43 protein-coding genes and 2 pseudogenes are annotated in these 50359 nt (G+C 35.1%); 33 read left to right on the forward strand and 12 right to left on the reverse strand.

All coding sequences use genetic code 11. The annotated features are described in order from the left end of the window. Positions 1 to 152: 152 nt before the first annotated feature. The 7 genes from QA612_RS20870 to dacB all read left to right on the forward strand — a co-directional run bounded on the left by QA612_RS20870 (position 153) and on the right by dacB (position 7236). The gene (locus tag QA612_RS20870; protein WP_347568889.1) at positions 153 to 1100 is read left to right on the forward strand and encodes a DMT family transporter; all 948 of its coding nucleotides are present in this window, start codon (positions 153 to 155) and stop codon (positions 1098 to 1100) included. 112 nt (positions 1101 to 1212) lie between these two features. Beyond that, entirely contained in the window at positions 1213 to 1431 is a 219-nt protein-coding gene (locus tag QA612_RS20875; RefSeq protein ID WP_278285771.1) for a hypothetical protein, read from the forward strand. A 98-nt stretch (positions 1432 to 1529) separates the two neighbouring features. Further along, a complete protein-coding gene (locus QA612_RS20880) occupies positions 1530 to 3866 on the forward strand; it encodes an AAA family ATPase (RefSeq protein WP_278285772.1) in 2337 nt (778 codons plus the stop codon). Position 3867: 1 nt separating this feature from the next. Next, entirely contained in the window at positions 3868 to 4281 is a 414-nt protein-coding gene (locus QA612_RS20885; protein WP_278285773.1) for an acyl-CoA thioesterase, read from the forward strand. 172 nt (positions 4282 to 4453) lie between these two features. Further along, positions 4454 to 4615 carry a hypothetical protein gene (locus QA612_RS20890; RefSeq protein WP_278285774.1) on the forward strand — a complete coding sequence of 54 codons (162 nt, stop codon included), beginning with the start codon at positions 4454 to 4456 and terminating at the stop codon, positions 4613 to 4615. Between the two features lie 188 nt (positions 4616 to 4803). After that, positions 4804 to 5436 carry a lysozyme inhibitor LprI family protein gene (locus QA612_RS20895; RefSeq protein ID WP_278285775.1) on the forward strand — a complete coding sequence of 211 codons (633 nt, stop codon included), beginning with the start codon at positions 4804 to 4806 and terminating at the stop codon, positions 5434 to 5436. 81 nt (positions 5437 to 5517) lie between these two features. Continuing rightward, a complete protein-coding gene (gene dacB / locus QA612_RS20900; protein ID WP_278285776.1) occupies positions 5518 to 7236 on the forward strand; it encodes a D-alanyl-D-alanine carboxypeptidase/D-alanyl-D-alanine endopeptidase in 1719 nt (572 codons plus the stop codon). Between the two features lie 47 nt (positions 7237 to 7283). Here the strand turns inward: dacB and QA612_RS20905 are convergent, their stop codons facing one another. After that, positions 7284 to 7817, reverse strand: a complete 534-nt coding sequence (locus QA612_RS20905; RefSeq protein ID WP_278285777.1) for a hypothetical protein — start codon at positions 7815 to 7817, stop codon at positions 7284 to 7286. Then, positions 7814 to 9226, reverse strand: coding sequence for a PQQ-dependent sugar dehydrogenase (locus QA612_RS20910; protein ID WP_278285778.1), 1413 nt, complete (start codon positions 9224 to 9226; stop codon positions 7814 to 7816). The genes QA612_RS20905 and QA612_RS20910 overlap by 4 nt, the downstream gene beginning before the upstream one ends. Before the next feature lie 576 nt (positions 9227 to 9802). Here QA612_RS20910 and tlp point away from each other — a divergent pair. The 7 genes from tlp to QA612_RS20945 all read left to right on the forward strand — a co-directional run bounded on the left by tlp (position 9803) and on the right by QA612_RS20945 (position 15905). Next, entirely contained in the window at positions 9803 to 10030 is a 228-nt protein-coding gene (gene tlp / locus QA612_RS20915; RefSeq protein ID WP_278285779.1) for a small acid-soluble spore protein Tlp, read from the forward strand. Between the two features lie 178 nt (positions 10031 to 10208). Next, on the forward strand, positions 10209 to 10520 hold the full coding sequence (locus QA612_RS20920; RefSeq protein ID WP_278285780.1) for a hypothetical protein: 312 nt from the start codon (positions 10209 to 10211) through the stop codon (positions 10518 to 10520). Between the two features lie 6 nt (positions 10521 to 10526). Next, entirely contained in the window at positions 10527 to 11354 is an 828-nt protein-coding gene (gene nadE / locus QA612_RS20925; protein ID WP_278285781.1) for an ammonia-dependent NAD(+) synthetase, read from the forward strand. Positions 11355 to 11356: 2 nt separating this feature from the next. Beyond that, complete coding sequence (locus QA612_RS20930; protein ID WP_278285782.1) at positions 11357 to 12241, forward strand: PHP domain-containing protein; 885 nt, start codon at positions 11357 to 11359, stop codon at positions 12239 to 12241. A gap of 210 nt (positions 12242 to 12451) precedes the next feature. Further along, positions 12452 to 13522 (forward strand): hypothetical protein, encoded by a 1071-nt coding sequence (locus tag QA612_RS20935; RefSeq protein ID WP_278285783.1) that lies wholly within the window; start codon positions 12452 to 12454, stop codon positions 13520 to 13522. A gap of 304 nt (positions 13523 to 13826) precedes the next feature. Next, positions 13827 to 15008: an MFS transporter gene (locus QA612_RS20940; RefSeq protein ID WP_278285784.1), complete on the forward strand. Its 1182-nt coding sequence runs from the start codon at positions 13827 to 13829 to the stop codon at positions 15006 to 15008. Positions 15009 to 15206: 198 nt separating this feature from the next. Continuing rightward, the gene (locus QA612_RS20945; protein ID WP_278285785.1) at positions 15207 to 15905 is read left to right on the forward strand and encodes a TVP38/TMEM64 family protein; all 699 of its coding nucleotides are present in this window, start codon (positions 15207 to 15209) and stop codon (positions 15903 to 15905) included. Positions 15906 to 16144: 239 nt separating this feature from the next. On the opposite strand, the gene QA612_RS20950 is transcribed toward QA612_RS20945, so the two are convergent. Continuing rightward, positions 16145 to 16993: a hypothetical protein gene (locus QA612_RS20950; protein ID WP_278285786.1), complete on the reverse strand. Its 849-nt coding sequence runs from the start codon at positions 16991 to 16993 to the stop codon at positions 16145 to 16147. Positions 16994 to 17219: 226 nt separating this feature from the next. On the opposite strand from QA612_RS20950, the gene QA612_RS20955 reads away from it, so the two are divergent. From QA612_RS20955 to QA612_RS20970, 4 genes are all read left to right on the forward strand, one after another. Continuing rightward, complete coding sequence (locus QA612_RS20955) at positions 17220 to 17732, forward strand: YwpF-like family protein (protein WP_278285787.1); 513 nt, start codon at positions 17220 to 17222, stop codon at positions 17730 to 17732. 92 nt (positions 17733 to 17824) lie between these two features. Beyond that, complete coding sequence (locus QA612_RS20960) at positions 17825 to 20950, forward strand: GNAT family N-acetyltransferase (protein WP_278285788.1); 3126 nt, start codon at positions 17825 to 17827, stop codon at positions 20948 to 20950. Positions 20951 to 21052: 102 nt separating this feature from the next. After that, positions 21053 to 21247 carry a hypothetical protein gene (locus tag QA612_RS20965; RefSeq protein ID WP_278285789.1) on the forward strand — a complete coding sequence of 65 codons (195 nt, stop codon included), beginning with the start codon at positions 21053 to 21055 and terminating at the stop codon, positions 21245 to 21247. 330 nt (positions 21248 to 21577) lie between these two features. Continuing rightward, positions 21578 to 22435, forward strand: a complete 858-nt coding sequence (locus QA612_RS20970) for an amidohydrolase family protein (protein WP_278285790.1) — start codon at positions 21578 to 21580, stop codon at positions 22433 to 22435. A 38-nt stretch (positions 22436 to 22473) separates the two neighbouring features. Here the strand turns inward: QA612_RS20970 and QA612_RS20975 are convergent, their stop codons facing one another. Further along, positions 22474 to 22851, reverse strand: coding sequence for a YhjD family protein (locus QA612_RS20975; RefSeq protein ID WP_278285791.1), 378 nt, complete (start codon positions 22849 to 22851; stop codon positions 22474 to 22476). A gap of 180 nt (positions 22852 to 23031) precedes the next feature. Continuing rightward, positions 23032 to 23742 (reverse strand): iron-sulfur cluster repair di-iron protein, encoded by a 711-nt coding sequence (gene ric / locus QA612_RS20980; RefSeq protein ID WP_278285792.1) that lies wholly within the window; start codon positions 23740 to 23742, stop codon positions 23032 to 23034. 113 nt (positions 23743 to 23855) lie between these two features. Between ric and QA612_RS20985 the strand changes: the two genes are divergently transcribed. Continuing rightward, a complete protein-coding gene (locus QA612_RS20985; RefSeq protein ID WP_347568890.1) occupies positions 23856 to 24629 on the forward strand; it encodes a peptidylprolyl isomerase in 774 nt (257 codons plus the stop codon). A gap of 59 nt (positions 24630 to 24688) precedes the next feature. On the opposite strand, the gene QA612_RS20990 is transcribed toward QA612_RS20985, so the two are convergent. Next, complete coding sequence (locus QA612_RS20990; RefSeq protein WP_278285793.1) at positions 24689 to 24871, reverse strand: hypothetical protein; 183 nt, start codon at positions 24869 to 24871, stop codon at positions 24689 to 24691. A gap of 462 nt (positions 24872 to 25333) precedes the next feature. On the opposite strand from QA612_RS20990, the gene yhfH reads away from it, so the two are divergent. Next, on the forward strand, positions 25334 to 25465 hold the full coding sequence (gene yhfH / locus QA612_RS20995; RefSeq protein ID WP_278285794.1) for a protein YhfH: 132 nt from the start codon (positions 25334 to 25336) through the stop codon (positions 25463 to 25465). Positions 25466 to 25918: 453 nt separating this feature from the next. Here the strand turns inward: yhfH and QA612_RS21000 are convergent. After that, a pseudogene (locus tag QA612_RS21000) lies at positions 25919 to 26107 on the reverse strand (hydroxylamine reductase); the annotation flags it as partial. 95 nt (positions 26108 to 26202) lie between these two features. On the opposite strand from QA612_RS21000, the gene QA612_RS21005 reads away from it, so the two are divergent. After that, on the forward strand, positions 26203 to 27033 hold the full coding sequence (locus QA612_RS21005; protein ID WP_278285795.1) for a DUF3891 family protein: 831 nt from the start codon (positions 26203 to 26205) through the stop codon (positions 27031 to 27033). A 119-nt stretch (positions 27034 to 27152) separates the two neighbouring features. On the opposite strand, the gene QA612_RS21010 is transcribed toward QA612_RS21005, so the two are convergent. Together QA612_RS21010 and QA612_RS21015 are read right to left on the reverse strand one after the other, a co-directional pair. Further along, entirely contained in the window at positions 27153 to 29450 is a 2298-nt protein-coding gene (locus tag QA612_RS21010; protein ID WP_278285796.1) for a transketolase C-terminal domain-containing protein, read from the reverse strand. Next, positions 29450 to 30463: a 2-oxoacid:acceptor oxidoreductase family protein gene (locus QA612_RS21015; protein ID WP_278285797.1), complete on the reverse strand. Its 1014-nt coding sequence runs from the start codon at positions 30461 to 30463 to the stop codon at positions 29450 to 29452. Before QA612_RS21015 ends, QA612_RS21010 begins: the two co-directional genes overlap by 1 nt. Positions 30464 to 30738: 275 nt before the next feature. Between QA612_RS21015 and QA612_RS21020 the strand changes: the two genes are divergently transcribed. Next, a complete protein-coding gene (locus QA612_RS21020; RefSeq protein WP_278285798.1) occupies positions 30739 to 31383 on the forward strand; it encodes an HD domain-containing protein in 645 nt (214 codons plus the stop codon). Positions 31384 to 31466: 83 nt separating this feature from the next. Here the strand turns inward: QA612_RS21020 and QA612_RS21025 are convergent, their stop codons facing one another. Further along, positions 31467 to 32960, reverse strand: coding sequence for a C40 family peptidase (locus QA612_RS21025; RefSeq protein ID WP_278285799.1), 1494 nt, complete (start codon positions 32958 to 32960; stop codon positions 31467 to 31469). 194 nt (positions 32961 to 33154) lie between these two features. Here QA612_RS21025 and QA612_RS21030 point away from each other — a divergent pair, with 194 nt between their 5' ends. Together QA612_RS21030 and QA612_RS21035 are read left to right on the forward strand one after the other, a co-directional pair. Further along, complete coding sequence (locus QA612_RS21030; RefSeq protein WP_278285800.1) at positions 33155 to 33685, forward strand: type 1 glutamine amidotransferase domain-containing protein; 531 nt, start codon at positions 33155 to 33157, stop codon at positions 33683 to 33685. 81 nt (positions 33686 to 33766) lie between these two features. Beyond that, positions 33767 to 34726, forward strand: a complete 960-nt coding sequence (locus tag QA612_RS21035; RefSeq protein WP_278285801.1) for an alpha/beta hydrolase — start codon at positions 33767 to 33769, stop codon at positions 34724 to 34726. On the opposite strand, the gene QA612_RS21040 is transcribed toward QA612_RS21035, so the two are convergent. After that, on the reverse strand, positions 34686 to 36020 hold the full coding sequence (locus QA612_RS21040) for an MFS transporter (protein WP_347568891.1): 1335 nt from the start codon (positions 36018 to 36020) through the stop codon (positions 34686 to 34688). The genes QA612_RS21035 and QA612_RS21040 overlap by 41 nt on opposite strands. Positions 36021 to 36110: 90 nt before the next feature. On the opposite strand from QA612_RS21040, the gene QA612_RS21045 reads away from it, so the two are divergent. Further along, complete coding sequence (locus tag QA612_RS21045) at positions 36111 to 37226, forward strand: cysteine desulfurase family protein (RefSeq protein ID WP_278285802.1); 1116 nt, start codon at positions 36111 to 36113, stop codon at positions 37224 to 37226. 99 nt (positions 37227 to 37325) lie between these two features. On the opposite strand, the gene QA612_RS21050 is transcribed toward QA612_RS21045, so the two are convergent. Next, positions 37326 to 38597, reverse strand: a complete 1272-nt coding sequence (locus tag QA612_RS21050; protein WP_278285803.1) for an L-lactate MFS transporter — start codon at positions 38595 to 38597, stop codon at positions 37326 to 37328. An 860-nt stretch (positions 38598 to 39457) separates the two neighbouring features. Here QA612_RS21050 and QA612_RS21055 point away from each other — a divergent pair. The 8 genes and pseudogenes from QA612_RS21055 (at position 39458) to QA612_RS21090 (ending at position 50139) form a co-directional block, all read left to right on the forward strand. Further along, entirely contained in the window at positions 39458 to 41032 is a 1575-nt protein-coding gene (locus tag QA612_RS21055) for a spore germination protein (RefSeq protein WP_278285804.1), read from the forward strand. Between the two features lie 15 nt (positions 41033 to 41047). Next, entirely contained in the window at positions 41048 to 42235 is a 1188-nt protein-coding gene (locus tag QA612_RS21060; RefSeq protein ID WP_278285805.1) for a Ger(x)C family spore germination protein, read from the forward strand. A 5-nt stretch (positions 42236 to 42240) separates the two neighbouring features. After that, a complete protein-coding gene (locus QA612_RS21065) occupies positions 42241 to 43344 on the forward strand; it encodes a GerAB/ArcD/ProY family transporter (RefSeq protein ID WP_278285806.1) in 1104 nt (367 codons plus the stop codon). Between the two features lie 286 nt (positions 43345 to 43630). Beyond that, on the forward strand, positions 43631 to 44695 hold the full coding sequence (locus tag QA612_RS21070) for an NlpC/P60 family protein (RefSeq protein ID WP_278285807.1): 1065 nt from the start codon (positions 43631 to 43633) through the stop codon (positions 44693 to 44695). A gap of 209 nt (positions 44696 to 44904) precedes the next feature. Continuing rightward, on the forward strand, positions 44905 to 47640 hold the full coding sequence (locus QA612_RS21075; RefSeq protein ID WP_278285808.1) for an ATP-binding protein: 2736 nt from the start codon (positions 44905 to 44907) through the stop codon (positions 47638 to 47640). Positions 47641 to 47716: 76 nt separating this feature from the next. After that, positions 47717 to 47857: pseudogene (locus QA612_RS21080) on the forward strand (CheR family methyltransferase); the annotation flags it as partial. Between the two features lie 18 nt (positions 47858 to 47875). Further along, on the forward strand, positions 47876 to 48547 hold the full coding sequence (locus QA612_RS21085) for a CheR family methyltransferase (protein ID WP_278285809.1): 672 nt from the start codon (positions 47876 to 47878) through the stop codon (positions 48545 to 48547). Further along, positions 48544 to 50139 carry an ATP-binding response regulator gene (locus QA612_RS21090; RefSeq protein WP_278285810.1) on the forward strand — a complete coding sequence of 532 codons (1596 nt, stop codon included), beginning with the start codon at positions 48544 to 48546 and terminating at the stop codon, positions 50137 to 50139. The genes QA612_RS21085 and QA612_RS21090 overlap by 4 nt, the downstream gene beginning before the upstream one ends. Positions 50140 to 50359: the final 220 nt, after the last annotated feature.

Genomic DNA, 50359 nt, shown 5'->3' on the forward strand with positions numbered 1-50359 from the left:
GTATATCTCGAGTTCTATAAATTAACTATAGAAATCTTTTCTTATATCGTGTATATTTCGAATAACGAAACAATTCACTGTTTATAAGTATTATTATTTCAATGGTTTTTCTATCAGTTATTATTAACAGTGATTAAGTGAAGGTAGGAGAAATGATGATAAAAAGACACCCATGGATCATATATGTTATGTTGGCACTTGCAACCAGTAGTTGGGGAAGTGCTTTTATAGCAGGAAACTATGCAACGAGAGATTTTGAACCAATAACAGTAGCTTTTTTACGATTTTTCTTTGCTGCTATTATTTTAATTCCAATCATGTTAATAAAAGAAAAAAAGCACCGAAGACCTAAAGGAAAAGAGTGGTTGTTATTTGTTTCTCTTGGTTTAACAGGAATTGCTCTCTACAATATTTGCTTTTTTATTGCAGCAAAAGAAGCGCCAATTGTGAAAAGTTCTCTTTTTATTGCATCAAACCCTGTTTTGATCATTTTACTATCAGCCCTTTTTTTAAAGGAAAAAATAACGGTTCGAAATATTTTTGGACTTTGTTTAGCCCTCACAGGGGCAGCAATTATTATTACAGAAGGACAATTTATACATGTCTTTCGTGCAGGATTCCAACCGATAGACATTGTTCTATTAGTTGCAGTTGTTTGCTGGGCACTTTATAGTGTGTTAGGGAAGGTAGCTTTACAGCGTTTTAGCTCATTAGTTAGTACAACATACGCTATTGTTTTTGGAACGATTATATTATTTCCATTTGCCCTTGCAGAAACGAGTACATCTCAAATTATACATGCAACACCCTTAACTTGGGCATCCATTCTTCACATGAGTATTGTCGTTTCTGTTATAAGCTTTATTATGTATTATCAAGGAATTCGAACGATTGGTGCAGCAAAAGCATCTATTTTTATTAACCTTATGCCACTTTCGGCTGTTATATTGGCAATTTTCTTACTTGGTGAACCACTTTTACCAGTACACATTTTAGGAGCCATCTTTGTATTATCTGGCGTTACGTATGGTACTTGGACGAAAAGAAAGAAAGTTACTGTAGCACCTGAACCATCTGAAAAGGAAGCAAATGCTATTTAAATTGAATAAAAATAGTTGTTTATTTAGATTTCTTAGGCGATTTAATCACGCATAATTTTTTATGTGAATAATATACATGAAAGACAATCCTTTATAATGAGGGGGGAGTTCTATGTCTTATCAAGAATACGATCAACTCTCCGAGGAAGAACTAATATCCTATTATATGCGTGTAAAGGGGTATATCGATCAAGGTTTTCGTGTTGATGGATTGAAAGAGGAATTGGAATTGATTTACGAAGCGCTGAAAAGGAAAAGTCATAAAAGCGTGAAGAACAAAGACGTATTTTTAAAGGAAATAGACAAATATTTACGGACAATTCGTTTATAAAGGTGTCAAAAGGGAGAGTTCATGCCTTTTTGGCACCTTTCTATTTTTCTTTTACATATGACCTTTGCTACAATATATAGAGAAAGTGAGGTTCAGTTATGAATCAAGAAAAATCAACGATCAAAGGGATATCAGATCAAATTGAACAATGGACACAGCTTCCTTTTCATAAATTAAAAGAACCAGATATTTTGCGCACATTAAACGACCTTGAATCAAAAGGGGAAGAACATGGAGAATTCAAAGAAAATAAAGCAATAATACTTGCTATGGGAGCCGCTGCTAGGTTTAATCGTAAGCAAAGTATTGATGAAAAAGCAGAAACTAGACTAGCTGAAGCTTATGGCTTGTGCCAAGATAATACTTATGTCAATGAAGTGGTACTATTTTTATCCTCTTATTTCCTATCAACACCAATTTTTTCAGAGGATATTCCTAAAATACGTGAAACTGACCATAGTCAAGGAAAAAAGAAAACGATTAACGTTGTGAACATCCTTTTGTCAGAAGGAGAAAATATTGTTAATCAGTTGCTCCATCGTATGGAACAATATGAGTTATCTGCTAGTAAGATGGGAAAGGCTGAACGAGTAAAGGAAGCAATAAATGGAAATGAAATTTTGTCAAAAGTTAAGCGTATCATTAATGAAGCAAAGCATGCTTCAAATGAATATAGAGAATCAATTTCAGGAATATACTCGTCAAAAGAAAAGCTTGAAGTTTTTCACGAAGCATTAGATCAATTAAGAGATTTGGCAATACAATGGGATAGATGGAAGGAAGCCATTGAACCAGAAAAAGAGATGGATGGATTAAAGCAGTTAAATTCTCTTGTAGGATTATCGGAAGTAAAGGAGAAAGTATATAACTATTATCACTATTTAATATACGAAAAGGAACGGAGAAAACAAGGCTATAAATTTCAAGATGAACAGTCTTTAAATATGATTTTAACAGGAAATCCAGGGACTGGAAAAACAGAACTAGCAAGACTTCTAGCAAGAATTTATTTTGATTTAGGTGTTTTACCACGGGAAACGGTATATGAAGTAGATCGTTCCCATTTAGTTGGTGCTTACGTTGGTCAGACGGAAGAGAAAACGATCAATGTAATTAAAGAAGCTGTAGGTGGAGTTTTATTCATCGACGAAGCTTATAGCCTGAAACGGGATAGTGCTACGGGAACCGACTATGGACAAACTGCTATTGATACGATTGTTGCAGCCATGACAAGTGGTGAATACGCTGGGAAATTCGCTGTTATATTAGCTGGATATCCTGAAGAAATGAGATCATTTTTATGGAGTAACCCTGGCTTAAGAAGTCGATTCCCAGAAAGTAACCATATTCATTTATCAGATTACTCTATTGATGAACTAATGGAAATTGGGGAGCAAGTAGCCCTTGATAATGATTTTACAATGACAGCTGATGCCATGAAGGCTTTAAAGGAAAAAATAGAGAAGTTTCGTGTAGACGAAAGCTTTGGAAATGCTAGAACAGTAAAAAATATTATCCTTGAGGCAATTTTTCAAAAAGGTAGTCAAATAGGCAAATCAAAATCATACTCAAATGAGGATTTTGCAGTATTAGACAAGTCTGCTTTTCAATTATCTGACAAAGTAGAGAATAGTAAATCAAGTGAAGAGGAGCTTAATGAGCTCATTGGATTAGAAAAAGTGAAAGAACAGGTGAAGATGCTTGCTTCCTTTGTTAAAATACAAAAAGCTAGGCAGGAAAAGGGGCTTCCTCAAGTACCAATACAGTTGCACGCTATATTTACGGGACCACCAGGTACTGGGAAAACAACAGTAGCCTCAATTTATAGTAAAATATTAAACGAGCTTGGACTGTTAAAACGAGGTCACCTTATTGTGGCTGGTAGAAGTGATCTAGTAGCAGGGTATGTTGGACAAACTGCCATAAAAACGAAAAAGAAGGTACGTGAAGCATTAGGAGGCGTATTATTTATTGATGAGGCTTACTCTCTTTTTTCAAAGGGAAATGGTGATTTCGGAAAAGAAGCCATTGATACATTAGTGGAGGAAATGACGAAGCATAATGAGAATTTAGTTGTTATTTTAGCAGGCTACCCTGAGTCCATAGATCCGTTAATGGAAAGTAACCCAGGACTACAAAGTCGTTTTAAAAAAGTAATAGAATTTCCTTCTTATACTTCAGAAGAAATGATACAGATTCTCTTATACTATGTGGAAAAGCTTGGCTACAACGTGACGGAAGAAGCTGTTCAATTTATTACAGAAATGATTAAAGATCACAAGCCTTCTGGTAATGGACGAAAAATGAAAGATGTTGTTGAAGTGGCAATTCAGAAACAAGCATATCGACTTGTTTCAAAAGATGTAGTGGATGAAGATACGTTAATGAAATTAGAAAAAGAAGATTTCATAAACATCATAAAAGGGGAAGAATAAGATGCTTATCTCAAAAGAATTAATTCCAGTTCGATATGCAGAAACAGATCAAATGGGAGTTGTCTATCACTCTAACTATTTAGTTTGGTGTGAAATTGGTCGGACGAAGCTATTAGAGGATATGGGCTACCGTTATGCAGAATTGGAAAAAACAGGTGTGTTATCTCCAGTAACGAGCCTTCAAATGAATTACCATTCGCCAGCTAAATATGGGGAAACAGTGACGATTCATACATGGATTGAATCGTATAATGGAATACGGGTCACATACGGTTATGAAGTTTATAATGAAGCAGGAACAAAGTGTTTATCAGGAACAAGTGAGCATGTTTGTGTGAAAAAGGAAAATTTTAAACCGATTTCATTAAAAAAACACTTTCCAGAAATGCATGAGGCGTATGAAAAAAATCAGTGATTCTGAAAATAAAAGCAGTTCTTTAAAAATACTTCTACTACAGTTAATGTATACACCTCACGCATTTATTGAGAATGGTCTCTAAGCAAATTACAGTACAAAACACATGCTATTTTGGAATGTGCATGTGTTTTTATGTTCTACCAATACATTATACTGATGGGAGATGAAAATGGATATACGAATAATATTTATCCTTATATTATTGTTTGGAATTGGAGTTGGCATTTATGCCTCGAATCAAGAGAAAGAAAAAGGATGGAAGATAGTAAAGTACTGGTCTATTATTGCTCTACTATTTCTTGTAGGATTTCTTATTTGGTGGTATACATAAAAATTTGATTTAAATGGAGTAGTTATTTAATATGTTGGACTGGCAACAAAAACTAGTACATGCTGCATTTCTAGTTGATCTAATGGGAAAGTATTAATGGAAATACGGGCTGTAATTGATGCAGCCCGTGTTTCGCGATTTAGATGCTGAATTTATTGCTGATTTTCAATACAATAGGAGGGCTACTTTTGAAAAATAATAGAATGCTTTTATTAGCAGCAAATACCTTAGTTATAGTTATTTTATTAGGAGGGTGTGCAAATGCAACGGATTCAAGTACGGAGTTGGACAACCTATCACAAAAAAACAATACTCCTATCGACACGGCTTACAGCTCTTCTAAAGCAGATTCGACAGATATTACCTCAAACATCGACACAATGGATACAGACAATAATAAAGTAGAGAGCAAATCAAACGATGATCCTGTTAAAGAAGAAGGTTCGTCAACTGATGCTAATACTACAGGAAGTCTGAAGGAAGAATACCTCAAGAAACTTAACGAAATGGAAGAAGCGGATCGAAATGGAGAAGTTGGAACAACAATTGCAGAATTAGAGGAGCAAGAGTTCGAGAGATATAACAAGTGGGATGAGGAATTGAACCAAATTTATGCAGTACTGCAAGAACAACTTAGTAGAGAAGAGATGAATCAGCTCCGAGAAAAACAACGAAACTGGATATCATACAGAGATCAAGAAGCAAAAGAATTATCCTTAAAATATAAAGGTGGGTCCACGGAATCTTTAGAATATGTTGCCACGCAAGCGAGTCTAACAAGAGAAAGATGTTATGAATTAGTTGCAAATTATATGAAATAACCTTTTAACGTAATGAAAGATATGTTTTACAGAAATTCCTAAACGAGAAAACCTATCTCCTTATAGGTGTGGGAGTATCAGGTGTCAACAGGAGAAGTTCCTTCACTATTATTATTCGAATTAAGGGAGGTGAGAGCAATTTTTTTCAAAAGAAAAATACCCATATGGTTCGTATTCGTATTACTAATTCTAAGCGCAATATCTGTCTATTATTTAACAACAACCCTTAGCAAGGAGACTGTTTCTGAAATTGATTCGGAGTATACATCTGACACAGAATTAGAGACTCCTCCAATAGGGGAAGAAAATGAAGAATTAATGGAGGAAGAGGAATTAATTATAGAAGAAAATAAGCTAGATGAAGTACCTGTTGAAGAGGACTATTTGCAGGAAGTAGTATTTCCAGTTAATACGGATTATACATTGAAAGAGCAACTGGATCATTTTTTACAAGACGAACGTTTAGATCATGCGTTGGCAGCAGTACATATTCGATCGGAAGTAGGAGAGGAGATCTATTCCTATCATGGAGATAAAAGTGCCGTTCCTGCATCTGGTCAAAAAATACTCGTTGGTGCAGCAGCTCTTGATACGTTAGGAAGAGATTTCACCTTTAATACAGGAGTTTATACTGTTTCAGAACAGATTGGTAATGTGTTAGCTGGGGACATATATCTAAAAGGGACTGGTGACCCTACAATGTTGCCAGAGGATTATCAACGACTAGCGGAAGAAATCGCAAACTTAGGAATAACAACGATTAGCGGGGATGTAGTTGCTGATGACACGTATTTTGATGATGTGAGACTATCCATTGACCTTTCATGGGCAAACCAGAAAAACGTCTATGGAGCACAGGTTTCTGCCTTGACCCTTTCTCCCAATCGAGATTATGATGCAGGGTCCGTTATGGCAGAAGTAAGACCAGGAGCTAATGTAGGTGAAGCCGCTGCAATCACGATTTATCCTGCGACTGATTATGTTAAGGTCATTAATAATGTGGAAACAGTTGCTTCTGGTGGCACAAGCTATATTGAATGGGATCGGGAGCATGGAAACAATGTTCTAATATTTAATGGTACACTGGCTCAGAATGCAACCGTTTACAGAAACTGGGTATCTGTTTGGGAACCAACGGAGCTAGTTTTGCAACTGTTTTATAAAGCTCTTCAGGAAAATGGTATAAACGTAGAAGGTGAACCGAGGCTTGGAGATACTCCATCCGGTGCACAAGAACTTGCCAATCGTATTTCCGTTCCATTAGAAGATCTCTTCCATTCTTATATGAAGCTTAGTAATAATTCTATTGGGGAGATTTTAACGAAAACAATGGGGAAGGTGGTTTATGATGAAGGGAGCTGGGATGCAGGCCTCCAAGTAGTGGAAGCGTATCTACGCAATGCAGGACTTAACATGAATGGCATCCACTTAAGAGATGGATCTGGAATGTCTCATTTGAACGCTATTCCACCAGAAGAGATGACAAAGCTTTTGTATTATGTAAAGGAGGAAGAATGGTACGATTTATTCTATGATTCCTTTCCTATTGCAGGGGTTAGCAATCGTCTAGTTGGTGGTACATTAGGCTATCGAATGGGTGGAACAGCGGCAGAAGGTAATGTTCGTGGAAAAACAGGAACGCTTACATCTAAAAACTCATTATCTGGCTTTGTTACGACACAAGACGATGAGGAATTAATGTTTTCCATCATCTTAAATAATTACTTTCACAATAACGCGATTTCAATTATCGATAACATAGTGGTAAAGTTAGCTGAATATTCTCGAGAGGGTCAATGAATGATTCTAGTCCCCCACGTATAATAAATCTTTAATAAGCTGGGGGACTAGGAAACTTTTGATAAGATATTTCCAAAAGCTTTGATTCTGATAAGGTTATTGATAATTTTTTTAAGATATATACTCCAAATGCTTGCATAAATAAGGGAAAAGAAGTAAAAGATTAATAAAGTTAACGGGATTCGTGCTAAGGGTGTCATGGTACCAAACACCGCAATACCTACGAAATACGTTAACATTAGCATTCCTAAAGATAATAATATACTAGAAAAAAAGATCGAAGCGAACAAACCTTTCCTATAAAGGAATATTCCAATTGTAAGGCCAAGAAGACCGGTGGTAAAAATGAGAATGATTGCTTCTTGTATATAAATGAAAGTCAGGATAAACGCGGTAGCTACATAAACAACAATTCCAAGTGAAATATTTAAAAAAGCAGCTAATGCAATCGGCAGAGTACTTAATGGACTGAAAGCGAACCCGACGACAGGTAAAAAAACAGGTGCTGACTGGAAGATGACAGCAATTGCTGTTAACATACTCCCAACACTGACAAATCTTGCTCTACTCATTTTTTTCATGGCACAATTTCAAAAACAGTACCTTTTTTATAATCAGTTACTTTCGAAGAACCATAAGCTCCCAAAAATAATCTCATTTGATTCCGATCTGTTCCTAAACTTACATAATAAGCGTCTTCAGAGCCAAAATCATAAGCAGTGTCAATGACATAAAAATCATTTGGTTGACCATCCATCCTTACCTTTGTATAAGCAAGACCCCCTCTAGTTGGATCCTTAGATTCTTCCCTTCGAGCAAAATCGGTAAACACAACACTTCCTTTCATTTGGGAAATTCTATTCCCCATATAAGCTTGCACGCCTGTTAGTGCCGTTCCCTGAAATTTATCTGGACGAGTGTCTTGATGAAAATAATTAATGATTGGTCGTATCCGTTTCGTTGAAGTAATCACTGCGTCATTGTAAAAGGCAATAATTTTCTCATCCAAATCAGGTTTTCCAGAACATTCCCTTAGAATCGGAGAAGGAAAATCTCCTTCCCAGCCTCGCCAACCCAAGTTGATCAAATCTTTCTGATCAGGTTCAGACTTCCTCAAGTTTTCTTGTACAATTTCCGTAACGGCTATTGGCTTATAATTGGCAAAAGAAAAAATCGACTCTACCAGCTCTTGACCTACATTGCCCACATATTTGATGTATTGATTGTTCAACCGCTGAAAAGAAATACCAGGACCATTACGAAAGCCGATGACAATAACTGTAAGGGTTTCTTGAAAAGATGCAGGGAGTTCATTAAAACGTGAGACTGCCGGGGGATCATCAATAAATGTATTTTTATCTACATCGATTTCAATGATTTTTCCGGCTATTTCCATGAGATCTTGACTTAAATTAAAAGGATCAAATCCAGATCCCCCATCTCCAGTCGTTAATACTAGTTTTCCTGTCTCAGGTGAAAAGTTTAAGCTATTTACTCCGTTGTGATTTGAGAATGGCCTTCTTAAGTTAAGGAGTGTCCGTCGTTTTTTTGGCTTCCTATTCGCTGAAAGCAACCATTCTTCCACCGTATCAATATGGTCAAATTTCGTTTCTCTGTTGGTCCACCTCAGGGTTAACGTGGTTGGATCACAAGGATCAGGCTTAAAGGAATCTGATAAAGCACCAGGACCTTGCGTACTAGCTACGGAATAATGAAGATAGAACAGACCATTATGAGAAAAATCGGGATGAAAAGCCAAGCCTACCAATCCACGTTCATCATATCCGCCATTAGAGCCTAGTTGTATCACTTGATGGCGAATATCTAAAAATGTTCTTGCAACCCCGTTTTTAACATACAAAACTTCGCCTACCTGGGTTGCAACAAATAAGCTTTCGGACGAATCTCCAGGAATCAAAGCCGTTTTCAAAACAGTGGGTAAATTTATATTACTAATAATAGGTTGTAAATTCACTTTCACTTTCTTCACCTCATTTCTCCCCCTTTTCCTACTTTCCTCATAGATAAATATGAATGGTACGTTGCCAATAGCACCTAAATTAAGGATGAATCGAAGGGGCTTTTCCGGTGCTTTCATTTGTGGAGATGATTGGTTCAATTTTTACTTGAATGGGGGATATCCTTAAAATAGCCGATCCTAATAGGTTCAACGACGGAGCATGAGAGAGAAAGAGGGAGATTGAACTAGGATAAAATGAACCGTGTAGAAAAGATTTTATGCAATTTCCACTTGCATGGGCGGTCTACCCTGAAAATACACAGGTTCAGTAGTGAAAGGTGACGACTCCAACGGGAAAAGCAATAGCAGAAGACCCGACAATTCGGCACGTTAGTGCGAAGTGTGGAGGCTGAAGCATTGCCCGTGGAAAGCGTTCACCAGTAACGGATGAACCAACTTGATGAATATTTTCATCCTCCATGGTGCAAATTCCACTTGCATCAGTGGTCTACCCTAAAATAATATATTCCTTCTCGTGAATGAGCATAAATGTAATTCTTTTGTACATACTACATGTGTAAATTTTATGAAGGAGGTCCTTAGGAAATGGCAAAACCAGATAACCGAAAAGATAATGTAGAACGATTACAAAAGATGGTAGAAAACACGAAGGAGAATATAGAAGCAGCTGAAGAAACTATGGACAATGAGCACTTAACAGCACCTGAGAAGAATGCTATTGAAGATAAAAATGAACGTCGTCAAGAGAGCATTGAAAGCTTTAAAGCAGAGATTGCTGACGAAAAAGAAGATCGCGAAAATGGTCGCATTTAATCATTCTTTATAAATAGTATAGTTATTGAAAAAAGACCCAATTATGAGAAATTGGGTCTTCTCTTTATTTTAAAAATTTGTTTTAAGAAATACTTTGTCATATTACTTCACATTCAATATGTTTTCATTGAAATGATACTATACTTAGTTGTTATAATAGAAGGGAAAGGAGTGTAAAATGGCATTTGGCATTACGAAACGAGACTTAGATGAATGGAAAAGTAAAGCAATAAATGGAGAAGTGGCTTTTATAACCCATTTTTGGTACGATGCAAGATTTCCTCATTATCGAACGGTTACAAAAGCAGGGTGTTCAAACAAAGACACGTTAATTCAATGGGGAATGAAGCATGGATTGAAGGCAGAATGGATACATGAACGAGAGCTCTTCCCACACTTTGATTTGCTAGGTGAAAGACAGAGAGAAATTTTAATGAAAGAAAATAAATATGATCAACTGTTAAAGCTTGAAAGACGAATGAAAGGATGAGAGATCTTGATTGATTTGCAAAAACAAATTATTGCAGCTTTAAAAGTAAAGCCTGAGATTGATCCTAAACAAGAAATTCGTGATCGTGTTCAACTACTAAAAGCATATTTGAAGAAATCAGGGTTAAATGGTTATGTACTTGGAATTTCAGGGGGACAAGATTCTACTTTAGCTGGAAAGCTTATTCAGCTTGCTATGGAGGAGTTAAACGAAGAGGAAAGTACTGAACGTTATACATTCTTCGGAATGAGACTGCCATATGGAGTACAAGCTGACGAAGAGGAAGCACAAGAAGCTGTGGATTTTATACAGCCCTATAATCGTTTAACTGTAAATATTAAATCAGCTGTAGATGCAGCGTACGATCAATTTCATGAATCTACGGGGGAAACTTTATCTGATTTTGTAAAAGGGAACACAAAGGCAAGAGAACGAATGAAAGTACAATATGATGTTGCCGCTCATTATCGTTGTTTAGTCGTTGGAACAGACCATGCAGCAGAAGCTATTACTGGATTTTATACGAAGTTTGGTGATGGTGCCTGTGATATTACACCACTATTTGGATTAAATAAACGACAAGGAAAACTATTATTAAAGGAGCTTAATGGACCCGAATTTTTATATACGAAAGCACCAACTGCAGACCTAGAAGATAATCGTCCTGCTCTAGCAGACGAAGATGCATTAGGAGTAACATATGATCAAATAGATGATTACCTCGAAGGGAAAGAAATTATAGAAGAGGCTAAGTTGAAAATAGAAAAGCATTATGTACAAACAGAGCATAAACGTCAGCTTCCTGTTACACTTTATGATCGGTGGTGGCAGTAATTTTGCAAGAAAACAATACAACTCATAAAAAACAAAGCTTGGCTGATTTACACATGCACTCAACAGCTTCAGATGGAGGTTATCCACCAGAGGAACTTATGAAAAAGTGTATTAATGGAAAGCTAGAAATTGTTGCTTTAACAGATCACGACACTACTTCAGGAGTACAGGTAGCAAAAGAAATAGTAGAAAAACATGGTATTAAATTTATTACAGGTATTGAATTATCTACAAGATTTAAAGGGAAAAGTGTTGATATTTTAGGCTATGGTATCGACTCGCGAAATGAAATACTTTTAAACAAGTTATCTCATCAACTACAAATGCGGCGAGAACGTATGGTTCGGATGATAGAAAAATGCCAAGAGATTGGGATGCCAATTCATTTAAAAGACGTAGAGAAGGAGGCAAAAGGAGATACGTTATCAAGACCTCATTTAGCTCAAGTAATGGTGAATCACCAGATTGTCCCTAATATTAAAGAAGCATTTAACCTTTATTTAACCCCTGGTAAACCTTGCTATGAGGTGAAGGAAGAAGAAATGACTCCTCAACAAGCTATTCAATTAATTCATCAAGCAGGTGGAATTGCAGTTGTAGCCCATCCTATCTTTTATTCGATTGATGAAGACATTTTGCGATGGGTAGTAGAAGATGGTTTAGACGGTATAGAGGTTTATCATCGTGACCATGATAAAGATGCTATAGAACGATTTTATGCATTAGCATCAGAAGCAGAATATAAATTAGGAAAGAGAATATTTAAGACAGGTGGATCAGACTTCCATCATGAATCCTTTGGAAGAGAAGGAGAAATTATTGGAAAAACAAAGCTTCCATTTGAAGAAGCGGAATATTTATTTGATTATATAACGAATAAAAACTAATTTTTTTTAAAAATCACTATTATTATATATTACATATAAGTCTTTTGGCACCTCCATTTTAAATGTAAATACATTGTATGGGGTGCCTTTCTTTTGAATGGTTACTTTCCTTAGACCCCTTTTTGTTAACAACGCCCTGTCAGTTTTTATCACACACTTTTGGGCTTTTTAGAATAGGATGAAAAGGAGGTTAATTAAGGAGGGGAATCTGTGAAAAAATACTTTATTAATGGCCACACAAGTGAAGGGCCTTATCATTTGATTGATCAGTTTTTGGAATATTGTTCCATATCTCTTGTTACTGGTGGGAGTATGTATGTAAGGGGAGAAGTATTAAAGGAAACTGTGAAAGCTCTTGAACAAGAGGGGGAACGTGTCGTTATCTTTGTTCATCCCAATGATGGAGAGACGTATGACAGCATCTTTATTCCATCAAAGGAATTATTACTACTTTCTGATAATGAACCTCTTTTACCATTAAGCCGTTTTCGAGGGATTGTACAACAGACATACAATTTAAACGATTGTTTAAATCTATCTTCTCTACGAAGTGATACGGCAAATATTTTACGTTATTCAGATGAGATTAAACAAAATCAACATAAAGCATATTTGTATTTTGCTAAAGGAAGAGAAATCCATGAAGAAAAAGAAAAAATATATCTTTCCGCTATGGATTTTAGTGAAGCGGATAAGGTAGCGGAAGAAATTATTGAGGACTTGTTTTCAAATGTAGTAGCAAAGGAGAATTCTCCAATTGAAAGGAAATTGTTCTTCGGTGCAGCTACTGGTTATGGCCCAGTTAATTTTATTAATACTATAACGGAAGGCTTATCAAAACGAATTATTATTAAAGGGCGTTCGGGTAGTGGGAAGTCCACTTTAATGAGAAAAATCGTTGCAGAAGCGAAAGGACATGGATTATCAGTAGATTATTTTCCATGTGCACTTGATCCTAATAGTTTAGACATGGTTGTCATTCCAAGCCTTTCCTTTGCAATAATCGATGGAACAGCACCACATGTCATTAACGCTGAACGTTCAAGTGATTCCATCGTGGATATGTTTGAACGGTGTATCAATCAAGATGTAGAACAAAACAATATGATACTATTAACAGAAATCGAACAAAACTATAAGGATAAAATGAAGTCAGGTACGAATCATTTGCATCGAGTAAATGAGTTAGAAATGAAAGTTCACGAAATGTATGAAAAATATATTAGTGAGGAAAAACTCTCCTCTATAATACAGCAAATAAAGGTAAATATATTGAAGTAAAACATGAAAAAGATCCCCTTTTTTTTAAGAAGGGATCTTTTTCGTATATTAACTAAAAATATGAAAGAAAATTCATGGTATAATATTTCTATTATCTAAATTTCTTCTTGGTTTAAATGATTAATTTAGAAATAACGTGTAACTATCATACATATTCTTACTGAGGCCTTTAAAGGTCTTTTCTCATTTTAAAATGCTATTACGATATGCACCGTATTACCACCCATTAGCATGCACTTTTTTTTATATCATAACATGTCATAATAAAGATATATTGACGTATAAGAAAGGTCGAGATAGGAGCATGAGTCCGATATTCAAGCTTAAAGGAATGTTGTTTTTCTTTCATTCATCTATGGCATTAATTATTAGTTATTTACCGGTTTATTTACAGCATTTAGGTTTAACGGGGTCACAGATCGGTGTCCTTTTAGCCGTTGGCCCAGCAGCAGCCATTATTGCACAACCATTTTGGGGCTTTATGAGTGATAAATGGAAAACGGTTAAACGGGTGCTACTCATTTGTTTGTCTTGTTCACTAGCATTGGGAATTATCGTTTTTCAGCTAACAGAATATTTAATCCTTATCCCATTATTATTTATTTTCTTCTCTTTTACCTCTCCATCAGGTGGATTAGGAGATAGTTTAGCACAAAAGGTTTCAGTGAAAAATAATGTTTCCTTTGGGAGTATACGTTTATGGGGTTCTTTAGGGTTTGGAGTTTCTAATCTAATATGCGGATTTATTTTAGCACAAATTGGTATTACAAATATTTATTTTCTTTACGCAATATTTATTTTTGTGGCTATACTATTTTGCTATGCATCTCCTGATAGTGAACCATCGAAAAAACCAGTGGAGCTTATTAGTGCATTGAAGCTACTAAAAAATCCAAAGCTCATGATTTTTTTAGGGATGATTATGGTTATAGGCTTGACCCACCGTATAAATGATTCCTTCATTGGCCTATATATTATTGAACTAGGTGGCAACGAGTCGTACATAGGTATCTCTTGGGCTTTTGCAATTGTTACGGAAGCATTAATGTTCGCTTTTAGTGTGTATTGGTTTAGACGCTTTCATCCATTAACACTAATAAACATTGCTGCATTTCTTTACTTTGTGCGTTGGCTTTTAATGTCCTTTGCACCTGATCCTAGTTTCGTACTAGTTATTCAGTTATTTCACGGTTTTACTTTTGGGATCATGTACTTAACAGCCTTTCAGTTTGTAACAAAACTAGTTCCTGAGGAATTAGAGTCTACTGGACATCTATTGTTTATATCAATATTTTTTGGCTTGTCTGGTGTTATTGGTTCTCTTATTGGTGGGAATGTCATGAACGCTTTTGATGTTAGAACACTATATACTGTCATGGCTGTTCTTGCAGCAATAGGGTTTATGGGATCTGTTCTTTATCGAATTGTTTATTTTAAAAGTGAGGAAGGACAGAAGGATAAACGTCGTATGAATGAAGGAAATTAGATGTTATAAAAATCTAAATTATGATAGCTTAAGATGGTAAGGCATACACTATTCGTGTTTGCCTTTTTTTATGGATTGGATTTCTTTATGTTATTCATACAAAGTGAAGCTCTTTCGTTTATAATAGTACTGTAGGTCTTTATAAAAGATTATGAAAATAATAGAAGGGTTTCTTCTTACAAAGAATTAGGTGATGATATGAAAAAGGGCATCCTTTTATTAATAGGATTCGGAATTATTTTATATTTAATAGATTGGGAATGGGTTTCCCGTTTAAGGCAAGAAGATTTGGACTACTTTACAGATGGTGTCATTGAAGGTGTAGGGTATAGGCTTCTACTGGTTACAATGCCACTCATGCTCATTCAAGGAGTTATAACGCTATTTCCAGTGTTATTGTTGATTATTATTCATTTTCTTACATTTGGCTTAGTTGAAGGTTTTCTGATTAGTTTGATTGGTACAGTAGGGAGTTCTTTATTATGCTATTGGATCGTAAAATCCTTTAGTGGTAAATGGGTAGAAAACTATTGGGCTAAACGTCAAGAAAAATTGAACCGATTGTTACATTGGATGACAGAATATGGAGTTTTAGTAATTGTCATTTTAAGAAGTGTTCCTATCATGCCAAGTAACCTTATATCAATTGCAGCGGCTTTTAGCCCTATACCGTTAAAGCAATATATCTGGTCTTCTATATGGGGGAACATATCAATGGTCTGGTTATTAAGTATCCTTGCTGCTCCAATATGGATGGGAGAAGGGATGTTTTTTCCATATTTAATTGGCTATTTGATTTATGCTCTTACTGTTTTCGTTTATTATGCCATTCATTATTATCGATCACAGCAAACGATTCAGCATAGAAATGAACAACGTAACAAAAAGCTTATTTAACATGTTTTTACTATTCATTTCGTTTTATTCCTTAAATAATATTTTGAGGAGGATAACTATGAGTTTCTTAGATTTTAGTCGTATTTCACTTTCCCCTTTCCATCTCTCTGGGAATTTACGCTTTATCAAAATAAAGTATCGACTTATTTGAAGAGATAGAAAACTTCTTAGATAACATTATTTCACCACCTATTTGGACAGCTGCCACAGCACAATTGGAAGAAGATTCTATATGAAAATTAGATGTTTCTTTCATTTTTTAACAAGAATTTAGTAAATTGATTCATAACTCTTCCATGAATCCAGCCTTGTGTCATTCGGTATATATACCAAGGCAAAGCTGGCTTGAAGTGGACTAAACAGGTGTATACGTTATTGTTATGTAATGATCGAACAAACCAAAAGCGGCCAACAGGCTCTTGTTTCTTCGCTTCCTTATTTAAAAATCCACCTTTAATTACTAACTCGGCTATGTCATGGTGGTTTTCTAGCTGTTTATTATATTCTAAAATTAACAATGGCTGTTTTATTCCAAGAACATGAAATGAATAACTAGAATAACTTTTTTTTACGACAATCATTTTTTTTGTGAAATGATGTAACCATTGAAAGTATTGTAAAACAAGGGCTTTCATCTCTATATCGGATGATAAATATATCTTTTGTACAGAAGTAACTGCGTGCTTTAGGTTGCTGGTACTAGATTGGAAATTATGTTTAGATATTTTAGTTGATGGATCTTCATTGTGTAAAGGGATAATAGTCCCGTCACGTAAATAATAGAGTGGTTTATTCAACAAAATCGAACTTCTTTGGAATATAATTCGTATACATTCAGAAACGTGTTTTTCTATTCCTTGGACCATTTGATCATTAGATAGCAACGGCTCATGAAGTATGATTTGATCATAGGAATGAAATAAAGATGAAATTGTCGTCCAATTGCATGGAATTGTATGCCTATTTATATGATTAGCTTCTCCTTTCAAAGTGAAAAAAGTATAGGAGTTTTCCTTTGTGATTGGAAGCTTAATTTTACAGAATTGTTCCTTTTGTAATGTAGTGATTATTGCTTTTTTTGAGGTCATCGTTTCTATATCCTTTTCATCATACTTTTGACTACTATATCACGAAAAGAGTTTATGGGAAAAGAGATGTTGAATGGAAAAAGTTGAACTGGTAAATGATAGGAAGAATAATAATTATACTTATTAGGAGTGAATCCGGTTATTTTCTTATAAGAGAAGGATTTAATCCTTATCATGAAGAATTGTAATAATTGAGCTTTTTTAAGGGTGTAATGGGAGGTATATAATGAAAACTTTTAAACTATGTTCATTAGCAATATTATTCGATAATGAACAAGCTGAAGATGAGCTTCATTTAAAGGGTAAGGAAATTCCCATCGTAGATGGTTTAATTATTAATAAGGAAGAAGCAGAAAAAAACTGGCTTCTTGATGCTGTAGTGACGAAAGAATGGAAAGAGTTTTTTGAGGATTATTTAAAAGATAAACAGAAATTTATGGCGGAAGTAACAATTACAAAAAGAACGAATGATCCAGCTACTCTCGTTTGCAAAGTGAAATCCATAAATGAATTGAAAAACCATTATAGCATCCATTTAGATGGAGTTCTTGTAGTAAAAAAAGATGATCTATCTGACATGTTATTAAGAAACTTAATTAAGGAAGGGTATAGTGGAGATGATCTTTTTAATGAGTTTAAACGTCGTAAAAAAGATCGAGGTCGAGCCATTCAAGGAATTTTAACAAATGCTTATGAACAGGTAAAGAAAAAGGGGTTTTATGATTCTGAGTCTTCCTAATGGAAAAAGCGTCTTCATGGATGAAGACGTTTTTTTGAATCAAATCTAGTTGGAACAAAGTAACAATAATGGTTGAGAGGAGCCTTGTTGCTATGAAAAAATTGAATGTTTCTACTGAAATTGAAATAGTAGAATATAAACCTGCTTATGCGAAAACGGTAGCAGATATGTGGAACAAAAGTCGTGAAGGTTGGGGGGGCCATGCTGATATAAGAACAGAGGATCATGTGCTCATCCAAGAAGCGAATTCCACAAACCTTCATACATATATTGCTTTAGCAGGGGAAGAAGCTGTCGGTTATTGTGGTCTCTCTGTGTATCGTGATGATGAAGGTGCTTTGTATATTCCTCTTTTAAATGTAAGGTCAGATTATCACGGAAAAAAGATTGGGAAGATGCTAGTCTTGACTGCATTAGCAGAAACAGTAAAATTAGGTTGGCCTAGACTAGACTTAAGAACTTGGCCAGGAAATACAAAGGCCGTACCTCTATATAAAAAGTGTGGTTTCTTTTGGGAAAATCGTGATGATTCTGTACATTTAATGAATTTTTTACCAATGGTATTAAATACAGAGGCTTTTAATGAATTTTTTCAAATAGCAGATTGGTACCGGGATAGTGTTAGAGAAATTCTTGTTGAACCAGATGGTATAAAGGAAAATGATTTTGAGAGATATGAGTATAAATGGAAAAAGAACGATCGATTTTTAAATGTAGCAATTGAAAAAACGAGCCGTGGGATTTGTGCTGTGAAAAATGAAAAATTATCTATTTCGATGGAGCTTGATTGTCATAAAGTAGTTTTTGGAAAAACATATCCTGTACGTATACATGTAGAAAATTATACGAATGAACCGATAGACATAAGATTACAATGGTCCAATAATCGTAACATTACCTTTCGTATGGACGAAAAAATAATAGTAGAAACCAAGAACACAGTTGAGGGGACATTTACTGTTAAAACAGTTGATGAAGAGCAAAGCTCAAAGAAGACTCATCCATCTATTGTCGTATCATTAACCATAAATGGTAAGACCATGGAGTTAAAAACAGGAGTTTTACCAATGGCTCCAGTGAAGTGTACAGGTCGGCTGACAGGGAATTTTAGCTCATTGAATAAAGAACAAACTGCCTATTTAGAGTTAGAGAACAACTGTTCTTCTCCTGTGGTTGTAAGGTTTACTGTTCCTACATCAGACGAAGTAGAATTTAAGAAAGAAAATTGGACGGTTTCGTTAAAGAAAAAGGAACGATTTACTATCTCTCTACCTCATGTTATCCGTAAAAGCATCTTTTTTAACAAAACTATTGAGATGCTTGTTGAAGGGGAAGAAGGAGAAATTATCCAGTATGATCAGCAGGTTACTTTTCCTTTTAATACAATAGGAAGTAAACTATTTGGTGAGGATCAGTCTTATTATCATTTGTTTAGCGGTATGGTACATGTGGCACTAAATAAAGAAAATAACGAATTGCTGTATGAACGAGGACGACAGAATAAGAGTCATTATAGCTTTTTTTATCCAAAGCTAGGAAAGCCGTACTCTGAAGAGTTTTCTATAAAGAAACCAGAAAACGTTTCGTTTTTAACTAGTAATGATAGTATTGGGATGAAGCTCACTTATTTATCTCAAGATTTTCCAAACGTGATTCTCCATCGAATCATTGAATTAACTGGTGAAGGATTAATGACACAGCATTATTTGTTAGAGAATAAAAGTGAAAGAGTAGTAGAGGATATTCGTTTAAATCATTCCTTTACCTTTCCTTTAGCAGATACGTATATTCCATATGATAATCAAGTTGTCCATAGTAAAGGAACACTTAATCATGAAGTGTCAGTGTGGGATGAAAAAAGGGTTTCAGAGAACTGGTTCTTTTCTATGAATAATAACATCCAAGCAGCTATTATTTGGGAAGGGGATGCACCGGTTCATTTTCACCATTGGCACGACCATTATTTTGAATTACATTGGGGGAAAATTGAACCTAAATCCATAGTTTCTTCTAGTAAGCTATGGTTTGGACAACAGATTTTTGCCTCCGTTGATGAAGTACGGGAATTTGCAAATCAAAAAAAAGATCGTCAATTAACATTACCTGTTGAAGCTTATTCCTTTCAAACAAAAAACGGTTCACCTATTGTAGATGGGGAAGCAGTCGTTTCTTTCCGACGTATGGTACAAAAAAATGTAGAGGTGAATCTTGAAGTGTCTGTTCCTTCTATAGAAGGAGATGAACGAATACATTCTATTAGTCGTACGGATTCAGATAATTGGTCCTATTGGGATGTTCCTGTTACTCTTGAAAAAGATCGGTTAATAACACCTATTTATTTACATGGAACGTTGTCTTCTCAACGGTTAAATAAACGGTTACTGTTGTTCCAAGGAAACCATTCTCATGTAGAAAGGAAGATAGAGGTTGTGAATGGACACCGTTCATACGAATTAAATAATGGTGCTTTCTCTTTAAAAGCAGCCCCTAGTTTTTTTCCTGGATTTTACTCACTTGTAGATGGTGAAACAGAATGGCTCGATACATCTTTTCCTACTCCACAACCGAAGGCATGGTGGAATCCTTGGGTCGGTGGCCTTAGCTTTGGAATTTCTTACTTACTTCAACGAAAAATGATTGTTCTTCCTTCTGAGGCGCAATTTGTATCGGTAAAGGATCAATTTGGGGAAAGTTGGACTGGTATTAAAATAACAACGACTATCAATGATCACCCTAAGTACGAAGGAGTTGTGTTTCATCAATATGCTGTTACACGTCCTGGGTTACCTGTTTTAGCTGTTTTTACATGTATTGAACAAAAAATAGGTTTTCACTTTTATGGCACTGTTCAAAATATGTATTTTAATGCGTCACTTGGGGAAAATCAGGGAGACACGACCCTTTGCTTTGAACCGGGGGATGCGGGAGTAGAACGATTACAGCATCATCATCATGAAACGGAGCTATATAACCTTAAGAGTATTATAGTGGAGAGAAAAGGAATAGAAAATAAGCTACATTTTATTCCTAATACAATGATTGAGGATTTAACAGCTTATATGAGACAAGAAATCATTTGGGCTTTTTCCGAACAGCCCCTTTATACGAAAACAGGGGAGTCTGAAGTGGTCGATCCTCATTTCTTTGTTTTTTCTAAAGAAGCATATACAATAGGTGACTTTAAAGAGCTTCGTTCGTTACGATTTACTTTATCGTAATGCTTGCATGTTCTTGCACTATGACTGACGTAATTTAATCAACGGTTCTATTTTCAGGGTAGACCTCTCATGCAAGGTGAATTTGCACCATGGAGGATGAAAATGTTCTTTCTAAAGTATACTACCTTCCCGCAATTCCAATCTAATACTGTTTGCGGGAAGAATATAGGCTTCATTCATCCCGCATTTGTGATTTTCCACCGATTGCGGGAAGAATATAGACTTCATTCATCCCGCATTTATGTTTTTCCACCGTTTGCGGGAATGGAGGATGAAAATTATTTTTATCCAGTTTGAATGAGTGGAATCCCACGAGACTCCTGCGGAAGAACGAGCTAGACGAGACACCGCAGGGAGTGGAACGACCGAGGAGGCTTGGCAGGTCGTCCGGGAAAGCGAAGTGGGGTGTAACGAATGATTAACTTAACCTTTAGTTGTTAATACTAATAAGTTCGACAGCAGCAATTTTCAGGGTAGACTTCTCATGCAAGGTGAATTTGCACCATGGAGGATGAAAATGATTTTAATCCAATTGGAACGAATGATTAACTTATCCTTTAGTTGTTAACACTGATAAGTTCGATAACAGCTATTTTCAGGGTAGCCACAAGAAAGGGAGGTGTAGAATTGAAAATAATTGATGCTCATGTACATTTGTCTCACATCCATTCTTTTCACCATACTGCAAAAAATCTTTCGCACGTTGACTATTCTGTTCGTGGTTTAAAGAAAGAAATGGATGAAAATAATATTGTCCTTAGTATTGGTATGGGGTTACGAGAAATTGAAGGAGGAGGTGGCTTTCCTGATGATAAGCCTCCTACTCCTATGGGTTTGGATTTAGTAAAAACAGAGGAGCCTAACATCGTATATTGTGCCGGAGTCAATCCTTATCGTCTAGGGACAACGGAGCTTCTACATTTAGAGAAAGAGTTGCTAAAGCCCGATGTTGTAGGGATTAAAATATATTTAGGATACTATCCTTTTTATGCGTATGACAAGGTGTATGAACCTGTTTACGAATTGGCCAAAGCATATCAAGTTCCTGTTGTTTTTCATACAGGGGATACATATTCAGAACGGGGCTTATTAAAATATTCTCATCCTTTAACATTAGATGAGGTGGCAGTATTTCACAGAGATGTTACATTTGTGATGGCCCATTTCGGTGATCCGTGGATGATTGATGCTGCAGAGGTTGTTTATAAAAATCGTAATATGTTTGCGGATTTATCCGGGTTAATTGTAGGGGATGATCGTGAAGTTAATCGAATCATGAACACACCGCACTTTTTTGATCACTTAAAGCATGCCATTGCTTTTTGTGATCATTACGATAAATTTTTATTTGGAACAGATTGGCCACTCGTTTCCATTAGCCCTTATATTAAATTTGTTAAACGTTATATGCCACCTGCCTCATGGGATGATGTCTTTTATAACACAGCAATTCATGTGTTTCCAAAAATCAAAAGATTTATTTAATAGAATAGATAGAAGCAATCGTTGTGGAGGATTGCTTCTTATGAAGTTGTTTTGTTTTCCTGTCTTGCACCAGTGAATAATTGTGCAATTTGATGGCTTACTTGATTTCTTAAATGAGCATTTAAATACTTTGCAGTTAGTACATATCCACGAAAGAAAAGGGTGTACTCAGAAAAGGTGTCATCATGATCGTTTAATTGTACTTTCAAGCCTAGTTTTTTCATGTTAGCCTTTGTTTCATAAAGTTCTTTGCTAAGTTTGGAAAGAGACTGCTCTAGTAAACGGATATACGGATCTTTCAGCTTTACAGGGGACTGATTTATTTTCACAAGATCCTTTTCTAACACTTTACGGGCCAACTCCAATAAGATGTAGGATTCACTTAAGCGTTCTTCTTCAGGGGTGAGTTTGGCCATATGATTTATCACTCCTTTTTGTTTTGGCTTTTCTAGTGGGATGTAACGAATATATATATAGTATATGCAAAAAATAAACAGAACATGTGTTCTATTTCTATATTTTACTCTATAAAAAAAAATAGTCAAGAAAAACACAAAAGATTCAGGAACCTGGTTCCTGAATCTTTTGTGAACGTGTTAGCCTTCTTCCGTGAGGCGTGGGAACATGATGTTATTTTCTAGATGTACGTGCTGGAACATATCTGATTCTAGCTCTTCTAAACGTTTATAGGTCATTCGATAGGTTGTACAAGCGCCGTAAGGTAATGTAAAATCAGAAGTGACTTCTCTAATTTTTTTTAGGAGAGAACCTGCTTCTTCATGCTCAGATTCAAGCTCGTGAATACGGTTTGTTGCAAGGTTTCGTTCTTCTTGAACTGGATTAGCTTCATATTGACGAATGGCTGGAAAAACAACCTGTTCTTCTTTTATCATGTGCTGTTCTAATTCTGTTTTTAAGTCATGGAAGAGACGATGAAGATCAGCCAGTTCAGGGTGAGATGTACCGTGAACGCGGAAGATCTTAGTGACATAGAAGCTCAGGTCTGGCAATTCCTCTACAAGATAGCCGTGATGACGATGGAGGATATGATCAATTAAAGTAGAATAAGACTCTGTTGCCCAATCTTGATCGTCAAGAGATTTCATATTGCTAGCATCATCAAAAAGGGATTGTAACTGACTTAAGATAACACTTTCGTCTAACCCTTTTTCTGTAATTGCTTCATGAATAGGTCGGTTTCCTCCACAGCAAAAGTCAATTTTATGTTGTTTAAATAGTTCATCAGAACGTGGCACTCGAATAACGATATCTCGTACTTTTGTGTCACGGTTAAAAACAGTTTCCATTATATTTCCTCCCTTTAATTATGTTATCTTTATGATACGATACAGTGGAATGGGCTGTCGGTGATATGAGTCACCAAAAGAGGATAAAGAAAAAATGATAGGAGTAGAGAGAAATGATGAAAAGGGCTTTCATGTATTTACTAGTAAGTGTTGTTTTATTGTTAACAGCTTGTGGTACAGGTGACAATGGAGTAAATGAAAGTAATGATGTAGACGGAGAGAATGGAGTAAATGAAGACTTAGAAGCGAATGAAGGTAATGCTGTAGGGGAATTTCAGGGTGAACTTCCTCAATTTAATGAAGAAGTAGCTGAAAATGAAAGAGAAGCGATTATACATACGAATATGGGGGACATTCATTTAAAGTTTTTCCCAGAGTATGCACCAAAGGCAGTTGAGAACTTTCTCACCTTAAGTGAAGAAGGCTATTATGATGGTGTTATCTTTCACCGAATTATGGAAAACTTTATGATTCAAAGTGGTGATCCTGAAGGAACAGGAAGTGGCGGGGAAAGTATATATGGTGCCCCTTTTGAAGATGAATTTACACCAAATTTAGCACACTTTCGTGGAGCACTTTCCATGGCTAACCCTGGTCGTCCAGATACCAATTCAAGTCAATTCTTTATTGTTCAGGCAGATAATGAAGGATTTAGTGAAGAATACATTGCTGCGATAGAGGCGCAATATAACCTTGATTTCCCAGAAGAAACAGTTGAAAAGTATTTCGAGGTAGGAGGAACGCCTCACTTAGATTTTTCACACACCGTATTTGGACATGTCATTGATGGTATGGATGTTGTGGATGCAATAGCTCAAGTACAAACGGATGGAAATAATCGACCAGTGGAAGAAGTCATTATTGAACGTATTGATGTAATTAAATAAACTCCATGCAAAAAGCAGAGACATTAATGTCTCTGCTTTTTATGTACGTTTCTTTTCTGTTAATCGCGAAAACAAAAGTAAATCATGACAATAATTGTTGCAAAAGCTAGAATAATAAATGGACCTTGCATTAGTGATCCATTAGCGTCCCCATTTTCATTTCCTGCTGCCAAAGCTGTTGTTAATGGTGTAAAAAGAAGGACTAAAGCTAAAAATGATACTGCTAATAATCGTTTACCCATAATATGACTCCCCCTAACGTTCCTTTCAACTCTACCATTTTATTATAAAATGCAATTCACTTTCAAGCAATTGAAATGTAGCCAAGAAAATATAGGAAATAAATTCATTCCTGCCTTTATGAGTATTTCAAGTGAACTTGGTGAAAATATAGTTAGAAATATTTGAGAGAAGGGAGCTTAGAAATAGGGAAAAAAATAGATGGTGATATTTCAGAAAAGAAAGAAAATTCAATAAAATTAGAATAAAGTAATGAAATCTAACATAATCTGTTATATAATAAAAAACAAGAAAAGAACTGTTTGACACAGATATAGGGTAAATAACATAAACATAGTAATAAAAGTGGTAATGTTTTTAAGTTTCTTTTCACAAAATGTTCAATTTGTTCTATGATAGTTTGTTGAATACTTCACAATGTTATATTACAATTAATTTAGAACTTAAGGATGGAGGGATCAATGATGATGATGTCTAGTAAGGAGTTCTTTAATAATTTACCACCGAAAGAATGTGCAAAGTGTGGCGATCACATTGAAGAAATGGCTGACTGCTATTCTCATAAGTGTGAGGACTGTGAAGGAGAAATTCATTAAAAAATTTATATACGAAATAAATAATACTCGAGGCTAGCCCAAGGTTATTGGATAAATAACAATAGGGATAGCCTTTTTTTTATCTTTTAGGCTACCCTGAAATAAGACAGTTCAGTAGTGAATGGTGACGACTCCAGCGACGAGCATTTGCTTCACAAATAAACTTCGAGTTGTCTCGACGCATATAACAACAGAGCAACACTTCCAGAGGCAGAGACAGGCCCATGTACTTTAGCAGTATACAAAATATATAGTGTGGAGGCTGAGGCCGTGCCCGGAGCTAGGATGGCGACATTACGCCGTTGCCTACAGGACGTAGGCGGTACTTAGGCGTAATTGGAGGATGGCATAATTGTTCCGCATAGAACGGAGGAACCTCCTGATGAGTATTTTCATCCCCCATGGTGCAAATTTATACTTGAAATGAGAGGTCTACCCTGAAAATAAGTAGGTTCAGGCGTTGCTTTCCATGTCTTCTTGTGTAGTCTCAATTAATTGAAGATTGAATGTTTCTTGGAAGTGATGTAATACTCCTTCAGAAATAAACTCTGGTGGCTTTGGACCAATACGAATATCTTTAATTCCTAGACTAAATAATCCTAAAAGAATGGCAACAGCTTTTTGTTCAAAAAATGAAAGGACATGCTTATAACTTGGAATGAACCAGGGAGGGAAATTATATAACAGATTATTTTGTATTTGAACAATAGTCTAATTTTATTTAAGGATAAACAAATGTGGAAAGAAAAATGTATACTATAGCAAAGCTAATAAGTAAGTGGGGATGTGGGGGAATGATTGTTCAAGAGGACTATAATGATCTTATTCTAATTCAACAACATGATCACGCATTAATTTCAGGGACTATTGCAAATGCTTGGAATGAGAATTATTTTAAAGGTGAAGGAAGAAGGGAATCTGTGGAGCTAGCAATTGCGCAGCATGATTCTTGTTGGAAAAAGCTAGATGAAAAACCAATTTATCTAGCTTCAACTAAACAACCAGCATCCTTTCTATATTATCCTTTGAAAGAAAAAATAACTGCATACAGTCAAGGTGTTGATGAAATGGAAAAGAAAAATAAGTTAGCTGCCTTGTTAATTAGTATGCATTACAGTAGTTTTTTTCAAGGGAATTTAGATCAGGAAGGTGAAGTGTTTAAAAGTAATGAAAAAGACCGCCAGAAGAACCTATGGAAGGAACTGATTCATGGATCAGAGGAGAGGGAAGAAGTAAAGTTTTATTTTGATTTACTGCAGCTCTGTGATAACTTGTCCTTATATCTTTGTATGAATAAGTGGGGGTGTTCAAAAGAAGAGGAATTGTCATGGTTTAAAAATGGCTTTCCACAACAACTAACATCTTTAAATGGGGTTAATATGGTTGCGGAGTGGAGGTCCCCTTCTAATGTGAAATTAACACCATATCCCTTTACTGAAGATCAAGTAGAGGTTCACATTCCGTATAAGAAGATTCAGAAAGAATGCATAAATAGGTATAATCTAAAGGATGAAATAGATAGTGCGGAGCTAAAAAAACATAAAGTAACCTTTGCATGTGACGAATAAATTCTGCCATAAAGAACCCCCTCTCAAGCATACTCGAGAAGGGGTTCTTTATGGATTTTATTATGACATAGTAGAAAACAGTATTGTTCAATTGTAATATCTACGTGCCACGTTGATTGTTAGATGAATGGCGTTTCATGTTTTGCTTTAAGAACCTTCCAACGACGACCTACTTCGTTTTCAAAGTCTGTTAGCAAGTGTTTGTTTTCTTCTTTTAATAGATGCTTTGTTTTACCCATTAATTTTAACCACTCAGATAATTCAATTTGTTTCTTTTTAGCTTCAGGGTCGTACGTAATTGTCGTTTCTCCTCGTTCAATTTCATAAAGAGGGAAGAAGTTAGACTCTACTGCAGCTTTCATGATCGTTTCACCGTCACGATCAGCTGATTTCCAGTTTAATGGACATGTAATAAGGATCTTTCCATATACAAGACCAACGTTTTGCGCATACCATTGAGCTTTAGCAGCTTTTTTCACTAAATCTTGAGGATACGCTTCTGTTCCAGTAAACACGTAAGGGATGTTTGTTGCAGCCATAATTTGTGCAGTATCTTTATGGTGGAACGCTTTACCTTGCTGTGTTTTACCAACAGATGTTGTACTTGTCATATGTCCTAGTGGTGTAGAATAGGACATTTGTGATCCTGTATTCATATAACCTTCATTATCATACTCTAAAATAATCATTTTGTGGTTACGAAGTGCTGTACCAACAGCTGATCCCATTCCAATATCCATACCACCGTCACCAGTTATCATAACAAATGTGAAGTCCTCATCAATATCAACTTCTCCTCGTTCTTTCATTTCAAAGAACGCTTCTAATGCACCAGACAATGTTGCTGGACCATTTTGGAACAAGTTATGAATGAAAGGTTGTTTATGAGAACTATAAGGATAAGCGGATGTTACAACATACCCACACCCTGTATGCAATAGAATCACTGCATCTCCTTCAATACCTTTAAAGAATAGCTCTAAACCAGGGAAGATACCGCAACCAGGACATGCACCGTGACCAGAAGCAAATCGCTTAGGCTTTTGTGTTAATTGACGTAAAGGTGGAATACGAACCTTTAGCTTGCCAGATTCTTCATCCTCTGTTACTTTAATTAATCCTGTTTTATACGTATCACCAGTCATCGGTTCAATTACTTGCTCTAATGCTTTCTCAGGATCTCCAGGTGTTTGACCATAGTAATCGAATGGCTTTTCTGCATAGCCAAGTTCCATAGCATCAATAGCCATTTGGAATAAGTTTTCTGCATCATCAGCATAAAAGTCTTTTCCACCTAAACCGAACACACGGCTTAATACAATTGTATGGTTATCTTTATCATCTTGAAGAGCAGATTTTACTTCGTGTGTTAAATTTGGACCATTTCCACCGTAAGAGTCAGCTCGTTCTGCAACTAGAAGGGATTTTACGTTCTTCAATGCATTACGGATATCTTCAGCAGGGAATGGACGAATAATATTTGGACTAATGACACCAGCTTTAATTCCTTTTGCACGTAAGCGATCAACTACATCTTTTGAAGATTCTGCTGCTGAGTTTAATGCAAATAAAGCAACTTCAGCATCTTCCATTTTATAAAGATCTAAAATGTCATAGTTACGACCAGAAATCTCTTCGTATTCAGCACTAATTTCTTTGAATACGTCGTAAGCACGATAAATTGCTTCTGATTGTTGGAAAGTATTATTTAGTAAATCGTCTCCGTTCATATGAGCACCAATTGTAACTGGGTTTTGTTTATCAATCGATACTGGATACCCTTTAGGTGTAGGTCCAACGAATTCTTGCACCACATCACGTTCCTTAAAGTAATCTACTTTTCTCTTTTGGTGAGAAGTATAGAATCCATCATAAGCAACCATAACAGGTAAGCGTACATCTTTATGTTCTGCTAATTTTAGGGCCATAATATTCATATCATAAACAGCTTGTGGAGTACGAGCCATTAAAATAACCCAACCAGTATTTAATGCATAATATAAGTCAGAGTGATCACCACGAATATCTAATGGACCACTCACTGCACGAGTTACTAGGTTCATAACCATTGGGAAACGAAGACCAGATTGTGCTGGTAATTGTTCTAGCATATATAGAAGTCCGTTAGCACTTGTTGCGTTAAATACACGAGCTCCAGTTGTAGCAGCACCGAAACAGATACCAGCAGATCCATGCTCACCGTCAGCTGCAATTAGTTCAATATCATGAATACCTTTTGACTTCATTAAATCTAAATATTGAGCAACCTCAGTTGATGGGGTGATTGGGAAATATCCCATCATGTGGTAGTTAATTTGAGCTGCAGCAGTTGCCGCCATTTCATTACCAGATTCAAAGGTTGTTAACTGCTCTGGAGCAGTTTTCTTATTTTTTAAAGTATCTTCTACCATAGCCATTATTTAACCCCTCCTGTTACTAGTGGGAAATTGTGCTTCACTTGATTTTCATCTGCATATCCAAATGTTTCTTCCATATCTGCCAATGCGTCTGTAGGACAAGCATCAATACACTTTAGACAGCCCTTACAATATTGATAGTCAATACCTTTCAGGAACATTTGTTTACGACCACGCTTATCTTCTCCTTCTTCCCAAACAAAACAATAGTCAGGACAAACTGTGTCACAGGCAGCACAGTGAATACAGCTATCTGCTTTATATTCAGGCAAGAATCCTAGGCGAGAACCACTCAAGTCTTTTTGTATACTATTTGCTTGAGCTGTGATAATTCCACCAATCACTTGCGTTTCATATCCTAATCGTGGTTGTATTCTAGTAAACTCTTTACTTTTTGCTCCAACAGGTACTTCATATGTTTTAAATGTAACTTCATTATATCCACGTTCGAATGTACGGATATTTGGTTCTACGAAGTGTGGATATTTCTTTTCGAACGTTTTACGAATAACGTTTTTCATCTCTTCTGGATCTAAAAAGTCTAATGTACGATAAAGTGCACCAAGCATTGCTGTGTTTACTTTTGTTTTTTCTTCGTTTGCAATTTTTAATGCATCTACAGTTGCTAACGTACCATAATCTAATCCTAAGTCTTTTTTTACTGAGTCAAAATCTCTTTTCGTATTAACTAGGACAATTCCATCTGCATCTAAACCACTAACTACATCAACCATTTTATAAAGCGCTTCGTGGAATACACCAATAACATGTGGTTGCTCCACTGGAGAATGGTCGCGAATTTCAGTATCAGCATCACAATAACGTACAAATGATTTTACTGGAGAACCCTTTTTCTCTGATCCATAAGATGAGAAGTTGGATCCATTAAGACCTAGACCTAAAACGCCAGCTTCCGCTAACATTTTTCCTGCTAAGTTTGCTCCAAGTCCGCCAATTGATTCAAGGCGAATTTCAAAGAACCCTAATTCGTTCTTTTTTGGTAAAATAGACATTAATTTGTCCCCCTTTTTTAAAATAACATCATAACTCCCTAATACGTATTATAAGCAAAAGATAGGGGCTTTGTGGTGATTTTCGTCACACTTTCACAAATTGTTAACATTTAAGAACTGATACACATTTTTTTACAGCAAAAAAAACCTTTAATAATATGGAGTTGACGTCATTCATTTGTGTAATACAGATTTTTTAGTTATATAACACAGAATGGCAATATGGTAATGAAGGAAAATATAGGGCTATTAATTAAATATTAGGAGGCGTTGATATGAAGGGAAATGTGAAGCTTCAGACGGAAAAATGGGTAATGGGGCTCTTTAAAAATGATTCTACTGGTCATGACTGGTACCATACTGATCGGGTTAGAAAAAATGCAATACATATTGGGGAAAAGGAGGGGGCAAATCTTTTCGTTTGTGAAATGGCTGCATTATTACATGATGTTGCGGATGAAAAATTTAATGAATCTGAAGAAGAGGGATTACAAAAGGTAGAAGAGTGGCTTTTACAACAAGACGTGCTAGAAATAGAACGACTCCAAATCTTGTCGGCTATTCAAACTGTTTCATTTAAAGGAGGGAATAATCGAAAGCCTGCTACTTTAGAAGGCAAAATTGTCCAAGATGCTGATCGACTAGATGCAATTGGGGCAATTGGAATCGCCCGTTGTTTTATGTATGCTGGTGCATATGGTGACGCAATGTATCATCCAGACCTTTTACCAAGGGGAGAGATGACACAGGAACAATACAGGAATGAGCAATCCACTGCCATTAACCATTTTTATGAAAAATTATTAAAGCTAAAATTACTTATGAATACAGAAACTGCACGAAAGTTAGCAGAAGTACGTCATTCTTATTTAGAAAATTTTTTAGAAGAGTTTTTAGACGAATGGAACGGCCTTAAATAATAAGAAGAAAAGAGGGTGTCATTGACACCCTCTAATTATCTCGTTACTTGATAGATAACTGTGAAATAAATGGAAATATAAGCTTATTTTCGTCTTGCTCCTAAATATCGGTTACCCCAATAAGATTCATCTAAATAGGAAATTTTTACTCCAGCTGTAGCATCTGTATGAATGAACGCGCCGTCACCTAAGTATATTCCTGCATGAGAAGGACCTGGTTTGTATGTTTCGAAAAAGACGAAATCGCCTCTTTCTGGAGTGGAAACGGAGGTTGTTTCACCCCAAATGCCATCTACTGTTCTTGATAATGATTCATCGATGTAACTATATAAGTAAACTAAAAAACCACTACAATCAAATCCAGAAGGTGTTGTACCACCCCATGAATATGGAGTGCCAATTAGCTCTTTTGCTCTAGTAATAATTTCTTCCGTTGAATAAGTAGACGAAGGTGCAGAAGAAGCTACTTCTGAATTTTTTTCTAGTTTCTGTTTCTCTATTTCCTCTTCTTTTGAATTTTCAGGTATTGATTGTGCGGCTTCTTGTTCAGTTGATATTTGTTCATTCCTCTGTACAGACCTTTGTTCATTTTGGCGATTTTCTGCTATTTTTTTTAAATCGGCTGTTTCTATGAAAGTGAATACTTGGTTACCAGCAAGCCCATCAACCATTAAATTATGTTCTTTTTGTAATGTCCTTACTGCTTGCTGAGTCAAGCTATCATAATAGCCATCTGTCTCCCCGTTATAATATCCCCCTTTCTTTAGCTGTTCTTGTAGAAACACAATGTCATCATGTTTATCTCCATATTGAAAATAGGAACGTTCAAAGGCTTTTTCTTCAGCCTCATCTTTTTTAAGAGGTTGAGGTGTAATATATAAATATTCGTCATCCTCGTTATTTGGACTATAAATAGTTGATATATCATTTGCAGCATTACTATTTTTAGTCATTGTATGAATAAAATGCTTCGTACCAATTAAATGGACTATTGTTTCATATTTTACTTCTCCATCAATTGGAAGCCCATGTTCTTTTTGATATAACTTCACAGCTTTAAATGTACTATCGTTAAATTTTCCATCAATAGTAGCTACATAGTAGCCTATTTCCTTTAAATGCTTTTGAATTGTTTTTACTTTCGGGCCTTCATCTCCATGTCTAAGTACAGTATCCTTTGGCCAAATACTAGTCATAGCTGATGAAGCGATTTGATCTCCGTATGTGTCCATCCATTCCTTTGATACTAGCCTTAAATGCGATTCCGAATTATCCCATTTCTCATTGGTCGTTGTACTTGAAGAATGATCACTAATGTTTGATAAAGATAGAAGAGGTTCTTTAAAAGTATGGCTAGATTGATTCATATGAGGTAATGAATGTAATACTGCAAAGGCTTGTTGTGATTGTGTGTTATAAGGTGCAGAAGTAGAGAGAGGGTGTAAGAATTCAACCATAGTATTCCCTTGTTCCCCTTGCTGTAATTGACCAGAAAGTATTGGAGCCAAGGCTGTCCCTGCTACAATTGTAGTGAACAAAGCAGTGCCCTTATGGTCCTTCAAGATGTTCTTTGACATGCATATCCTCCCATTCTTTCATAGCCTTATTATAAATGTAGCCTATTCTTCGAAAATATAGCTACTAAAAACAGGGTATGTTTTATCTGTACGGGTTAGAACATAAATAAATGAGGATTGTATAAATAGGAAAAAGGGTACAATGACGATAAAACGATAAAATTATTTAAATATATTAGGAAGGGATGAGTAAAATGAGCTTACATGAAGTAAGAGTCATTTCCATAATTGAAGATGAATTTGAAGATTTAGAACTATTATATCCCCATTACCGATTGCAAGAAGAAGGTGCTATTACTCATATAGCAGGAGTAGATGTAGAAAAAACATATCGAGGTAAGTACGGAGTTCCTGTGAAACCAGACTATAGCTTTGAGCAAATTAATATAGAAGAATATGATGCCCTTTTAATACCTGGAGGTTGGGCACCAGACAAGCTGCGTAGATATGATGAAGTGTTAAGGATGGTTCATTATATGAATGAGAAAAAAAGATTGATCGGACAAATATGTCATGCTGGTTGGGTGTTAATTTCTGCAGACATTTTACGAGGGAAGAAGGTTACGAGTACTCCTGGTATAAAAGATGACATGGAAAATGCAGGAGCTATTTGGCATAACGAAGAGGTTGTTGTTGATGGAAATATTGTTTCTAGTCGGAGACCGCCAGACTTACCGGCATATGGAAAAAGACTTGCGGAAACTCTTGTACATTTGACAAAATAAAGATAAAGAACAGGGCATCTGTTTAGGGAACAGGTGTCTCTTAATGAGAATAGGAGAATATAATGAAGGATTGTGGATTACATGGATAGGCAAGAAAAGTTAGAATGGATACAAGATTTTAGGCAGTGTAATGTATCATTTGAGGAAGAAAATCCCCACTTTCATAACGTTGCATTACAAAACTACCTTTCTTTTTACAATTTTTCCGTTGAAAAAATAGATCAATATCGGTGTTGCTTTGAGAAAGTGCATGGTAAAAAGTACTTTTATCAATTCTTTTTAAAAAATAACCCTTCCGCTACAATTTACTTAGTCCATGGTTATTTGGATCATAGCGGTGGGCTTAGTAGGACAATTAATTATCTACTACAACAAAATTATCAAGTAGTTGTGTTAGACTTACCAGGGCACGGTTTCTCTGAAGGAGAAGAGGGGATGATTTCTAGCTTTGATGACTATCTTGTTGCAATTATTAGAGGATATGAACTTATAAAAGGTTATTGTGATAATATTCCCGTCATCGGATTAGGTCATAGTACTGGTGCAGCATTATTGTTTCATGCTAGTACAGAAAGGAAAATGGAGCTTAAGGGGTTATTGCTCGTTGCTCCCCTTTATTATCCATTTAAGTGGAACTTATTCAGAAGAATCTTACTTTTATCTGGAAAAGTTGTTCCGCAAAAAAAACGGAGCTTTAAGCGAAATTCAAATGATAGTGCTTACCGTAATTTTGTTAAACATGATCCCCTACAAGTGCAAGTATTAAAAGCACATTGGATTAATGCTTTAGAAAATTGGCAAAATGAATTTGTTGATTGTCCAACATCGTATTTTCCTATTTATATGTTACAAGGGACAAAAGATACGACGGTAGATTGGAAAAAGAATTTAAACTTTTACAAAGAAAAGTGCGATACCTTCCAAGTGGCTTTATTTGAAGATGCTCGACATCAGCTATTAAACGAACGAATGGAAATACGTTACCTTGTTTATAAAAGAATTAATGCATTTTTGGCTGAAGTGATTGATGATGATTTCTAAAAAGAATAAAGAACGTTAATGCAAGTCCGACCATTATAAGTCCACTTATAAATAATGGTTGTCCAAATGCATCAGATATTGCTCCAGAAAAACTAGAACCAAATACTACACCTAAAGAAAAACAAGCATAAAAAAGGCCAAATGCCTTTCCTCTATTATATGATGTTGAAATGTCTAGGACCATTCTGTTCATAGAGGGAAAAATAAATGAAAATCCTACACCATATATAAGCATGATGATCGCGATCATTTCAATGGATTGTAATTGACTTAAGCTAATTAAGGAGAAACTGATTAAACCCATTCCAATCAGAATGATCAAAGAGGGTGAATACCTGTCGAATAAACGATTTAACGGTGATAAAAAGATAATAAGTGCTACAATGCCGAAGCTACTTAATAATAGACCAGTTACAGCAGTACTTAACGACAGTGATTCTACTTTTAATGGTAAAGCGTATGCGAGTACCCCCATACTCATCATTAAGGCGAAGGCGCTAATTAAGGCTTGTAGCATGATAGGATTACGTAATAATGGTAAAATATCTTTCATATCTACAGCTTTTCTTTCAAAGGACTTACTAGATTCCTTTAACCAAATAAACGCAACGATGCCTGTAATGAAAAAAAGTACAGCAACAAAATAGAAAATTGTATCAACAGATAATCGAGCTGACATGATTCCTCCAAAGGCCGGACCTATAATGGCAGCTGTTCCAATACATGCTCCTGAGAATGCCATCGTTTTTCCACGCCTTCTGGAAGGGGCTAAGTCCCCTAAGTAAGCAAATGCTGCAGGGATAAGTGCTCCCCCTGCTAATCCGTGAAATAACCGACTCCAAAATAACCCCCAGCCTGATTGTGCTAATGGATAAAATAAAAGGGCCACTGCTACAAATCCCATTCCGAATAGTAGCATCTTTTTTCGTCCGTAACGATCAATCCAATGACCAGAAATGGCATTTCCAATCATATTAGACAACGAATAAATAGCAATAATCATTCCTGTTAAAAAACTAGAGGCTCCAAGTTCTGTTGCGTAGGGTGCAATAATAGGTAATTGTATGAACGTATCTAAAAAAGCTATGATAATAATGGCATATATAAAGATAAGCATGCTAGTTCTCCTTTCAGACATGACTACTTTTACTATACAGGAATGCTCTTGTTGGAGCAAAGTGAACGATCCATTGATATAAAAGAAATAAGCTGTATTAAAGGATGATGTTGTTTTAGTAGAAACGTGATTATTACAGAAGAATTCTAGAGCAGCAGAAAGCAGCAAAATAATCAAATGCTAAAATCAACAATAAAATTTATCAGTGCCAATAGAAAATGCCACTTATAAAGAATTTAACGTGGTTTAAAAGTAAGGGGATATATAATGGATAAAGTATATTTAGACTATAATGCTAGTACACCGTTGGACCCAGTTGTAGTAAAAACATTGGTACGACTTCTTGAGGAAGAATATGGTAACCCATCAAACTCACATTGGGCAGCGAAAAATGCAAAAGGAATACTTGAAAAGGCAAGAGATCAAGTAGCTAGCCTCATTTCAGCCAAGAAGGACGAAATAGTATTTACAAGTGGAGGAAGTGAATCAAATAACCATGCACTAAAAGGGGTCTATTATGCCCTAAAAGAGAAAGGGAACCATATTATTACTACCAATATTGAGCATCCTGCTATAAAAAAGCCGTTAGCTTTCCTAGAAAGGGAAGGAGTAAAGGTAACGTACATACAAGCAAATAGGAATGGAGTCATTGATCCAGAAGAAGTACAAAAAGCAATTACAAATAAAACAATTCTTATTTCTATTATGCATGCAAATAACGAAGTAGGAACAATTCAGCCAATTAAATCGATAGGTAGAATCGCTAAGGAGCATAAAATCCTATTCCATTCAGATGCATCACAGTCGTTAGGGAAAATTCCAGTCAATGTGAAGGAACTAGGAGTAGATTTATTAACCGTTGCTGGGCATAAAATTTATGGACCAAAGGGTATCGGTTCATTGTACATAAGAAAAAATACTCCAATTGACTCTTTTATACATGGTGCCGGACATGAGGCTGGGAGGAGAGCAGGAACAGAAAGTATTATGTTAGCTGCAGGACTTGGAGCAGCTTGTGAGAAGTGCGAACAGTATTCAGATAATAAACTAGTGAAAGATCTCCGTAATTATTTTTGGAGAGGACTACAGAAATCTTTTGGAGAAAGTATCGTTTTAAATGGTAATTTAAACGATACGCTTCCAAACACATTAAGCGTTTGTTTTATTGGACATATTGGACAAGATATTTTAGACAAAGTACCAGAGGTAGCTGCTTCTACAGGTGCTGCTTGTCATACTGGTCATGTTGCTTTATCAGATGTTCTCGTTGCTATGGGAGTAACGAAAGAAATAGGAAAGGGAGCTGTTCGTTTTAGTTTAGGACGTTTTACAACAAAAGAAGAAATAGATTTTGTACTAGACATACTAAAGGAAAGAATTTAAATAGAAACAATTTATACTATAATATATATTACTATAAAGGTATTTCCAGTAAAAAAAGCCCTGATTAATCAGGGCTTTTTTTACTATTTCATTAATTTATTAACTAGCAACCTTACTATTTAGTTCCTTTTGTTCTTGTTGTTTTCTCAGTTTGGCAATATCAAAACGAAGTAAAATAGTTACTAGTAAAGCTGCGATAAACATGAATCCAAAAATATACATCATAATCTGGTAACTTCCTGTAATTTCACGCAGTTGTGCAGTTAAAATTGGACCAACTAACCCAGCTGCAGCCCAAGCAGTTAAAATGTAACCGTGAATTGCACTTAATTGTTTTGTGCCAAACACATCTCCAAGGAAAGCTGGTATAACTGCAAATCCTCCACCATAGCATGTAATTGCTGCAAAAATTACGATTTGGAACAAGATAACATGTGCGATACTTGGCAACAAGAAATATGCTGCAATTTGAATAGCAAAGAAAGCAAGGTACGTGTTCGGTCTACCAATATAATCAGAAAAGGTAGCCCAGCCAATTCGTCCAAGTCCATTAAATACCCCAATAAGACCAACCATCGTCGCAGCGGCTGCTGCACTCATTCCAACAGTTTCTTGTGCTAGAGGAGATGCCACAGAGATAATTGCTATACCACAAGTAATGTTTATGAAAAGTATAACCCATAAATACCAGAAACGCTTTGTACGTACTGCTTCATTTGCAGTTAATTGTGCAAGATCTTTTTTAACTTTTTTACTACCATTCTGTTCATCAACATTAAATCCTGCTGGTGCCCATCCTGGCTTTGGTGGCTCCAAGTACTGAGCTGCTGCCATAATAATAACAAAATATACAGAACCTAAAATGAAAAATGTTGTAGCTAAGCCAACGGAGTTGATTAATGCGTTCATAATTGGGCTACTAACCATAGATGCAAAACCGAAGCCCATGATTGCAAGTCCAGTAGCTAATCCTCTACGATCAGGAAACCATTTAACTAATGTTGATACTGGTGTGATATAACCTAACCCTAAACCAATACCACCGAATACACCGTAGAAAAGATATAATAAAATAATGTTTTCTAATAACATAGCTACCCCGGAACCAGCGATACCTACTCCGAAGAAACAAGCAGCTAGTATTCCAGATTTTCTAGGTCCATATTTCTCTACGAAATGTCCTAAAAACGCAGCTGCAAGACCTAGAAATAAAATAGCAATACTAAATGTTAATTGCACATCGGATAAATTCCAACCGAATTGATTTGTAATTGGATTTGTAAAAACACTCCACGCATAAACGGAACCAATTGAAATATGAATCCCAACAGCGGATAAGGCAATGAGCCAACGGTTTTTTGTTTTTTCCATTTTGTATTCCCCTTTTCAGTGATTGTGTATTCTTAAGAAGGGATAAGGCCAAAAGAGACTATCACATATACACCTTCAATATTGGATAGAATTTTATATTAGGCTTTGTTAAGGTGAAGACCTTATAGAAATTTGATTTTTCCAGAAGGTGATTAACAGAGCCTTTTAATGAAAGATCGAAAGAATACACGAATTAAATTTTATAGATGACATTGTTCTTATAGCTTTATATTTTGTATAAAGAATAATTACACTGTTTTTCTATAACTAATTGTACAATAGTTCACAAGGATGGATAGATACAAAACATGAAGATTTGTTGAACAACTATTGAAGAATTTATTAACAAATGTAATGAAAATAACTTAAAAGCCCTTCGATCATTGAATTACAGCGTATTTTATAACTCCTATTCTTCTTAGAAGTAATCAATACTGTATCAATGTAGAAATCGTACTGTACTAGTTTAAAATAATACGATTGTATTATGAAGGACCAGTAGAATTTTCATGTTCTGTTATTTTTTTAATCTGCTCCATAGGTTGAAATTTAATTTTCTTCTCGGTTAAGCTGTACCATAAAATGATGAATGAGAGAATATTAAATATGAATACTAATATGACACAAGTCCAAATAAACCATAGAGTATTTAAAATATTTTTATAAATCCACAAATCATACAAATTCATAACCCCTCTCTTAGTTAAATTTAACCTTACATAAATTCACTAAACTATACGTTTATATATTTAACAAAAAAAGAATGAATTATCATAAATGATGAATACTAACATGGATAAAAATGAAACAACTGAAAAAGTAAATATGTCTGTTTAAAAATTTGAATAGGAGTCCATGTCATGGAATTAGAACAAGAACAAAAATTTGAGAAAATCCAATCCTTTTTGCGTTTAAATATAAATAACGTCTTTACTGAACTAGGCAATAATTCAGATATTGTTAAAAGGGAGTTTAGTCTATATAAAAATTCTACGATAAAGGCTGCTTTTTTCTATGTTGATGGTTTAGTCAATGAAGAGGTAGTGGAGAAAACGATTCTAACACCGATGATTGATCGAAGCTATAAACTAGAAAGTACAAGTGAAATAAAAGGGGAAGCATTAATAGAAACGATTTATGAGCAGCTAATCTCTACTCCTTCCGTAGCCATTGTGAATACGATAAATGAAGGAATAGATGGAATATTGTCTGGAGATACCTTTCTTTTAGTTGATACATGTGATCAAGGTTTTATTTTATCTACGAAAGGATGGGCAAGCAGAGGAATTGATGCTCCGGAAACGGAACCAGTGATACGTGGACCAAGAGACGGTTTTTCTGAAAATATAAGGACAAATACATCTTTAGTTAGAAGAAGAATAAGGGATACAAATTTTAATATCGATGCTTTAAAAATAGGAAAGAGATCTAGGACAGATGTTGGTGTAGGATATATAGAAGGAATTGTAAATGAAGGTTTAGTAAAAGAGGTAAAGGATAGGTTAAATAGGATTGATATAGATGCAGTATTGGAAAGTGGTTATATTGAAGAATTAATTAGTGATGCACCTTTATCACCATTTGTTACTATTCAGAGTACGGAACGACCAGATAAAGTTGCAGCAAGTCTGTATGAAGGAAGAGTAGCTATTTTTGTTGATAATACTCCATTCGTTTTATTAGCTCCTGCCCATTTTTGGCAATTTCTTCAGGCTTCTGATGATTATTATAATAATTATTTAATGGGAACGTTCTTTCGTTTAATTCGATATAGCGCATTCATTATAAGCTTAACATTGCCTTCCATTTATGTCATGCTTGCAAGTTTTCATCAAGAGATGATACCTACCCCATTAGCAGTAGCTATTGCTGCAGGGAGAGAAGCAATACCATTTCCTGTATTACTAGAGGCAATCATAATGGAAATTGCCTTTGAATTAATGCGAGAAGCTGGACTACGAATGCCTAAGCCTATTGGACAAGCAGTAAGTATTGTTGGTTCACTCATTATTGGGCAAGCTGCAGTAGAGGCAGGTTTAGTTTCTCCTATTATGGTAATTGTTGTTGCAACAACAGGAATAGCAGCATTTTCAATCCCACATTATGATGCGTCGTATTCAATTAGATTACTTAGGTTCCCTATATTACTTGCTTCAGGGACGTTGGGTCTTCTCGGCTTCTCAGCAGTAATTACACTTTTGGCCCTTCACGCTTTTTCATTACGTTCTTTTGGTGAAGCCTATTTGTCACCAATTATTCCCATGAATCCTACAGATCAAAAAGATACGATTCTCCGCATTCCATGGTGGGGGAATAAAAAGAGACCTGAGAGTGCTCGAGGTGATACAACACGTGTTGGTGAACACCAAAAGCCTAGTCCTAGTGGCAATGAAACTACAGAAAAGAATGAAGAGAGTCAAGAAAATGATAAGTAAGAAGGGATATTGTTGATGAGTAAAGTGATAACTATTCTTGTCATACTTTGTTGCTTAGTAGGGTGTATAGGAAAGGAAGAAATCGATGACTTAGCCATGGTAATGTCCTTTGCAATAGATAAAAACGAAGAAAATAATAATCTGATTATAACTGCACAAATAGCTCGACCAGGTAATGTAACAGGTGATACTGGTGGCGGTGGAGAAGGGGAACCCATTTGGACTGCTACGAGTGAAGGAGAAACCATTTTTGAAGCAATTAGAAATTTAGCCCGTTTTTCATCGAGACGAGTTTTTTGGGCACACAATTTCATTATAGTAGTTAGCGAAAAGGTTGCACGTGAAGATGGATTAGTAGATATTATTGATTTTTTTAATCGGAATAACGAATTACGCATGAGAACTTGGGTGGTAATTTCTGAAAAAGATGCAAGGGAATTAGTAGCCACGAAAACAGGTCTGGAAATTGTTCCGGGAATGTCTTTAGATCGACTTTTCCGTTACAGTGACATCGTTTCAGAAGCTCCTAGATCTGACGTAATGACATTAACATCAGCATACTTAGGGGAGCATACTCATCCCTACTTAGCTATGGTGAACATCCGTGATAGGGGTATTAATACAGAGTCTCCTGAGGAATTTGGTAGTATTCCGCAAGTAGAACTATCAGGAACAGCCATTTTTAAGGATGACAAAATGGTTGGGAAATTAACTGCAGAAGAATCAAGAGGTTTTTTATGGTTTATTGACAAAATTGAATCTGCTATTGTACCACTTTCTTGCCCTGAACAAAATGATAGAAGAACTAGTGTGGAATTAAGGGAAAATAAATTTAATATTTCCCCTTACATAGAGAACGACACCGTGAAATTTGAAGCTACTGTAAAAACAAAGCCTCATTTAGTTGAGCTTGGTTGTTTAACATCTAAGGAGCATAGCGAAATTGTAACAATATTAGAGGAAAAAGTAGAAGCTGCAATTATTCAAGATATTGAAATAATGTTAGCTAAGGTTCAAAAGGAGTTTAAATCTGATGTTCTACAATTAGGACGAACTTTTGAAGGAAAGTATCCGGGACAGTGGAAAGAGATGGAAAGTAGTTGGGACGATATATATCCAAATGTTGAAGTGAAGATATCTGTAAAAAGTGATATCAAAAATACGTTGCTATTAGAAAATCCAACGAGACCTGCTAAGGATTGATAAATGTGAAAACACAATTGACGAATGGGATGATGATGGCAGTAATAATCAATTTAGTATACGCAAAGGCGATCGGTGTGACGCAAGGAATTTTAGCAAGACAAGCAGGGGGCGACATGTGGATCGTAAGTATTCTATCCACGTTAATTGGACTATGCATAATGCTTCTTACTGTTTTTATAATTAAGAGGTACCCTAATAAAAATATTTTTGAACAAACTAGGGGATTAGTTGGGAAATGGGGAGAAAAGATTTTGTCTTTACTGTTATTTATCTTTTTTTTAGGTGCATTCGGTGGTGTAATGATCACACTCGTTTATCATTTAATGGACTATTTCTTACCTGATGCTCCTACCATTTTATTTGTTATTATAGCAATTTTAGCTGGGATAGTCGGCCTTTTTTATGGTATAGAGGTTATAGCAAGGGTCGCGATATTAGGTACATTTTCAATCATCATGTTAAACATACTAATATTATTTGGTTCACTATCTTACTTTGAAATACGACATTTTTTTCCTGTATTAAAAAATGGATTATGGAATGGGATAGAGGCGACAAAACATCCGAATGGGGATTGGGCAATGGCTACTTTGATGGTCGCTATTTTACTACCAATGGTGAAAGAAAAACAAAAATGGTTCGCTTATACTGGGAAATCAATTGTATTTGGAGGTTTACTTATTCTACTATGGCCAATTCTGCAAGTAGGTGTATTATCACCAGAAGTTACAGGGCAATATATTGTCTCATGTATGCAAATGGCTAGAAGTGCAGAAATTGGTTTATTTATCCATCGGTATGAATTGATCATGATTATTTTCTTCTCTTTATCAGCTCTTGTTCAAATTATGATTTGTCTTTTATGTGCGGTTATCTCAGTAAAGCATTTGACGGGAGTGCAAAATCTTAATAAATTAACAATTCCTGTAGCAACCATTTTAGGGGCTTTTGGTTATTGGGTTGTTGTAGATCATATAAGAGCAATGGATTTATTAACCTACTATTGGCCAAGAGTTGCAATGCCAATAGCCTTTGGTGTTCCAATCATAGTATTCATATTAGGTACGGTTATAAAAAATAAAAAAGACAACGTTATATCAGGGTAGACTTCACATGCAAGTGGAATTTTCACCATGGGGGATGAAAATCTCTTTCTAAGGTATATTCCCTTCCCGTATTTGTGATCTTCTGCCGTTCGCGGGAAGAATATCGACTTCATTCATCCCGCATTTCTGCTTTCACTCCATTTGCGGGAACAATGACGGCTTCTATCTTATTTTCAGGGTAGACTTCCCAATGTTCATCTTTCAAAAGTTTAAATAAAGAATGGAATAAAAAATAAATTTTAACAAATGATAGGAATCGAACAACAAAAATTATTGGGGGTAAATAATGAAGAATCAACGTTTCACTCAAAATCGATTTTTGATTATCAGTTTCATTGCGTTTACTGTTCTTGTAAGTTCTATGTTTAATGTAGGAACAACCCATGCCTTTGAACGTATCCCAACAGCTGGTATTGCTATTAATGGAAAAATGGTTAATGGTATCGATCCAATTAAAATTGGAGGATATTATTATTTACCATTAACGGAGTTAGCTAAAATTTTAAGCTACAATGACATTCGTTTCGAAAGCAATACAAAAACCTATGAAATGACAGATGGATCAACTACTGTTCGAACTACCATGGGGGGCACGCAAGCAAGAAGAGGAGATGAGTATATAAACATACATCCACCTAGATGGATTAATGATACAGCGTATATTTCACTAGGTGCGGGTGGCGCATTGTTTAATGCGTTTATATACTTTAAGCCAGAAAATGGATCTATTCAAGTGGAAAAGCCAGCACATAGGTATCGTGTTCAAGCGGGAGATTCCTTATGGAAGATTGCTGAGAGTCATCACATAAGTGTTCAAGCACTAAAAAATGCTAATAACCTTACTTCAAATTTAATTTATTCAGGGCAAATCTTAAAATTACCTTCAGGTGAAGAAGGGAAAGAGATGGAGCCGATTAAAGAAAAAAAACCAGTGAAAAATAATAATCCAGCTCCAAGTCAAACCATTGCTACGAATATACTTAATGAAGCACAACAGTATATTGGAGCAGGGTATAAATTCGGTGCCACATTAAATGAGGCCCCAACTTTATTTGATTGTTCTTCCTTTACTCAATTTGTTTTTGGAAATAACGGAATTGAGCTACCGAGAAACTCGAGACAACAATCTGCTGTTGGTACTTCAGTAACAAATTTGAAAGCTGGGGATTTAATATTCTTTACAAATCGAGATTTATACTCCGACGGAAGGGTTGGGCATGTAGGAATATATATGGGAAATGGTGATATGATCCATGCATCATCTTCAAGAGGTGTTCATATTGCTACTAACTTTTTAAATATAGGTTACTGGAAAGACAATTATCTATTTGCTAAACGGATCATAGAATAAATTGATGAAGAGGCTGTCCCAAAAAGTCATTGAAATAGACTTTTTAGAGGTGCAGCCTCTTTTTTCCGAATTTATTAGCAGGAATTAGAAAATCCTTGTAGAATTCAAAAGTAAAGTGTAATTAATTGTATTAGTACATACATAGAAATTTGTAATAAATGATAAAATTATAAGTTGTTACAGAATTTTTAAAGAAAGGTATTAACTATATGAGAATAAAAACGAAGCTTTATATGGGGTTTGGGATTGTTTTGACAGTTATTCTGCTTATTGGTACTACTGTTTTATATACATATAATCAACAGAGAGATCATTTATCAAACGTAGTAAATGAAAATTATGAGAGAGTGAAGCTTGCAGATAATTTGGAGGCCTACTCACAGGCCATTTCAAGAGAAGTAAGACAGTTATTATTGATGGATCTTAATCATTTTGATCAAAGTGTAACTATTTATGAGGACCAAAAGGAGTTAATAAACTATTATCAACATTCTTCCACTGTTCAATTAGATTTATTAAAGCAGCTTTCCACAAATAAGGATACAAGTGACTTAATCGCTACAATAGAATTTGAAAATGATCAATATAATGATTTGATACTTTCTATTTTTGACTATGTTGAATCTGGTAATACGAATCGTGGGGTGCAAGAGCTTCTCAATAATACGGAAGTTAGAACGTCTCTTATTGATTCGATAAATGAGTTGAAAGTGTTGGAAGAACATGAGATGGAAAGGGCTTTACAAAGCTCAGAAGAAATGTTTCACTCTGCACTGCTTTTTTTCTCTAGCCTTATAGGGATTAGTATTTTATTTATTGTTGGATTGACACTCCAAATTACCAAAAGCATTGATCGATCTATAAATAAAGTAAGGTCAGTCATGGTAAACATTCCATCCAAGTTAATGGATCAATTACCTAAAATTCGTAATATAAAAGATGACGAGATTGGTGATATAGCCAAGACATATAATGTTATGGTAGAACATCTTGAAAGTATTAAAAAGAAGGAAGACAAATTAAATGAAACGTTAAAGGAAGATAACTGGATTAAATCGAATTATGCACAAGTAACAGATAACATTCAAGGCTTACAAGATCTTAAGAAATTTAGTGAAACATTATTGACAAGTATAGCTCCACTTGTGTCTGCGTCCTTCGGCATATTATATATTAAGGATGATGGAAAGCAACTTATTAAACAAGGGAGTTATGCAGATGAATATAGGGATATAGGGGTTGAAAAGATTAATTTTGGAGATGGACTTGTTGGACAAAGTGCATTAACAAATCGGAAAATGTACTTTCGTAAGTTACCAGAAAACTATATTAAATCTTCTTCAGGATTAGGAGAAGGAGTTCCAACTTCTCTCATTATTATTCCAGTTAAGTTTGAAAAAGGTGTTATAGGTGTACTTGAATTAGCAAAGTTCGAACCTTTCACTCGAATCGAAATAGATTTTTTAGAACATCTTTGTGACAGTGTGGGTGCAAATATAAATCAAATTTTAAACCATCTTAAAATAAGTGATCTCTTAGTTGAGTCCCAAACCACAACAGAAGAGCTACAAACTCAATCAGAAGAGTTACAGCAGCAGCAGGAAGAATTAAGAATGATAAATGAAAAGCTTCACGATCAATATAAGCAGTCAGACGAAAAAACGAAAGAATTAGAAGTAATAAAAAAGGATTTGGAACGAAGAAATCGAGAGATACAATTAAGCTCTAAATATAAATCAGAGTTTTTAGCTAATATGTCACATGAGTTAAGAACCCCTTTAAATAGTATCTTAATATTATCTCAACTGTTACACGAAAATAATGATCAAAATCTCACAAAGAAACAAGTAGAGCACGCAGAGACCATTTATACATCTGGAAAGGATTTATTAGATTTAATAAATGATATATTAGACTTATCAAAAATTGAATCAGGTAAAATTGATATTTATCCTGAAGAGTTAGAAATAAGTAATGTTAAAGCATTTGTAGAGAGACAATTTTCTCATGTTGCTCAACAGAAAGGTGTAAACTTTAACATTAAAATAGAACATGACACACCCTCCATTATTTATACAGATGATCAAAGATTAAAGCAAATATTAAAAAATTTGCTTTCAAATGCATTTAAATTTACAAAGGAAGGCAATGTAGATTTACATATAAAGCGTGGTTCTAATGATGTAAACTCTAAGGTTATCTTTTCTATTCGTGATACAGGCATTGGTATATCAACGGAGAAACAAAAATCTATATTTGAAGCGTTCTATCAAGGTGATGGAACGACTACAAGGAAATATGGTGGAACAGGGTTAGGGTTATCTATTAGTAAAGAACTTTCCACATTGTTAGGTGGTTATATTGAAGTGGAGAGTAAGGAAGGGAAAGGAAGTAGTTTTTTACTACATTTGCCTGATTTATCAAGTCAAATAGATGAAGCTGTTATTGATATGGATGAGATAGCTGTAACATCAGAAGAACCATTAAATGATAGGTTTGATTCTCAATCAAATATAACCGTAATCCATCATAATAAAACCGAAAAAGATATAGAAAATACGAAAGAACTCCTTGAAAATAAAGTTGTTTTAATTGTTGATGATGATATGAGAAATGTCTTTGCTCTTACAACTGCACTTGAGATGAATAAAATCAAGGTATTATTTGCAGAGAATGGAAAAGAAGCTATTGATATGTTAAATAAGAATCCGGCTATTTCAATTGTTTTGATGGATATTATGATGCCTATTATGGATGGGTATGAAGCCATGAAAAAGATTCGTGAAAGAGAGGAATGGAGTGATTTACCAATCATTGCATTAACAGCAAAAGCCATGAAAAATGACAGGGAAAAATGTCTTCAGGCAGGTGCATCAGATTATATTAGTAAACCAGTTGATATGACGCAACTTCTTTCACTCATTAAAGTATGGGTTTATAAGTAGAGGGGGGAGAACGATTAAAAAAATCGAACCGGAAAAGGAAAAGGATTTCGAAACAAGTGAGTTAGAAAGAATCGAAATTGAGTTATTACTTGAAGGACTATACCGATATTATGGTTTTGATTTTCGAAATTATGCTTATTCTTCTATTAGAAGGCGAATATGGCAAAGGGCAAAGATTGAGAACATTACTACCATTTCTGATTTACAAAAGAAAGTCTTACGAGATCCTCTACTTATGAAAAAGTTATTAAATGATCTATCAATTAATGTTACTGAAATGTTCAGAGATCCTAGTTTTTTTAAAGTATTCAGAACAGAAATAATTCCAATTTTACGGGATAAGCCTGTCATTCGTATTTGGCATGCTGGTTGTTCATCTGGAGAAGAAGCTTACTCTATGGCTATTTTATTGTATGAAGAAGGTCTTTATAATAAAACGAGAATTTATGCTACTGATATGAATGAACAAATATTAGAAAAGGCAAATGGTGGTGAAATACCAATAACAAATATGCAACTGTTTACTCGAAACTATCAACAAGCAGGAGGGGTTAAAGAGTTTTCTCGCTATTATAGTGTTGACGATAATGTGGCAGTCATCCAACCCTTTCTGAAGAAGAATATCGTCTTTGCTCATCATAATTTAGTAACGGATTTTTCTTTTAATGAGTTTCATGTCATTTTATGTAGAAATGTTTTAATATATTTTAATAATAAATTGAAAAATAGAGTGTATCATCTTTTATATAATAGCTTATCAGACGAAGGATTTGTTTGTTTTGGAAGTAAAGAAACGATTACTGACAGTGAGGCTACAACATTTTTTCAAATCATTCATTCCCGCGAGAAAATTTATTACAAAGGAAAAAAACATTTTTCAATAAAAGAAGAGGGTAATAGAATATGAAAAATGAAGACAAAATAAAAATTTTAATGGTAGATGATCGGATAGAAAATTTAATAACCTTAAAGGCAGTTTTAGAATCAGACGATTATGATTTAATTGAGGCGAAATCAGGAGAAGAAGCTCTTAGGAAAGTTCTACAGCATGATTTTGCAGTCATTTTATTAGATGTGCAAATGCCTGGGCTAAATGGGTTTGAGACTGCTGATATCATTAAGCAAAGGGAAAGTTCAAAACATATCCCAATTATTTTTATAACGGCAATCAATAAGGAAAATGAGCATGTTTCTAAAGGGTATTCGAAAGGTGCTGTAGACTACATTTTTAAACCCTTTAATCCGCATATGTTACGTAGTAAAGTGGAAGCATTTGTGAATATTTATAAAAATAAACTGGAAATTGAAAGTCAGAGAAATGTATTAAAGGAAAAAACAGAAGAATTAAATGAAGGATATTTAAATTTAGAAAAAACTATTCAAGAGAAAACAAAGGAATTATTGAATACAAATAAAGAGCTTCAGTTGTCTCAGGATCATTTTAGAAAAATATTTCAATCTAGTCCAAATCTAATGGCTATAAGATCACTTAAAGATTATCGTTATATTAACGTAAATAAGAGTTGGTCGCAATTTACAGGTTATGACCTTGATGATGTAGAAGGAAGTAACAAAAATTGGATTAAATTAACACCGAAAGTGAAGATCTCGAATACGGAAACACCTCTTCCACTTGATATACAAGCTGGGAAATTTAATGAAAATGTTATATATATGACAAAAGGAGAGGAAGTAAGGGAAGGTCTTTTATCAACGGAGATTTTAACGATTAACGGTGAAAAATGTGTCATTAGCGCTTTAACAGATATTACTGAAAACGTTAAGCTTGAAAAACAGATCTCTCGCTTAGATCGATTAAATTTAGTAGGTGAAATGGCAGCAGGAATTGCTCATGAAATTAGGAATCCAATGACAACAGTCCTAGGATTTTTACAACTAACAAAAAATGAACAGGAAAAACCAGATACAAAGGAATATTTTAATTTAATGATTGACGAACTAAATAGGGCGAATCATATTATAACGGAATACTTATCCTTAGCAAAAGATAAAAAAACACATAAACAAAGTCAAAATATGAATAGTATAATAGAATCTCTTTCACCTCTATTACAAGCAGAGGCACTGATGAATAATAAAGATGTAAAATTAGAGCTTGAAGAGTGTCCAGATATTTATTTAGATGAAAAGGAAATTAGACAGCTTATCTTAAACATTGCAATTAATGGTTTAGAAGCTATGGTAGACACTGGTTTATTAACGATAAGAACATATAAAAGAGGCTGTAATGTTATTTTAGAAATCGAAGATGAAGGTCCAGGTATGAAGAAAGAGATATTGGAAAACTTAGGAAAACCTTTTTATACAACAAAAGATGGAGGGACTGGATTAGGACTCCCTATTTGTTATAGCGTTGCTTCTAGACATTCAGCAGAAATTGATATTAAGTCAACAAATGAAGGGACTACTTTTGTTATCGAGTTCCCTGTTGAGCAGCCTATTGTGCAAGGAAAGGAATCAAAGTACATTAAAACTTAAATATGATCTCCTCATCAAATCAAAAAGCTATCTTATGATTTATAACAAGGGCCGGTGCTTTCACTAAAATATATAATAATACTAGTTTGACTAACAATTCCAGTCGATTTGTTAGTCTTTTTATTTATTTGTCATTATGAGTTTTTTCACTCTAATACGTATAAATATTGCCAAAAAAATGTGGCCTACATAATGGTTATAAGTAGAAGTTTCCTTATAT

The organism is Evansella sp. AB-P1 (assembly GCF_029688925.1).
In the GTDB taxonomy this organism is placed as follows: domain Bacteria; phylum Bacillota; class Bacilli; order Bacillales; family Salisediminibacteriaceae; genus Evansella.

Coding starts and splice junctions, on each gene's coding strand:
- QA612_RS20870 (WP_347568889.1), top strand. CDS start 153: ATGATGATAAAAAGACACCCATGGATCATATATGTTATGTTGGCACTT.
- QA612_RS20875 (WP_278285771.1), top strand. CDS start 1,213: ATGTCTTATCAAGAATACGATCAACTCTCCGAGGAAGAACTAATATCC.
- QA612_RS20880 (WP_278285772.1), top strand. CDS start 1,530: ATGAATCAAGAAAAATCAACGATCAAAGGGATATCAGATCAAATTGAA.
- QA612_RS20885 (WP_278285773.1), top strand. CDS start 3,868: ATGCTTATCTCAAAAGAATTAATTCCAGTTCGATATGCAGAAACAGAT.
- QA612_RS20890 (WP_278285774.1), top strand. CDS start 4,454: ATGGATATACGAATAATATTTATCCTTATATTATTGTTTGGAATTGGA.
- QA612_RS20905 (WP_278285777.1), bottom strand. CDS start 7,817: ATGAAAAAAATGAGTAGAGCAAGATTTGTCAGTGTTGGGAGTATGTTA.
- tlp (WP_278285779.1), top strand. CDS start 9,803: ATGGCAAAACCAGATAACCGAAAAGATAATGTAGAACGATTACAAAAG.
- QA612_RS20920 (WP_278285780.1), top strand. CDS start 10,209: ATGGCATTTGGCATTACGAAACGAGACTTAGATGAATGGAAAAGTAAA.
- QA612_RS20940 (WP_278285784.1), top strand. CDS start 13,827: ATGAGTCCGATATTCAAGCTTAAAGGAATGTTGTTTTTCTTTCATTCA.
- QA612_RS20945 (WP_278285785.1), top strand. CDS start 15,207: ATGAAAAAGGGCATCCTTTTATTAATAGGATTCGGAATTATTTTATAT.
- QA612_RS20950 (WP_278285786.1), bottom strand. CDS start 16,993: ATGACCTCAAAAAAAGCAATAATCACTACATTACAAAAGGAACAATTC.
- QA612_RS20955 (WP_278285787.1), top strand. CDS start 17,220: ATGAAAACTTTTAAACTATGTTCATTAGCAATATTATTCGATAATGAA.
- QA612_RS20960 (WP_278285788.1), top strand. CDS start 17,825: ATGAAAAAATTGAATGTTTCTACTGAAATTGAAATAGTAGAATATAAA.
- QA612_RS20965 (WP_278285789.1), top strand. CDS start 21,053: ATGTTCTTTCTAAAGTATACTACCTTCCCGCAATTCCAATCTAATACT.
- QA612_RS20975 (WP_278285791.1), bottom strand. CDS start 22,851: ATGGCCAAACTCACCCCTGAAGAAGAACGCTTAAGTGAATCCTACATC.
- ric (WP_278285792.1), bottom strand. CDS start 23,742: ATGGAAACTGTTTTTAACCGTGACACAAAAGTACGAGATATCGTTATT.
- QA612_RS20985 (WP_347568890.1), top strand. CDS start 23,856: ATGATGAAAAGGGCTTTCATGTATTTACTAGTAAGTGTTGTTTTATTG.
- QA612_RS20990 (WP_278285793.1), bottom strand. CDS start 24,871: ATGGGTAAACGATTATTAGCAGTATCATTTTTAGCTTTAGTCCTTCTT.
- yhfH (WP_278285794.1), top strand. CDS start 25,334: ATGATGATGTCTAGTAAGGAGTTCTTTAATAATTTACCACCGAAAGAA.
- QA612_RS21010 (WP_278285796.1), bottom strand. CDS start 29,450: ATGGCTATGGTAGAAGATACTTTAAAAAATAAGAAAACTGCTCCAGAG.
- QA612_RS21015 (WP_278285797.1), bottom strand. CDS start 30,463: ATGTCTATTTTACCAAAAAAGAACGAATTAGGGTTCTTTGAAATTCGC.
- QA612_RS21020 (WP_278285798.1), top strand. CDS start 30,739: ATGAAGGGAAATGTGAAGCTTCAGACGGAAAAATGGGTAATGGGGCTC.
- QA612_RS21025 (WP_278285799.1), bottom strand. CDS start 32,960: ATGTCAAAGAACATCTTGAAGGACCATAAGGGCACTGCTTTGTTCACT.
- QA612_RS21030 (WP_278285800.1), top strand. CDS start 33,155: ATGAGCTTACATGAAGTAAGAGTCATTTCCATAATTGAAGATGAATTT.
- QA612_RS21035 (WP_278285801.1), top strand. CDS start 33,767: ATGGATAGGCAAGAAAAGTTAGAATGGATACAAGATTTTAGGCAGTGT.
- QA612_RS21045 (WP_278285802.1), top strand. CDS start 36,111: ATGGATAAAGTATATTTAGACTATAATGCTAGTACACCGTTGGACCCA.
- QA612_RS21050 (WP_278285803.1), bottom strand. CDS start 38,597: ATGGAAAAAACAAAAAACCGTTGGCTCATTGCCTTATCCGCTGTTGGG.
- QA612_RS21055 (WP_278285804.1), top strand. CDS start 39,458: ATGGAATTAGAACAAGAACAAAAATTTGAGAAAATCCAATCCTTTTTG.
- QA612_RS21060 (WP_278285805.1), top strand. CDS start 41,048: ATGAGTAAAGTGATAACTATTCTTGTCATACTTTGTTGCTTAGTAGGG.
- QA612_RS21070 (WP_278285807.1), top strand. CDS start 43,631: ATGAAGAATCAACGTTTCACTCAAAATCGATTTTTGATTATCAGTTTC.
- QA612_RS21075 (WP_278285808.1), top strand. CDS start 44,905: ATGAGAATAAAAACGAAGCTTTATATGGGGTTTGGGATTGTTTTGACA.
- QA612_RS21085 (WP_278285809.1), top strand. CDS start 47,876: ATGAAAAAGTTATTAAATGATCTATCAATTAATGTTACTGAAATGTTC.
- QA612_RS21090 (WP_278285810.1), top strand. CDS start 48,544: ATGAAAAATGAAGACAAAATAAAAATTTTAATGGTAGATGATCGGATA.